Raw genomic sequence first — 54,492 nt, 5'->3', positions numbered from 1 at the left:
GCTGGCCTATGACGTTGCCCGGCAGTTCGGGCTAAGGCTGACGGAAACGCAGGCGGCGCTGGTGCCTTTTACCTTTTCGGACGGCAAGTTCCGGGACCTGTCTGGCGTGTCCCTGCCCGCACGGTTGTCAAACGCGCGGACCAGTTTTGACGAGGCACTGTTGTTCACCCATCGCGGCCTCAGCGGACCATCGGTGCTGCAATTGTCGTCCTATTGGCGCGAAGGTGAGACGATCAGAGTGAACCTGATCCCGGATCTGCCGCTGTTCGACATGCTGCGGGACCAGCGGCAAAGTGGTGGCCGCAAGGCCCTGACCACGGAACTGGCGCGCCTCCTTCCCGCGCGATTGGTGGATTACCTGAAACAGTACATCTCGATGCAGGGCAATCTGGCGGATCAGTCCGATGCCGCGCTGAACGACCTGATCGCTGCCCTGTCCGACTGGGAACTGACGCCTTCCGGCACGGAAGGCTATCGCACGGCCGAGGTCACGCTGGGCGGAATTGACACCGACGGCCTGTCGTCCAGAACGATGGAGGCCAGGGATGTCCCCGGCCTCTATGCGATTGGCGAAGCTGTGGATGTCACCGGCTGGCTGGGCGGTTACAATTTCCAATGGGCGTGGTCTTCGGGCTACGCCGCCGGAACTGCAATCGCGGGGCGTTAGCCGACGACGTTGTACCCGCGTCCGCGCATGCAGTTGCGCACGATAACTTCCTTGTTCTGGTTTTTCGCGATGACATCCGCGCCCGCGCCGATCACCGCCCCGGCGGCGGCGGCCCTGCCCAGGTTGGAACTGCTGTCCTGAATGATGGCGGTCGTGGCGGCAGCACCCGCCGCGCCGATCGCCGCGTTGCCGGCGGTCGAGCCGTCAACGCTGGCCTGCGACGCCGCCAGCTGCTGGCATTGCGCCAGATCCGAATTGTAGTTCGGACCAACCGGGCCATCGATGACCGGTTGGTAATTGGCACCGGAGTTGGCGCAGGCGCCCACCAGAACAAGTGCGGGAACGACAAAAAGTGACTTGCGATTGAGCATTTTCGTGACCTCGTATTGATTTACCCGCAGGTAATACCGCCGGGGACAGTCTTCAAGCAGGCAGGGTCAAAGCCTGCCCGAACCGGCGGTCTATTGCAAACGCGGCTCAATCCAGCCGTTGGCGCACCTGCGCGGTGAAGTCATCTCCGCGCTGCTCGAAATTGTCGTACTGGTCGAAACTGGCCGCTGCCGGAGCCAGCAATACCGTTTCACCCGGCTGCGCGTCCTGCATCGCGCGCTCGACCGCCATGGCCATCGTGGTGCAGATTTCGGTCTCGACCTCAAGCTGCATGGCGAATCCTGCGGCCTCGCGCCCGATCACGTAGGCTTTGCGGACCTGATCCTTCACGTCGTTCAGGCCGGACAGGCCGCCGTCCTTTTCCAGCCCCCCACAGATCCAGCGGATGTTGCGGAACGCGCTCAGCGCCTTTACCGCGCTGTCCACATTGGTCGCCTTGGAATCGTTCACATAGGTCACATCGTTTGCTTCGGCGATGATCTGGCTGCGATGCGGCAGGCCGGGATAGCTGCGCAGGGCCTGCTCGATCATTTTTGGCGCAAGCCCCACTGACCGGCAGGCAGCATATGCGGCGCAGGCGTTCTGGTGGTTATGCGCCCCTGGCAGTCCCTTGATCCCACGCAGGTCGATTGATCCGGCCTGGCGCCCCTTGCGGTACTCCGAAAGAAACCCCTTGCGGGCAAAAACCTGCCAGCCCGGCCCGGTCAGCTTGCGCGCAACCGATACCCGGATGACGCGGTCGTCGGCAGGGCCTTCGGACATCTGACCGGCCAGAAACGCGCCTTCGGCCTCACCCACGCCGATGACCGCGCGATCCGGTCCGCCTTCGGCAAACAGGCGACGCTTGGCGGCGAAATACCCGCCCATGCCGCCATGGCGGTCCAGATGGTCGGGCGAGAGGTTGGTGAACACAGCCACATCCGGCGTCAGCGCACGGGCAAGTTCGGTCTGATAGCTGGAAAGCTCAAGCACCACGACCGAACCATCACCGCCGGGATCAATATCCAGCACTCCGCGTCCGATATTCCCGGCCAGCTGCGCCTCGCGTCCGGCCTCGGTCAGGATGTGGTGAATCAGTGCTGCGGTGGTGGATTTGCCGTTCGACCCGGTTACGGCGATCACACGTGGCGGGGTGTCAAAGTTGTTCCATGTCTGATCCGCGAATGACCGGAAGAACAGGCCGATATCGTTGTCGACCGGCACACCGGCCTCAAGCGCGGCCGCCACGACCGGGTTGGGTTCGGGATAGAGATGCGGAATGCCGGGGGAGACGATCAGAGTGGCGATGTCATCGAAGGCCCCATGACGCCGCAGATCGGCACAGGTGAACCCTTCGCCTGACGCTATGTCACGCGCCGTCGGGTTGTCATCCCAGCAGATCGCATCGGCCCCACCCGCCCGCAGCGCACGCGCCGTGGTCAGACCGGACCGGCCCAGCCCCAGAACCGCAACTTTCTGCCCTGAAAACCCTTTGACCGGGATCATGCCGCCACCCTTCCTACGACCTTCAATTGGCCGCCACACTGCGCAGAAGACCTGACCGAAGGCAAGGGGCCGGAAAGGCTCGCGCGGCAGCGCGAGCCGGGCCCAACAGGTGGCAGGCGGACCGCAGGTCCGCCGAACCTGGCGGGAGCGTTAGCGGACCTTGAGCGTCGCCAGACCGATCATTGCCAGGATCAGCGAGATGATCCAGAAGCGGATGACGATGGTGGGTTCCGCCCAGCCCTTTTTCTCGTAATGGTGATGGATCGGCGCCATCAGGAACACGCGGCGACCTGTGCGTTTGAAATACAGCACCTGAATGATCACGCTCAGCGCCTCGACCACGAACAGCCCGCCGACAACGGCCAGTACCAGCTCGTGTTTGGTGGCCACGGCAATTGCGCCCAGCGCCCCGCCCAAGGCCAAGGATCCGGTGTCACCCATGAAAACCGCAGCCGGCGGCGCGTTGTACCACAGGAACCCAAGCCCCGCGCCAAAGAGCGCCGAGGTGAAGATGAAAATCTCACCTGTGCCTGGCACGTAATGCACATCCAGATATTCGGTGAAGTCGACCCGCCCCACCGCGTAGGCGATGATGCCCAGCGTCGAAGCCGCAATCATCGCGGGCATGATCGCCAGACCGTCCAGACCATCGGTCAGGTTCACCGCATTGGCGGCCCCGACAATCACCACGATCGAGAAGGGAATATAAAAGATGCCCAGATTGATCAGCGTGTCCTTGAAGATCGGCAATGCCAGCTGGCTTTGCAGCATTTCGGGGTGATTCAACGTTGCCCAAAGCGCCGCCAGGGCTGCAATGATGATGCCCAGCGCCATGCGCATTCGGCCGGACACGCCTTGTGTGTTCTGCTTGGACACTTTGGCATAATCGTCGGCAAAGCCTATGGCCGCATAAGCCAGAGTGACGAACAGTACCATCCAGACATACGGGTTATCCCATCGCGCCCAGATCAGCGTCGATGTCACCAGCGCCCCAACGATCAGCAACCCACCCATCGTGGGCGTTCCGGCCTTGGAAAAATGCCCCTCTGGGCCATCATCGCGGATCGGCTGACCTTTGCCCTGCTTGCGGCGCAGCACGTTGATCAGCGGTTTGCCGAACAGGAAGCCGAAGATCAGCGCCGTCATGAAGGCACCGCCCGCACGGAAGGTGATATACCGGAAGAGGTTCCAGAAATCTCCTCCGTCCGACAGGCCGGTCAGCCAATACAACATAGCGATACCTTTCTCACGCGGTGGTCACGGTGGCAAACGCTCATGACCCGGGCGCGCCCACTTGCCCCATTTTGCGTAAACCGTCAACAATACGAGCCAGCGCCATGCTCAGCGAGCCCTTGGCCAGAACGGTATCTCCATCCCGGACCAGTTCCGGCAGGCGGTCGGCCATCTCGGCGCTGGTCTCAAACCACAATCCCCGTTTTTCTGCGGGCAGCGCCTGATGCAACGACTGCATCAGCGGGCCGATGCAATGGATCTGATCGACCTCGCCCATGGCAGGCAGGTCAGCCATACCGGCGTGCATGGCGATTTCCTGCGCGCCCAACTCCTTCATATCGCCCAGAAATGCGATCCGGCGGGAGCCGCGCGACGCGGCCAGTACTTTCAGCGCCGCCTCCATCGAGGTGGGGTTGGCGTTATAGCTGTCGTCGAGCAGTTCGATATTGCCGCCTTCAGCCAATGTGACTTGCTCGCGCACACCGCGCCCTTTGACCGGCGACCATTGCCCCAGTCCAGCGATCGCCTGATCAAGGTCCACACCCATTTCGACACAAGCTGCCAATGCACCCAATGCGTTCATGGCAAAATGCAGACCAGCGGACCTGACGCCAAAACGGATCGTTTTGCCGCCCACCATTGCCGTTGCGGAAACCGAATCGACCTCCTGTGCCGCGCCTTCCAGAATGCAATCCTGCCCATCGCGGCCAAAATCGACTGTTTTCAGGCCGAGCTTCTGCGCACATTCCCGCAGGATGTGCGCGTGTTCGATGTCCGCATTGACGATGGCTGCGCCGCCTTCGGTCAGTCCCTCAAAAATCGCGGCCTTTTCCCGGGCGATAGCAGCTACCGACTCGAAGGCTTCGAGGTGAACCGCCGCCACAGTCGTCACCAGCGCCACATGCGGCTTCGCCTGCCGCGCCAGCGGCGCAATCTCGCCCGGGTGGTTCATGCCGATCTCGATCACCGCAAACTCGGTGTCGCGCGGCATCCGGGCCAGCGTCAACGGAACTCCCCAGTGGTTGTTGTAACTGGCAACGCTGGCATGTGTCCTGCCTTGCGTTTCCAGAATCGTAGCAAGCATTTCCTTGGTCGAGGTCTTGCCGACACTGCCGGTCACGCCAACCACTTTCGCGTTTGTCCGGGCGCGTGCGGCCTGCCCCAGCGCTTCGAGCCCCGCCTGAACATCGTCGACGATCAGCAATGGCGCGTCGTCTGGCACGCCATCCGGAATACGCGAGACCAGCGCTGCGCCTGCGCCCTTCTCAAGCGCCTGCGCCACAAAGTCGTGCCCGTCACGCGCGGCCTTCAGTGCGACAAACAGATCGCCCGGCTGGATGGTGCGGGTGTCGATGGACACGCCGTTTGCTTCCCAGTCAGAGGTCGCACGCCCGCCGGTTGCCGCGGCAGCCTCAGCCGCTGTCCAGAGCGTCATGCCACCCTCCCGTCCAGTGCGGCCACGGCGATACTGGCCTGTTCCGCATCGTCGAACGGCAAAACCTGATCGCCGACAATCTGGCCCGTCTCGTGCCCTTTGCCCGCAATCAGCAGCGCGTCACCCGGTTGCAAGGCGTCTATACCACGCAGTATGGCTTCGGCGCGGTCACCCACTTCGGTGGCTTCCGGCGCGCCATCCATGACGGCGGCACGGATGGTGGCCGGATCTTCGCTGCGCGGGTTATCGTCGGTGACAAAGACGATGTCAGCGTGATCAGCCGCAGCCCTGCCCATCAGCGGGCGCTTGGTGGCATCCCGGTCCCCGCCCGCGCCGACGATGGCGATCAGGCGACCCATGACATGCGGGCGCATCGCTTTCAGCGCCGTGGCGACCGCGTCAGGCGTGTGGGCGTAATCGACAAAGACCGCAGCCCCGTTTTCGCGGGTTGCGGCAAGCTGCATCCGCCCGCGAACCGTTGTCAGATACGGCAGGGTTTCGAACACACGCTCGGGTTCATCCCCGGCCGCGATGACCAGCCCGGCGGCCAGCAGTACGTTTTCGGCCTGAAACCCCCCGATCAGGTTCAGGCGTGTCAGATGCGTTTTGCCCTGCCACGAAAACCGCAAATCCTGCCCGGTCGCGTCAAAGCGCTGGTTCATCAGGCAAAGGTCCGCATCGCCGAGCCCGACTGTCAGGACCGTCTGACCGCGCTGTTCGGCAATTCGGCGCACCTGGGCCCCCTTGGGATCGCTCAGATTGACGACGGCCGTTCCATCCTGCGGAAGAACCCGGTCGAACAGGCCCATTTTGGCGGCGAAATACGCCTCGAACGTTTCGTGGTAATCCAGATGATCCTGCGTGAAGTTCGAGAATCCGGCGGCCGCCAGGTGCACACCGTCCAGGCGGCGCTGCTCCAGTCCGTGCGAGGACGCCTCCATCGCGGCGTGGGTCACGCCATCTCCCGCTGCCGCCGCCAGACAGCGATGCAAGGTGATAGGTTCCGGCGTGGTGTGGGCCAGCGGCGCGGTCCATGCGCCTTCGACACCGGTGGTGCCGAGGTTCACGGCGGCGTGGCCAAGCTCGGTCCAGATCTGGCGGACAAACGTGGCAACCGAGGTTTTGCCGTTGGTCCCGGTGACGGCCACGATGATTTGCGGCTGCGCGCCGAACCACAGGGCTGCCGCGCCTGCCAGCGCCTGACGCGGATCTTCGACAACAATCAGGGCCGCCTCCGATGCAGCCAGTTCGCTGGCCGCGATCTCCGCGCCTATGGCATCGGTCAGGATGGCGGCGGCTCCCATGCGCAGGGCGAACTGGATGAATTCGCCCCCATGAACGCGTGTACCGGGAAGCGCTGCGAAGAGAAAGCCGTCTTTGACCTCGCGACTGTCAACCGCCAGACCGGTGATGTCGGGATTCGCGCCGCCCCGTGCGGTCAGGGCCAGCTGGCTTAGTTTCTTTGACCTTGCGCCCATGACCTACCTCTTGTCCGACGGCCTAGTTCGAGGTCAGCGTTATAGCAGCGCGCGCCTCAGGCTCAAGCCGGGGTCTGAGGCCCAGTAAGGGTGCGACCCGGCCGATCAGTTCGGCAGCCACCGGGACGGCCGTCCAGCCTGCCGTGCGGCGTTTTTCGCCATAGGCCACGATCGACGGTTCATCGAGCGTGACGATCAGAACGTATTTCGGGTCGTAGGCCGGGAAGATCGTCGCAAAGGTGGCGATGACCTTGTCGTCATAGTAGCCGCCGCGCGGTTTTGGCTTGTCGGCGGTGCCGGTTTTGCCCGCGACATCATAGCCTGCAACTTCACCAAAGCTGGCGGTCCCGTCCGTCACGACCTTGCGCAACATCTTCTGGGCCTGCTGCGCCGCATTTGGCGACAGCACACGGGGCCCGTATTGCGGACCGTTCTTTCGCAGGATCGTGGGGCTGACATAGTGGCCGCCATTGGCGATCGACGCATACCCGGCCGCCAGATGCATGGGGCTGGTCGACAGACCGTGACCATATGAGATGGTCACTGTGCTCAATTCGCCCCATTTCTTGGGCTTCAGGGGCGCGCCACCTGCGGCCTCGACAATTTCGAACGGGGTGGGTTCGAACATGCCCAGCGATTCAAGGAAATCCTGTTGTCGCTGTGCGCCAATTTGCAGGGCCAGACGCCCGGTGCCCCGGTTCGAACTGTGGACGATCACGTCCGCCACGCTGATCTTGCCGTAGTTCTTGCCGTTGAACTCACCAATCGGAAAGCGCCCGATCTTCATCGGCCCCGAGGTGTCGATGATGGTGTTCGAATTCACCAGCCCAAGCTGGACCGCCTGTGCAGCGGTGAAAATCTTGAAGACCGATCCAAGTTCGTAGACGCCCTGAACATAGCGGTTGAACAGCGGGCTGTCCGAGGGATCAAACCCCGAAGTCGGCGGGCGCGGCCGGTCGTTGGGATCAAAGGACGGCAGGGAGGCCGCCGAAATCACCTCACCCGTGTGGGCATTCATCAGAACAGCCGAAGCACCTTTGGCATTCATGATCTTCATGCCGCCGTAAAGCACCTGTTCGACCGCGGCCTGAACGGTCAGGTCCAGCGACAGTTGCAGCGGCTTGTTTCCGTTGGCCGGATCGCGCAGATAGTCGTCAAACTGTTTTTCAACACCGGCAACTCCAATCACCTCAGCCGCGCTGACGCCTTCGCGACCAAACCCCGACCCACCGAGGATATGCGCGGCCAGCCTGCCGTTCGGATACAGCCGCATCTCGCGCGGGCCGAACAGGATTCCGGGGTCGCCGATGTCGTGCACCGCCTGCTTTTGCTCGGGTGAGATACGTTTCTTTATCCACAGAAACTTGCGGTTGCCGGAGAAATCCTTGACCAGACGATCCTTGTCGAGATCGGGGAAGATGGCCACAAGCTGATCGGCGGCGGCAACCGGGTCGATCATCAACGGGGGTTGGGCATAGACCGAATACGTGTCCAGATTGGTCGCCAGAATGCGCCCGTCGCGATCGACAATATTGGCGCGCTGCATTGCGATGGCCGCACCGGGGGCGCTGGCCAGCGGCTCCTGCGCTTCGGACGTGGCAAGCATTCCCATCCGCACGCCAACGACCGAAAAAGCGCAAAAGAAGAACAGGCCGAGCACCAGAAGACGCCCTTCGGCACGGGCGCGGGCGCGGTCTTTCATGCCTTCGTGACGCTGGCGAATGTTCTCGCGCTCGATGGCCTTGGGGTTTTCGCCCCGGGCGCGGGCGTCAAGGATGCGGGCCAGTGGGCGCAGAGGCGTGCGGGTCATGGAAACTGTACCTCGCCCAGCGCCTGAATGCTTGTGATGGCCTGCAGTTCGATCGGATCTACGATCGGCAGGTCGGGGTCTTCGGCATAGGCGATCTGGTCGGCGCGCCCGAACTGCTCGGCCCGCAGCGGCAGCAGACCAAGCCGTTCAAAGTTCAAATCCGCCAGTTCGCGCAGCCGGTCGGGTCGGTTCAGATAGGCCCATTCGGCGTTCAGCACGGCCAGCCGAACCTGCGCCATGCCAATTTCACGTTGCAGACCCTGCGTTTCCTTCAGCACCTGCTGGGTGCGGTAATTCTCCTGATAGGCCCACAACGCCAGTCCGAACACGGACAGAGCAGTCAACACATACAGAACACTCTTCATCTTGCCCTTCCCCCCAGTTGCGGCATGCCGATTGCACGGGCGTCAATTTCCCCTGCAGGCGCCTCGGTTCGTACAGCCACACGCAGCTTGGCCGAGCGCGCGCGCGGGTTTTCCTGCAATTCCTGATCATCCGGGCCGACGGCTTTACGGGTTTTCAGGGTGAATTGCGGCTGTTCCTGTTCCATCTCGGGCGCATAGCGATTGGCGCGGCCCGTTTTCCCTGCGCGCGCCTGGAAGAACCGCTTGACCATCCGGTCTTCGATGGAATGGAACGTCACAACGGCCAGTTGCCCGCCCGGTTTCAGCGCGCGTTCGGCGGCCATGAGGCCCTGAAACAATTCCTCGTATTCGGCGTTCACGGCAATGCGCAGCCCCTGAAAGCTGCGGGTCGCCGGGTGCGACTGCCCCGGTTTCGGGCGCGGCAGGCAGGATTCGATGATTTCAACCAGACGCAGGGTCGTTGTGATCGAAGCATCCGTCCGCGCCCGTGCAATCGCTTTGGCGATGCGGCGGCTGGCGCGTTCTTCGCCATAGTGAAACAGGATGTCGGCCAGTTGCGCCTCGGTTGCGGTATTCACCAGATCGGCTGCGCTTTCGCCATCCTGACTCATCCGCATGTCCAGTGGACCGTCCTTCATGAACGAAAATCCACGCTCGGCCTGATCCAGCTGCATGGACGAAACACCAAGATCCAGCACGACACCGTCCAGATCCTGAGCGTATTCATCCAGTTGCGAGAAAACGCCGGGCTGCATCACCAGTCGGTCGCCGTAGTTACCTGCCCATCCGGCTGCCATCTCAAAAGCCAGAGGATCGCGATCGACACCGATAACCTTGTCGGCACCGGCCTCGAGCAGCGCACGCGTGTACCCGCCTGCACCAAAGGTTCCGTCCAGCCAAACGCCCGAGACGGGCGCAACGGCGGCCAGCAAAGGACGCAGCAAAACGGGGATATGGGGTTTGTCGGAAGGGGATCCGGCGCCGGCCATGCCGTTACGCGTCCCCGACGCCGTCTAGGAACTCCAGAGGATCAAAGTCCTCGGGCTGATCGTCCAGCCAGTCTTCGGCCGCGGCCAGTTCTTCGGTCTCGTAGGTTTCGGGCTTCCAGATCTGGAACGTGTCGCCGGCGGCTATAAAGAAGGCCTCATTCCCAAGCCCGATCTTGTTGCGCAGCTTGGCCGGCAGGACCAGACGCCCGGTTTCGTCGACCGTTGTCGGGAAGGACTGGCCATGGAACATACGCTGCAGCATCTTGCGCTGCATCGACCCGCGCGGCAGTGCATTAATCTTTTCGTCGACCTCGTCGATCGCCTGCATTGTATAACATTCAAGGAACTTGCGGCGGTGATCCCCGTAGACAATCACCAGTTCGGGGGTATCTCCAGGTTGCCAGTTGGGGTCCGAAGCCTCTAGCACACGGCGAAACGAGGCCGGGATCGATACCCTGCCCTTCGTATCCACCTTGTGGTGGCTTTCACCTCTGAACCTGCGCGCCAAGACGACTGTCCCTTTCGCTTGCGCCCCACTTGATCTTTACGTTCCCCCCTGATGAAAAACGGCGGGTTGATCTGCTGCCACTGATCAACCCGCCGCATTCGCCCGCTGTGCGGGGATGTCCAGCTGCGCGCGCCACCTGGGGGGATGTCTGCTCGCCCGCGCGCCGGATCTGTTAAGTGATGAAAGCGAGATGCCTGTATGAAACCTGATTATTTTTGGTCGGGGTCGTTTGGTGCCCCATCTGCCTCGTCCTCATCGGATGTATTAGGGATGACATGGGAAATCATGGAAATCAACAAGTTTTTTGAGCACTGACGTATTCCCGACGCAATCCACACGCGAAAAATCAACATAAACTTCACCAACGGACACAATAAATAGACACTCTTGGTCGACTACACACAACATATCCACAGAATTTGCTCAGCCCAAACTGTCCCATGATTTCCCAAAGAATTATAATTCTTCTTGCATCGGTTGGCGAAAAATCGGTATTTTGCCGAACACCGCCTCGAATCAACCGTGTCGAATGGCGCAATTACCCCACACATATGGCAAGAACACCGGCAGCCCATGAATTCCCATCCGGAATGCAAGGGCCCCTTAACATGTGAATGTGCATGTGCCGAACGATCGGCCTGGACACCATTTCCATTCCTCCATCACGCCCATGCGCCGGAGAGCTTCACCCAAAAGCACACCCGCCGAAGCCCCAAAGGTGACCCTACGGTACCCGCCACCCCTGGGCGCGACTGCCCCAACAATTTGATATCTATGCATTTGCTGCATAGCGGCATTGACGACGCCCGCTATTGTGCATCTGCAGCATTTGCCTATTTTCATCCTCAAGCAAACGCCGAAACACTTCGGCAAACGATCAAGTCAGAGGCATTGAAAATGGCAGTCGCAACCAACTACTCCGCGCTTGGCAATGCACCGGCAACCGGGCTGGTGGCACTGTTTGAAGCAGTAAAAACACGTTTTGTTCGCTATCGCCTGTACCGCCAGACACTCAACGAGCTGTCGGGCCTGTCGAACCGCGAACTGGCCGATCTGGGCCTGCAACGCTCGATGATCCGTCAACTGGCCCTGCAGGCCGCTGCGGATTACACCGCGCAGTAAGCGCATAACAGTTTACCGAGATCAGGTCCGTCCTCCTCCCTTTGGACCTGCATTTCGGCGGCGGCATCTCTCCTCCTCCCTGATGCTGCCGCCCCAAATACCGGCCCTGACAGCCGGGACATGACACATCGGGGCTCTCCTCCTCCCTACCCCGATGTTGAAAGCACGCGGCGACACTTATTCTCCTCCCTTGTGTCGCCGCGTCTTCCTCATACCGGGATCAGACCCGGGTTCGGATACATCGGGGCCTTCCTCCTCCCTGCCTCGATGTTGAAAAGAACGGCGGTTCCCCTTCCTCCTCCCTGGGAACCGCCGTTTTTTGTTTGTGCTTGTGTGTGTAAGGTGAAGCCGGAACCGAAGTTTCAGGAGTTTCCAATGGCTGCATATTTCATCGCCCAGATCACAATTCACGACCCAGACGGATACCAGAAATACCTTGAAGGGTTCATGCCGGTCTTTGACAGGCACGGAGGTCGTCTGCTGACAGTATCATCCAAACCAGTGGACGTGATCGAAGGCACCTGGGCTGAGGAAGGGATAGTCCTTATGAAGTTTCCGTCGATCGAAGCCGCAAAGGCATGGAAAGACGATCCCGACTACGTCGAACTGGCGAAAATCCGGCACGAGACCGCGACGGCAAACATGGTTCTGGTCGAAGGCCTTTAAAACGGAACGTCATCCTTGGCGGACAGAAAGCGCGAGACGACCTTCTTCATGCCCGCCTTGTCAAAATCGACCTCGACCTTGTCCCCTTCGATACCGATCACTGCGCCATAGCCGAATTTCTGGTGGAATACCCGTTCGCCCAGCGTGAAACTGGCCACCGCGGTCGCATCGATGACGGTGTTGCGGCTTTCGCGCGGTTGCGACATGCCATACTGACCCTGCCGCGCCTGCATCCGTTTCCAGCCGGGTGAGTTGTAGACGTTTGCTTCGGCGGCGCGGGTTTCGATCCCGGCCGTGGTCTGACCGCCACCGTAGAGACCCGGAGGCGTCAGAACCTCCACATGATCTTCGGGCAATTCATCGATAAATCGGGACGGCATCGAATTCTGCCACTGACCAAAAACGCGCCTGTTGGCGGCAAAGGATATCGTGCAGACCTCCTCCGCGCGGGTGATGCCGACATAGGCCAGCCGCCGTTCCTCCTCGAGACCCTTGAGGCCAGCTTCGTCCATCGACCGCTGCGAGGGGAACAACCCGTCCTCCCACCCCGGCAGGAACACGGCGGGAAATTCCAGACCTTTGGCGGCATGCAGGGTCATGATCGACACTTTCGCGCCATCCGATTCCTGCTCGTTATCCATCACCAGACTGACATGTTCCAGAAAGCCCTGCAGGTTTTCAAAATTGTCCAGCTGGTTGACCAGTTCCTTGAGGTTTTCCAACCGCCCCGGGGAATCTGGATTCTTGTCGTTCTGCCAGTGCGCCGTATAGCCGGATTCGTCGAGGATAATCTGCGCCAGTTCGATATGAGTATGTTCCGGTTCGCCAAAGCGCGTGGGAGCGGTGCCATCATCAATGACGGAATCGTCGTCAACCTCGATCCTTGGACCCCGGGTCATTGCGTTCCAGCGGGCCAGCCCATCGACAAGCTGGCGCAAGGCCGTGCCGCCCTTGCCTTTGATCAGCCCTTGTTCGACCGCGACCCGCGCGCCTTCGACCAGAGAGACGCCATTCTGTCGGGCGGTCGCCTGAATCGTCTGCTGCGCCTTGTCGCCGAGGCCACGTTTGGGCGTATTTACGATCCGCTCGAACGCCAAATCGTCTTCGGGGCTGATGACCAGCCGGAAATAGGCCATGGCATCGCGGATCTCCATCCGCTCATAGAATCGCGGACCGCCGATGACCTTGTAGGGCAATCCAATGGTCAGGAACCGGTCCTCGAAGGCACGCATCTGGTGGCTGGCGCGCACGAGAATGGCGATTTCATTGAGGTTAAATTTTTGGAAAACTACCTCTAAAGAACGCCCCTCTTGCTGCCTCATTGTCAGTTCCCAAACGAGGTCTTTGTTAACTTCTCCCCCCCAAAAGCCTTCTTCTGCAAAGAAACTTTTGTGCTCCTTTAGCTGATCAAGCACTTGCTCTCTGCTATTAAGCGCTCGTAGTGCACCCAGCTCGTCGAGGCGCTCTACTTCCTTCATCATTTGTTCTGATCGAGAGTTTTCCCGCCGTTTTGCATGAGGCGAACTACCATTAACAAGCTCTTCAATCTTCTCGCCGATCCAACGCGCCTCTTCCTCGCCATCCCAATGGCCCAATAAGCAAACTTTTTCTCCGTTTTTTGCGGCCGTCCAAAGCTCTTTGCCCAAGCGATTTTCATTGCCGCGAATGACATTCGACGCGGCGGCGAGGATATGCGGGGTCGAGCGGTAGTTCTGTTCAAGCCGGACGACATAGGCGCCGGGGAAGTCCTTCTCGAACCGCAGGATGTTGCCAACCTCGGCCCCGCGCCAGCCATAGATTGACTGGTCATCATCGCCTACGCAACAGATGTTCTTATGCCCGCCGGCCAGCAGCCGCAGCCACAGGTACTGGGCGATGTTGGTGTCCTGATACTCGTCCACCAGAATGTAACGGAACCACCGCTGGTATTGTTCCAGCACATCCGCATGTGTCTGAAAGATCGTGACCATGTGCAAAAGCAGATCACCGAAATCCACCGCGTTCAGCTCGCGCAGACGGGTCTGGTACTGGGCGTAAAGGTCGACGCCCTTGTGATTATAGGCTCCGGCATCAGCAGCAGGGACCTTGTCGGGTGTCAGTGCACGGTTTTTCCAGTCATCGATGATTCCCGCCAGCATTCGCGCAGGCCAGCGCTTGTCATCGATATTGGCCGCCTGAACCAGTTGCTTGAGCAGGCGCAACTGGTCGTCGCTGTCCAGAATCGTGAAGTTCGATTTCAGCCCCGCAAGTTCGGCGTGGCGTCGCAGCAGCTTGACGCAAATCGAGTGGAACGTGCCAAGCCACGGCATCCCTTCGGCGGGCTGGCCGAGCAGGCGGCCGACACGCTCTTTCATTTCACGCGCAGCCTTGTTGGTGAATGTCACCGACAAGATCTCGTTGGGGCGCGCGCGACCGGTATTCAGCAGGTGCGCGATCCGGGTCGTGAGAGCCTTGGTCTTGCCGGTCCCTGCCCCGGCCAGCATCAGAACCGGACCGTCAAGCCGTTCTACTGCATCGCGCTGCGCCGGGTTGAGATCATCCAGGTAAGGCACGGCACGCGCGGCCATTGCCTTTTGGGACAGCGATGCGCCCTCGAAGGCGTCCATTTCGTCAAAACTGCTCATGCCCCCAAACTACGCCGGATGCGGCCCGAGGGAAAGGGTTTGTTCACGGCTTGTTCACAAAGAAATCGCAGAAGATAATATACTGGTTTCCAGACAAAACCTTTGTGTACATCCGGCGATCTTACCTTTCTGCAAAAGCTTGTTTCTGATGCCCCGTCCATTGCTGTGGGAGAGCATATGACGAAGCAGGCGACATGGGCAGTGCGAAGTTCGCGGCTGAAAATTGTAGGTGTTATGCTGATGCTCAGCGCCCTAACGGCGGCTGCGGGTTGGGGGATTTACGCCGTACCCGCGCGAAGGATGTCCAGCTCACCTTCAATACCACTGTCGAAGATAATTGGCAGGTCCGTCGATGCCTTGACCCGCGCAGAAAAAGTACGGCTGGCGGTTGAATCCGTTGCGGTCAGATATAGTGAAAAATCCCTGCCCCGCATTACGATTTCGGTTAGGGTCGCCTATTGCCCGGCGCACGAAGTCATGCCGCAGGATCTTCCGCGCGCGGCGGATGAAGCGCTCTATACCGCCAAGGACCGGGGCCGAAATCAGGTGCAGGTCGCCAGTTCCGCGTCCTGCGGCGCAGACATCGGGGACAGCCTGGTTCGGAACAAGGGGGCCAAAATCAAACCGTCTTCCTCGACAGCCGCTTGAAAAACTTGCCGAATCGCGCGGCAAATCGGATCAATCCTCATGGACCTGCACAGTGCATATCCCGGCATTGCCGATTTGAAACGACTTGCGCGGCGTCGGTTACCGCGCTTTGTCTGGGAATTTGTGGAAAGTGGCACCGGCGCTGAAACCCTGATCCGGCGCAACCGCGAAGCGCTGGACCGGGTTACACTGACCCCGTCGATCCTGCATGGCGAACTGGAGTTCGACACAAGCAAGAAGCTGCTGGATCACGACAGCGCCCTGCCGTTCGGTATCGCCCCCATTGGAATGTCGGGGTTGGTCTGGCCGGATGCCGAAGGCATTCTGGCCCGCGCTGCGGCCACGGCCAACATTCCCTACACCTTGTCAACGGTCGCCAGCCAGATGCCCGAAGATCTGGCCGGCCACATCGGCGAAAACGCCTGGTTTCAATTGTATCCGCCACGGGATCCCGACATCCGCACCGATATGCTGGCCCGCGCGCGCGATGCGGGATTCCGGACGCTGGTGCTGACTGCGGATGTACCGGTTGCATCTCGGCGCGAACGGCAGGTGCGGTCCGGGTTGACACATCCGCCAAGGCTGACGCCGCGCCTGCTGGCGCAGATTTCGCGATGCCCGGCCTGGGCCATGGGGATGCTGCGTAAGGGACCACCCAGAATGCGCACGCTCGAGAAGTATTCGGACAGTAGCCTCAACCTCCCTCCTACGGCACATATCGGGTATCTTCTGAGAACGTCGCCGGACATGGAGTACGTATCCTGGCTGCGCGACAACTGGGATGGTGCATTTGTCGTCAAAGGCGTCCTGCGGCCGGAAGATGCCGTTTCGCTGCAAAAGGCGGGCGTTGACGCCATATGGGTGTCGAATCACGGTGGCCGTCAGTTTGACGGCGCGCCCGCCAGTATCGATGCGCTACCGGCCATACGCGCAGCGACGGACCTGCCGATTATCTTTGACAGTGGTATTGAAGGTGGGCTGGATATCCTTCGTGCGCTGGCCCTTGGCGCGGATTTTGTCATGCTGGGGCGCGGGTTTCTCTTTGGTCTGGCGGCGTTAGGCGAACGCGGCCCCGCTCATGTCATCGACATCCTGCGGCAGGATCTGAAGGCCAATATGGGCCAGTTGGGCCTCGCAAGTTTACAAAATGTGACATCTGCAATCACAAATATTGATGCTGCATCGCAGCATGTGTAAGTAGATTGCGCCAACAGGCGGCGTTTGCGAGCGATAACATGCCGGTTCTACCCAGAACGACTGATATACGTGCGCGTATTGTCCGCCTATGAACACGGCCACACCATAAAGACCGGGACCTGACATGACCGACTTCAAAAAGATCCTGATCGCCAATCGCGGCGAGATTGCTATTCGCGTGATGCGCGCGGCCAACGAGATGGGCAAACGCACCGTTGCCGTCTTTGCCGAGGAGGACAAGCTTGGCCTGCATCGCTTTAAAGCGGATGAGGCATATCGCATTGGCGAGGGGATGGGGCCGGTTGCCGCTTATCTGAGCATAGACGAGATCATCCGTGTCGCCAAAGAATGCGGAGCGGATGCGATCCATCCGGGCTATGGCCTGCTATCGGAGAACCCGGACTTCGTGGATGCCTGCGTCCAGAACGGCATCACTTTCATCGGTCCCAAGGCCGAGACCATGCGCGCGCTTGGCGACAAGGCCAGTGCCCGTCGTGTCGCCATCGAGGCAGGAGTTCCGGTGATCCCGGCGACCGAGGTTTTGGGCGATGACATGGACGCGATCCGCAAGGAAGCCGCCGAGATCGGCTATCCGCTGATGCTCAAGGCGTCCTGGGGCGGCGGCGGGCGCGGTATGCGCCCGATCGAGTCCGAGGACGAACTGGAAGAGAAAGTCCTGGAAGGTCGTCGCGAAGCCGAAGCCGCATTCGGCAATGGCGAGGGCTATCTGGAAAAGATGATCACCCGCGCCCGGCATGTCGAAGTGCAGATTCTGGGCGACAAGCATGGCGAGATCTACCATCTCTACGAACGCGACTGTTCTGTCCAGCGCCGGAACCAGAAGGTCGTGGAACGCGCCCCCGCCCCTTACCTGAGCGAGGAGCAGCGTGCCGAAATCTGTGAGCTGGGCCGCAAGATCTGTGCCCATGTGAACTATGAATGCGCGGGCACGGTCGAATTCCTGATGGATATGGAAACCGGCAAGTTCTACTTCATCGAGGTCAACCCGCGCGTTCAGGTGGAACACACCGTCACCGAGGAAGTTACCGGCATCGACATCGTACAAGCCCAGATTCTGATCGCCGAGGGCAAGACGCTGGCCGAGGCGACCGGGGCCGCCAGCCAGTCGGACGTTCAACTGAACGGCCACGCCCTGCAAACCCGGATCACCACCGAGGACCCGCAGAATAACTTCATCCCCGATTATGGCCGCATCACCGCCTATCGCTCGGCCACGGGTATGGGCATCCGTCTGGACGGCGGCACGGCCTATGCGGGCGGCGTGATCACGCGGTACTACGACTCGCTGCTGACCAAGGTGACCGCTTGGGCACCAACGCCGGACAAGGCGATCCATCGGATGGACCGCGCGCTGCGTGAATTCCGCATCCGCGGCGTCAGCACCAATATCGACTTTGTCATCAACCTGCTGAAGCACCCGACCTTCCTGTCGAACGAATACACCACCAAGTTCATCGACACGACGCCAGACCTGTTCCAGTTCAAACGCCGTCGGGATCGGGGCACCAAGGTTCTGACCTATATCGCGGACATTACCGTGAACGGGCACCCCGAGACCAAGGATCGTCCCGAACCGCGCGCCGATCTGAAAGAGGCCAGGCCCCCTGCCCTGAAGGGTGAGCCCAAAATGGGCACCCGCAACCTGCTGGAGCAGAAGGGCCCGCAGGCCGTGGCCGACTGGATGAAGGCGCAGCGGCAGTTGCTGATCACCGACACCACCATGCGCGACGGCCACCAATCCCTGCTGGCGACCCGGATGCGGTCAATCGACATGATCAAGGTGGCACCGACCTATGCGGCGAACCTGCCGCAACTGTTCAGTGTTGAATGCTGGGGCGGCGCGACCTTTGACGTGGCCTATCGCTTTCTTCAGGAATGCCCGTGGCAGCGTCTGCGTGACCTGCGCGAGGCGATGCCGAACCTGATGACACAGATGCTTCTGCGCGGCGCGAACGGTGTTGGCTATACCAACTACCCCGACAACGTGGTGCAGGAGTTCGTGCGTCAGGCCTCGAAGAATATCGACGTCTTCCGCGTATTCGACTCGCTGAACTGGGTCGAGAACATGCGCGTGGCCATGGATGCGGTGGTTGAAAACGGCAAGATCTGTGAAGGCACCGTCTGCTATACCGGTGACATTCTGGACCCCGATCGCGCCAAGTATGACCTGAAATACTATGTCGGCATGGCGAAAGAGCTGCGCGACGCAGGTGCGCATATTCTGGGTCTGAAGGACATGGCAGGCCTGCTGAAACCGGCCTCGGCCAAAATCCTGATCCGCGCGCTGAAGGAAGAGGTCGGTTTGCCGATCCACTTCCACACGCACGACACCGCCGGTATCGCCAGCGCCACGATTCTGGCCGCGTCCGAGGCGGGCGTGGACGCGGTGGATTGCGCGATGGACAGCTTCAGCGGCAACACCAGCCAGGCGACGCTGGGCACCGTTGTCGAGGCGCTGCGCCATACCGAGCGTGACACCGGACTGGATATCAAGGCCATCCGCGAGATCAGCGATTACTTCGAAGCCGTTCGCGGCCAGTACGCGGCCTTTGAATCCAGCCTGCAGGCCCCTGCATCGGAAGTGTACCTGCACGAGATGCCCGGCGGCCAGTTCACCAACCTCAAGGCGCAGGCGCGTTCGCTTGGGCTGGAGGAATGCTGGCACGAGGTGGCGCAGATGTATGCCGACGTGAACCAGATGTTTGGGGACATCGTTAAGGTGACGCCGTCCTCCAAGGTGGTCGGTGACATGGCGCTGATGATGGTCAGCCAGGGGCTGACCCGCGCCGACGTGGAAAGCCCCGAAACTGATGTGGCCTTCCCGGATTCTGTCGTCGACATGATGCGCGGCAATCTGGGTCAGCCTCCGGGCGGGTTCCCCGATACGATCATCAAGAAGGTCCTCAAGGACGAAGCGCCCAACACCCAGCGCCCCGGCAAGGACGTTCCCGCCGTTGATCTTGAGGCTACCCGCGCCGAACTGTCGAAGCAACTGGAAGGCAAGGAGGTCGATGACGAGGATCTGAACGGATACCTCATGTATCCCAAGGTCTTCCTGGACTACATGGGCCGCCACCGGGTTTACGGCCCGGTCCGGACCCTGCCAACGCGCACCTTCTTCTACGGCATGGAGCCGGGCGAAGAAATCACGGCCGAAATCGATCCGGGCAAAACGCTGGAAATCCGCTGTCAGGCGATTGGTGAGACCGATGAAAAGGGCGAGGTCAAAGTTTTCTTTGAACTCAATGGTCAGCCCCGCGTCATCCGGGTGCCGAACCGTCTGGTAACTTCGACCACGCAGGCCCGGCTCAAGGCCGAGGCCGGCAACCCCAACCATATCGGCGCGCCGATGCCGGGCGTTGTCGCGACCGTTTCAGTCACCGCTGGTCAGGAGGTCAAGGAAGGCGACCTGCTGCTGACCATCGAAGCGATGAAGATGGAAACCGGCATCCATGCCGAACGCGATGCGGTGGTCAAAGCGGTTCACATTCAGCCCGGCGGCCAGATTGACGCAAAGGACCTTTTGGTCGAACTGGAATAAGCCGACAAACAGGTTAAAGTCAGCCGGGCCGCGCAGGACACTGCGCGGCCCTTTTTCATGCCCCAGCGGAGCCACGCCATGCTGACCATTACCCCGATCTACGCCGCGCTGATTGCCCTCCTGTTTCTCGCGCTCAGCCTTAACGTCATCCGGCAGCGGTTTATGGGGCAAATCTCGGTCGGCGACGGCGGCAACAAGGCGCTGATCAAGGCCATCCGCACGCATTCCAACTGCGTCGAATACGCGCCGTTCACGCTGTTGCTGATCGCCATGGCCGAAATTCAAGGTGCGGGGGGCGTTCTGGTCAACCTGATGGGTTTGGCGATTCTGTCCGGACGATTGCTGCATGCCTACGGATTCGGGCGCACACCTCAGATCGTGATTCTGCGCCGGACGGGAATGTTGCTGACATTTGCCGCCATTCTGGTCGCTGCGGTCACCAACCTCGTGCTAGCACTTTAGGATCAGCCGGCCAGCACCTTGACTTCAACCGGGCATGCAGGCTGCCATATCTGTTGGGCGGTCTGCCCTTTGTCGCCACCGGCCTGCGCCACGATGCCCGCCATGAACATCGAAACAACCAGCACCGAGAGTTTCAGGGTTTCTTTCGGGTTCATCTGTCTCCTCCGCCGTTCTTTCCTGACGTGTTCAGACAGTTGAACGGATGGGGTCCGGATTTCCGTCTCCAGAAAAGAAATTTTGCAGAAGATGCGTTTTTCCTCTTGCAGCTTTGCGCCAGAATTTATACTTCACGCCTCACTCAACGGCGCGGGCGTAGCTCAGGGGTAGAGCATAACCTTGCCAAGGTTAGGGTCGGGCGTTCGAATCGCCTCGCCCGCTCCATTGAGAGGTCTTTGGACCAACATTTGTATCTGATGCGGGCGTAGCTCAGGGGTAGAGCATAACCTTGCCAAGGTTAGGGTCGGGCGTTCGAATCGCCTCGCCCGCTCCAGATACCAACCTCCCTTAAATTTCTGGTTCTTTGTTATCTGCTGCGGCATTCTCGGGTCGCACGCAATCACGACGGAGATGCGCCATGCCAGAATACGTAATTCGCGCTCTGACAGCGGATGAGGTCCAGACGGCTGTTGATTGGGCCGCCCGCGAAGGTTGGAACCCCGGCCTTCACGACGCGGTGTGGCTCCGCAGCTCCGATCCCGAAGGGTTCAAGGGCGGATTTCTGGATGGCAAGATGATCGCGTCGGCCTCGGCGGTGAATTACGACGACACCTATTCGTTCCTGGGCTTTTACATCGTCCTGCCCGAATATCGCGGATCGGGCTACGGGATGCAGGTTGCCGAGGCCGTCAAGGCGCATTGCGAACATCGGAACATGGGCATGGACGGGGTCGTCGAACAGCAGGACAATTACCGGAAGTTCGGGTTCGAACTGGCTTATGACAACTACCGCTTTTCGGGCACAGCGGGTGAAATCCTCAACGCCCTGGGCCGTTCCGGCCACGGTCAGGTTTCACTGATCGACACACTTACGGATGAGCTGAAGTCTTATGATCGGGGCCTGTTCCCTGCCCCGCGCGACACGTTCCTGCAGGCCTGGCTGGATGCACCCAACCATACCTCGCGGGTGTTTGAGGCAGGCGGCCGGATCAGAGGCTATGCAACGCTGCGCCGATGTTTGGCCGGGTACAAGGTCGGGCCATTGTTTGCGGACACACCCGAGATCGCGCAGGCGCTTTTGGTGTCGCTGCTGATGACGCTTCCGGCTGACCGGATGAATGCCGAGGTCTTTATCGACATGCCCAACCCCAACACGCAGGCGATGGCGATGGCGCAACAACTGGGATTGACCAAAGTGTTCGAAACCGGCCGCATGTATTCCAGCCACGCGCCGGAAATTGATCTGCACCGTATCTATGGGATCACGACGTTCGAGCTGGGGTAACGTTCAGAACGCCTTGAACGTCATCGTGGTCAGGGATCGTTCGATATTGGGAATCACCAGCAGGTTTTCGTTGATGAAGTGCCCTACATCCTCGGTTTCGGGGATATAGAGTTTCAGCAGCAGGTCGTATTCGCCGCTGGTCGAGTAAAGCTCGGAATGGATTTCGCGCAGGGCGATTTCTTCGGCGACCTTGTAGGTGGAACCGGGTTTGCAGCGGATCTGGATGAAAACGCAGGTGGACATGGGGTTGACCCTGTTTGTTGAGTTGCGCGCAGGCTGGCATGGGCCGCGCCCGGGCGCAATCCCCTGCAACAGTTTGGCGCGCATGTGATGCTTGGTCTGGATATGCCCGGCGATCCCCGTCTATAAGCGCGCCTGTATCAAAAGGAATTCGCCCATGCGCAGCGCAAAGATCAGCCGTCAGACCGCCGAGACCGAGATCACGGTCGAGGTCAATCTGGACGGCACCGGCCAGTATGACAACCAGACCGGCGTTGGCTTCTTCGATCACATGCTGGACCAACTGGCGCGCCATTCGCTTATCGACATGACGATCCGCGCCAAGGGCGATTATCACATCGACGATCACCACACGGTCGAGGACACAGGCATCGCACTGGGTCAGGCGCTGACGCAGGCATTGGACGACAAGAAGGGTATCCGCCGCTATGGCGAGTGCCACCTGCCGATGGATGACGCTCAGGTGCGCTGTGCGCTGGATCTGTCGGGCCGTCCGTTCCTGATCTGGAACGTGGATTTGCCGACACCCAAGATCGGGACCTTCGACACCGAACTGGTGCGCGAGTTCTTTCAGGCGCTCAGCACCCATGGTGGTATCACCCTGCATATAGATCAGTTACACGGTTTCAACAGCCACCATATCGCCGAGGCCGCCTTCAAGGCGGTTGCCCGTGCCCTTCGGCTGGCGGTTGAGACCGACCCGCGCAAGGCCGATGCGATTCCGTCGACCAAAGGCGCATTGTAGATGCTGACTGCCATTATCGACTACGAAAGCGGCAATCTGCATTCCGCTGAAAAGGCGTTTCAGCGCATGGCGCGTGAACTGAATGCGGGTGAGGTCGTCGTGACCTCGGACGCAGATGTTGTCGCGCGGGCCGATCGGCTGGTCCTGCCCGGCGATGGTGCGTTTCCAGCCTGTGCGGCCGAACTGCGCGGCCATAAGGGTATCTATGACGCGATGGTCGAGGCGGTCGAACAAAAGGGTCGCCCGTTTCTGGGTATCTGTGTGGGCATGCAGCTGATGGCCTCGAAAGGCCATGAATACCGTGAAACCGATGGTTTGGATTGGATCGCGGGCGACGTGGTTCGGATCGAGCCGTCAGACCATACGTTGAAAGTACCACATATGGGCTGGAACGATCTGGTTCTGGAAAGCAGACACCCGGTGTTTGAAGGGGTGAAATCAGGCGATCACGCCTATTTCGTGCACTCCTACCATTTCCGCGTGACGGACCCGGCGCAGCGGTTAGCCTATGTGGATTACGGCCAAGAGGTCACGGCCGTGATTGGCCGTGACACGATGGTCGGGATGCAGTTCCACCCCGAGAAAAGTCAGGATGTCGGCCTGCGTATGATCGGAAATTTCCTGACCTGGGCTCCGTGACGGTCTATTGCACGCGTGTCCAGGTTTGCCCACGGCAGATCAGGCCACCGGCAACGCAACCTTTCACGGTCAGCTGGTTCTGGCTGTCCAGCGTCATTTTCGAGTTGTAGGTCTTGTCGCGGTCTGGCGCCCAGATCTTGCCGTTGTCATAGGCCCCGCCACCTTCCGGAACCATGTCCCAGATAATCTGTTTGCCCAAATTCTCGTAGTCCAGCTGCTCATCGCCGTTGGCATCAAACGCCGTGTCGATGGTGCCGCAGACGGCGCTGCCGCACGATCCGATGGAAACATGCAGATACCCGCCGGTGTCACCGGGTTGGGTTTTCCAGATGCCATCAACCGGATCGGCCGCATAAGCGCTGCTTGCCAAGGCGGCAAACCCTGCGGCCAGAACGAATTTCTTCATGATATCCTCCCTGTTTTGCAAGCAGTCTGGCGCGCCGGTCGCCGTCGGGCAAGATTGACTTTGCGTCGCGTTGCATCCCCTGCCCTGTGTGTGCGATATCCCGCGCGGATAACTTTGATATAGGGCCGCCTGACATGATCCTCTACCCCGCCATCGACCTAAAAGACGGCCAGGCCGTGCGCCTGCTGCGCGGTGAAATGGACAAGGCCACAGTGTTCAATGAAGACCCCGCAGCGCAGGCCCGCGCCTTCGTCGAAGCGGGTTGCGAGTGGCTGCATCTGGTCGATCTGAATGGCGCCTTCGCAGGGGAACCCGTCAATGCCGCTCCGGTCGAGGCGATTTTGAAAGCCTGTGACGTGCCCGCCCAACTGGGTGGTGGCATCCGGGACATGGCAACAATCGAAACATGGCTCGACAAGGGGCTCGCGCGTGTCATTCTGGGCACTGTCGCCGTCGAGAACCCCGATCTGGTGCGTCAAGCGGCACAAGAGTTCCCCGGCCATGTAGCCGTCGGTATCGACGCGCGCAATGGCATGGTCGCCACCAAGGGCTGGGCCGAAGAAACCGATGTGCAGGTCACGGATCTGGCCCGCAGCTTCGAGGATGCGGGCGTTGCCGCGATCATCTACACCGACATCAACCGCGACGGGGCGATGCAGGGCCCCAATATCGAGGCCACAGCGGCGCTGGCCCTCGCCGTGTCGATCCCAGTCATCGCATCGGGCGGTGTCAGCTCGCTGGACGACCTGATCGCGTTGCGTGATTGCGGGGTCGAACTTAACGGCGCGATTTCCGGCCGGGCGCTCTATGACGGCGCGATCGATCTGAACGAGGCCATTCGCGCCCTGAGCTGACTACTGGGCGGCGACCGATGTCAGCTTGGCCAGTGCCCCACGCATTTTCTCGATGACCGGGGATTTCTCGACCGCATCAAGTTCGTCCATGGTCTCTTTCGGGTCTTCATAGGCCAGCCAGACCTGCCCGTTTTCGTCCTCGTAGGCCTGCACTTTCAGCGGCAGAAACAGACCTGCGCGCGGGTCGGCCTGCATGGCAGGTGTGCCCAGCGCCGGATTGCCGAAGATCAGCACCTGATTTGCCGGGATGGTCATACCCACCTTCTCGGCGCCCGCTGCGTGATCGACACGCGCGAAAACCGTGGCGCCCGCATTGCCGACTGCGGCCTCGAGCGCGTCCATCGCCTCAGACACGGATTTGGCTGTCTCTACTTTGATGATATCGTCAGCCATCGCGGCGACAGCTCCTGTGAATATGAATGTGGTCGTCAAAAAGAGGTTACGCATCTCATTGATCTCCTGATGAATTAGGGACCAGTTTTCACAGGTTCGAGAGATGTGGCAATCACAAGTCTGGCATCGGCGGGGCTTTGCCGGTAGAGGTGCGCCAACAAAGGACATGCCATGCTAAAAACACGGATCATTCCCTGCCTTGATGTTGCCGATGGCCGCGTGGTTAAGGGCGTCAATTTCGTCGGCTTGCGAGACGCGGGCGACCCGGTGGAATCGGCCAAGGCCTATGATGCCGCCGGCGCGGACGAAATCTGCTTTCTGGATATTCACGCCACCCATGAAAACCGGGGCACCATGTTCGATGTGGTGCAGCGCACGGCGGAACAGTGTTTTGTTCCGCTGACGGTGGGCGGTGGTGTCCGCACCAGGGAAGATGTCCGCGCGCTGCTGCTGGCAGGTGCCGACAAGGTCAGTTTCAACTCGGCCGCCGTGGCGAACCCGGATGTTGTGGCCGAGGCCGCCGATCAGTTCGGCAACCAGTGCATCGTGGTCGCCATCGATGCCAAAACCGTCAGCCCCTGCAAGTGGGAGATCTTTACCCACGGAGGGCGCAAACCAACCGGCATTGACGCGGTCGAGTTTGCAAGAACCGTGGTCGCCAAGGGCGCAGGGGAAATCCTGCTGACTTCGATGGATCGTGACGGCACCAAATCCGGGTTCAACCTGCCCCTGACCCGCGCGATCTCGGACGCGGTGGATGTACCGGTGATCGCATCGGGCGGGGTCGGCAATCTAGATCATCTGGTCGAAGGCGTGACCGAAGGCGGTGCCAGCGCGGTATTGGCGGCTTCGATCTTCCATTTCGGAGAATACACCATCCGCGAGGCCAAGGAACACATGGCCGCCGCAGGCATCCCGATGAGGCTGACATGAGCATTCTGCACGAACTGGCCGTAACCATCGACGCGCGCAAGGGAACCGACCCCGAGTTGAGCTGGACCGCCAAACTGCTTGCCAAGGGCCCCGAAAAGTGTGCCGAGAAGTTCGGCGAAGAGGCCATCGAGGCCATCATCGAAGCCATCAAGGGTGATCGCGCCGGGCTGACGTCCGAGGCGGCTGATGTGCTGTATCACCTGCTGGTGATGCTGGCCGCCCGTGATGTGGCGCTGGATGACGTTCTGAACGAGCTTGCCCGGCGTCAGGGCATCAGCGGCATTGCCGAAAAAGCGGCGCGTCCCAAGGGCTAAGCGTGGGTTTCGTGCGCTGCTCCTGCCCGCTATAGTGCTGTGTCAGGGTGCCACGGATCAGGGAACGCGCGCGATGATCAGAGCATTGGTTTTTGTGGCGACGCTTGCCATCCTTGCGGCCTGTTCTGCGCCGCCCCGTTCAACCGGGGACGAGGTTCAAAGGCTGGCAGCCGAAATCCAAAGCCTCGGACCCGATATCGACCCCGCAGAAGCGCAGCGCGCGGCGCGGGTCGCCTACAGCTACACCGCGCAGTTGGTCGAGGAATATGAGATCACCGACCCGCCGCTGATCCATAACGCAAAGGTCAATAAGGGCTTGCGTCCGCGCGGATTGTGCTGGCACTGGGCCGAAGACATTGAACGGCGCCTAAAACAGGAAGAGTTCGAAACACTGACCCTGCACCGCGCCATCGCCAATGCCGACAACCCGTTCCGAATCGACCACTCGACCGCCATTATCAGCCGACGCGGAGAAACCATGTACGAAGGGATCGTACTGGACCCGTGGCGGTATGGTGGAGTGCTGTACTGGGGACCTTTGGTCGAGGACACACGTTACGAGTGGGTCCCGCGCGATCAGGTTCTGGAAAAGCGGCGCCTAGAACAGGTTGCCCGGCTGAAAACGGCAGGCGGCGGCTGACGGTCACAGCTTTGACGATATGATCCCGGTGGCAAACCCGCCCATGCGCAATTCCCCGAAAAGCCGCTGATATTCGATTTTCGGGCATCGGTTCATGACCACATCGACACCTCTGGCCTGTGCAACTGCTGCCGCGCCTTCATGTTCGACACCGATCTGCATCCAGACTGTCCTGAGCTTTGGAAAAACCTGCAAAGCTTCGTCCACAATCGGTGGCACGGCTTCGGATCTGCGAAATATGTCCACCATGTCGACAGGTTCGGAAATATCCGACAGCGACGCATGAACGGTCTGACCGAACAATTGCTTCCCTGCATGTCCCGGATTGACCGGAATGACCCGGTATCCTTTCAGCGAAAGGTATCGCGCCACGTAATAACTGGGCCGCACCGGGTTCATCGACACCCCGACGACCGCCACAACTTTGGTGCGTTGCAGGATGCCTTTCAGGAACTCATCGGAATAATCTGCCATGAGGGCACCCTAATCGCTGCGTTCAAAAGAAAAAAGCGCCCAGGTCGGACCTGAGCGCCAGTTGTTGGAACGAGGGACAGTGAAATGACCCGCGGCAGTTCCGTTCCGCGGTCACTGTGACATTTAGGCATGAGTTCGGCAAAAAAAAGAGGGTGCGCGCATTTTTGTGATGACAGATCAAAAAAACGCGAAGTTTCGCCTGTCACTTGTACAGAACCGAGGGCCAGTGCTCCTCGGCCATGCGAATGTTCAGCGCCATGTCTTCCTGCCACACTTTCTCGATCGCGAGCGAATGCACCAAATAAAGCCTGCCATCCACGACCCTCCACGCCATTGGGTCGGTGCTGGACAGAAGACCCAGAGCCATAGCATAAGCGCAATATCCGCCGAACTGAGGCGCAAAGGCACGCGGATCACGCTCGAACCGCTCCTGGTTCTCGGCTGATGCGAAATGCCATTCAACGCCTTTCCACATCAACGAATGCTCGGCATGGCCCAGCACCGGTGCGTCATCCACGAAATAGGACACGGGATCATAGCCCGCCATTGCCGCACCATCTGTGGCAAAATAGACGGGCGCATCCTGCGCCTGGACGGCAGGTGCGAACATGATAGCGGCCATTGCGCCAATGAAGAAACGTCGGGTCAGCATCGTCGGTCTGAGTTCTTAGAATTCGAGACCGTCAAAATGCAACTTTTTCAGCGCCATGAAACCCCCCTTGACGCGGTTGTGAACACCCGTGTCGCCGAAGAAACAAGTCAGTCGAAGATATCTTCGATCACATCCCAGGCTTCATCCAGCACGCGCGAGAATACACCTTTTTTCCGTTTCTTGTATTTGTATTTCGGCGTTCGGGCCTTGGACTTGGCCGGACGCACTTGCCTTTCTTCAGTCAGCTTTCGTTTGGGCAACATCTTGAGGTCGTGCAGGGGGGCGCCACAACTGGAACAGCTGAGCTCGTGACGTTGTTTTCCCTGCAGAACCAGCGCGGCACGCGTGCCGCAGTAACAGCAAGTGGCAATTTTCGACGGGCTGGGAATGACGCTCTCCTGTTATTTGTGCCTCGATGCATATAGGGCAATCGCAGCCGCATTTGAGACGTTGAGCGACCCGAAACCGCCCGCTGCGTCAATTTTCACCAGATGATCGACCGTTTCCTTGGTTTTCTGCCGCAAACCGGGGCCTTCGGCACCCAACACCAGTGCAACCGGCCGGTCCAGCTTGCCGGCCAACGTGGTTTCGATGGTCTGATCCGCCTCGCCGTCCAGCCCCAGCACCAGAAACCCCATATTCTGCAGCTCGACGATTGCGTCCGCCAGATTGCGCACCCGCAGATAGGGCTGGCGTTCGAGCGCGCCGCTGGCGGTTTTCGCCAGCGCTCCGGTTTCCGGCGCCGAATGGTGGCGTGTGCCGACAACGGCGCTTGCACCTAGCACCTCGGCCGAGCGCAGAATCGCCCCGACGTTGTGCGGGTCGGTGACCCGGTCCAGCAGAATGACGCGCGGGTGTTCACGACCGATGCAGTTTTCGGCCAGCCCACCCCAGTCCAGCGGCTTGACCTCAAGCGCCGCGCCCTGATGCACCGAACCCGGATCGATCGGCGCCGTGAATTTACGTGGATCAACCAGCTCGGCTTCAATTCCTGCAAATTCAATGGCTTCCGCCAGCTTGGCCTGCGCGTTCAGGGTCACGATCAGACGCAATTTCTGACGCTTCGGGTTCATGAGCGCGTCACGGACGGCGTGCAGTCCGAACAACCATACAGTCTCGGACGCGGCTGCTTTGCGCGCCTGTTCCTTTTCGACGACCCATTTGGGTTTCTTCATTTTAAGGGCCTCCGGGCCGGGAATTCGGTTTCCTGCGCCAAAGCGGAATTTTCCTGTTGACGCTCCTTTAAGGCGCTAGTAATCACGCCTCCACGTCAGGTGCAACGCCTGACAGTGGGCGACAGGCCGCAAGGTGTGGCAGGGGACTGTAACTCCCTCGCGGAGACGCACGCCTGGTTCGATTCCAGGGTCGCCCACCACTTCTTCAAGCAACTGAAATTTCGAACATTGCCTGCTGCATACGTCCAGACGCGGTTTGTCGGCGTTAACCGGCTATTAGCGATGTCAGTCGTGCGGCGGATTTCTGGAGGCCTGAATTTCCTGAGCACGTTCAGACCATGTCGATCGAATGTAGGCTAAGATATCCCAGATTTCATCGTCTGAAATTGCATCTTCAAACCCGGGCATTCCACTTGCGAAGTCGCTGATACCGCGTACCGCCAAAGCTTTTTCTCCACCCAATTGGGTATATTCAAAAAGCAAAAGGTTGTCGTGATGCCAGGTGTGTCCCGTCTCATCATGGGGAGGCGCGGGCAAGACACCGTTTTCGTCTGGCGTTTGCCAGTTCGGTTGTCCTTCGAGGTTGGCACCGTGACAGGACGCGCAATGTTCGGCGTAAAGGGCCTGACCGCTGGCCAAATCGCGGCCATCCAGTTCGTGACCTGCGATCGCCCCGGTTGCAACGCTAAAGGCTGCGATGATCAAAACGCGTTTCATGCGACCTCGACCCAGGTTTTCATGCCCGCCGCCTGATGGCCCAGCATGTGACAGTGCATCAGCCATTTGCCGGGGTTGTCGAACACGCAAACGATGTCTCGCGTTGCACCCGGATCAATCAGCGTTGTATCCCGGAATGCACCTAAATTACCGTCGGCTTCGACCTCGAAAAAGTGATGCCCGTGCAGATGGATACCATGTGGAAACCGGGTATCGTTCACCAGTTGGATGCGCGCAGTCTGTCCGCGTTGGAAGCTGTGGAACGGGGTATCTGCAAGGCCGGACTGTCCGTTGAACGCCCAGATGCCCTCTTCCATCAGCCCCTGCATCATTCTTTGGCTCATGGCCCCGCCCTCCATGGTCAAGGTCAAGGAAACGGCATCGTCCAAGTCGGGCTGCACCGTCTCGTTTGGCGGCAACGCGGATATCTCTGATGGTTGTCGCGCAGTGTTCTCTCCCTCAACCGGGATTTCGCCCAACAGGTAAGGATCATCCCGGGTCGGGAATATAAATGCGATTGTTTCAGCGGAAGTGACATCCGCTATGATATCAACCCGTTGGGCCGGGGCCAAAACCAGATCAGAAACCTCTTGCGGATCGGAAAGCGGCATACCGTCCAATGCAACAGTCTTGCCGTCAATGCCTTCAAGTTCAATTGGGAAAATCCTGTCAGTCGCGACGTTGATCAACCGCAAGCGCACACGGTCACCAAGACGAACGGACGTGTCCGGTTCGAAAAGCACACGGGCATAGTTGCCAAGCCGACCCTGATGCGCCTGATCGTGCATGTTCTCAAAGCCATCGGCGAGCGTGCCGTCTTCGGTAATGCGCCAATCGTCAATCAAGACGATCACGTCATGATCCACATCAGGCGGGGATTGTTCCTCGACGATCAGGGGGCCGTAAAGCCCCTTTGCAACCTGTTCCCAGGACCGGTTATGCGAGTGATACCAGAAGGTTCCGGCGTCCGGCGCGCGAAAGCGATAGGTGAACTCTGCACCCGCTTCGACGACGTCCTGTGTCAGGCCCGGCACACCGTCCATCGCATTGTCGGTCCGCAACCCGTGCCAATGGACCGCCGAGCCGTCGCCTATCTGGTTGAGAAAACGGATGTCGAAAACCTCGCCCTGACGGACGCGAAGGACCGGACCGGGCGTGCTGCCGTTGAAGCCAAGCATCGGCGTTTCCGGATCGCCTTCCGGCAGGATTTGCGCAGTGACTGGCTGTGCAATCAGGTCCAATGGAGCCGCCGCGAGGACGACGCCGGGAAACAGTGCCATTGCACTTGTCGTGATCAGGAATTCTCTTCGGTTCATCTTAAACCTCAATTCGGAAGGGTCAGGACGCTGGTAAGGGTAGCTGTTGCCGCGAACACGACCAGTATGACTGCAGTTTCTATTTCGATGGAGCGTGCCAGATGCCGCGCTGCGTCGTGATCACCTGCCTGCATGGCAGGAACAAACCGAAACTTGTTGGCGGCTGCCATCACCAGCACCAGCGCCACCAGCCCCAGTTTAATGAGAAGTGCCTGCCCGTAGCCCGAAACAAAAAGGCTTCGAAGATCACCCAACAGAAGCCAGGACATCAGCAAGCCCGCCAAAATCAGCACAGGGACAATGACCGAGGCGGCCTGCCCGAAACGATCCCCCAGCGCTGCGGCCTCGTCCAAGTATTCGGGCTGTAACGACAAGCGCCGTAGCGGACCAAGAATGCCGATCCAGAACGCAAGGCAAAGCAGATGCAAAAGCAGCAGAAGCCTTACGCCGCTTTGTTCCAGGCCGGGCACATGCCCAATCTGCGCGAATGACCACAGCGCCAGCACACCGCCGGCAAGGGATATCCATTGACCGACATACGGCACGAACAACCCGACAAGGATCATGGCCACGCCGACCAGTCGATAGACCAGAACATCACCGACCGGTGTTTGCCACAAAAGCCCCAGCATCTCGGGATCGCTCATCCCATCAGCGCCGCCGGTCAGGGCGGCCCCGCGCAGCATGAATCCAATGACAGACGCGACTATCGCAAGCCCAGCCAAGAGCGCAGTATGGATGCGCATCCGGCCGCTCAGCGACGAGAGGAGATCAGCAAAAGCGGCGCGCATGATCACCAACCCGGCGGATCCTGCAATGCCAACATACAGCAGGAGTTTTGACAGGATCGCAGCAATGCCCCAGATGTCCGGCATCCTCAGTCAACCGTAAAGGAAAATTCGCCCTGCATCGCATGGCCGTCCACGCCCAGACCGCGCCATTCTATGCGATAGGCGCCTGCCCCCATATCCTGAAGCGGGAGGGTGAAGAGGCGATCAAAACTGGTCTGGTTCCCAATGTCGAGCGGGACCGAATGAAGATCCTGATGGGTCATCTCCACTCGGGTCAGACGGATGTCGTCCGCAAAGTTGAAACTGATTTCAGACGGGACTTCCGCAATCGTCGCACCGTTTTCTGGCGTCGTCGTGTCCACGCGGGAATGCGCAAGCGCACCCGTGGCAAGCGTGGCAAGCAGAACAAGGATCGTGAGCGTCTTCATAGAGTGTTCCTCAGTTAATTCCGTTGGCGCGCTGGATTTCGCGGATATAGGCGACAACGATGGCAACGTCGCCACGGGTTAAGCCTTCGACCGGCGGCATATCTCCGAACGACCAGTGATGGCTTCTTACACCTGTCGCAACTGCGCGCTGAAAGGATTCGTCGGCGTGATGGCTGGGTTCATAGATAACATGGATCAGTGGAGGTCCGGCACCTTCAATTCCGACAGCATTGGTGCCGTGGCACGCGGCGCAGGCCTCGTCGAAGATACGCTGACCAATGGCAGCGTTGCCCTCGATCGGGGGCATTTGAATGGCCACCATGGCATCCCCTTCTACAGGGGACGACGGAGTGGCAATTTCGGACGTACCGGGCCGCAGCATAATGTAGGCAGCAGCGACCGCCACGGCACACGCTCCGATAACGAGATACTTTCGGTTCATGGTTCTTCCTGACTTTATGAAACAGAATATTGACCGCGCTGAGCGGCGGCCAAGCAAAAACACCAGGCGCGTACACCTAGCGTCGAAGTGCCGTTTCAGAAGTTAGGTGGTCTGTCCGGATGTTCCGGCTCACGCAGCGCAGAAAGTTCGCTTACCTGCCAATTCAATACCTGTTCGAACTGGTCTGGTGATGCATCCGACGTCTCGGAGGCAAGTAACATCAGGTTGCGGAGGAAAGGATTGCATCCATCATGGTCTGCGCCGTCCGTTTCGTGATGGCCGGTCGGCGACAAACGATCCAAGTGCGGAGATCGCTCCAAAGACTGAACCTCGTCACAATGTCCATCGTTGCAATGCAGCGGCATGTCGTGGGCAACACTTGCGAACCCGGTCAATAAGACCAGAATTGCTGCCAGGAACACCGATAATATCCGCTGCAAAATCATTTCGGCGGAAACCTATTACGCAAATCGGAACAAAACAATACAGGAATAGACCTTGGCGCAGGCATACACGGGGGTCATCAATTGGCCTGTCTCGCCGACAAAGTGGTTGGTGGCAAATGGGAAACCAAAGCGGTTCTGTCACCCCACCGCGCGATCACGGTAGAATTTGCGCCGAAATGCCGCGAAAGGGGCAATTGCCAAACGTTTGCTCGTTGAGTTTGCGACATTTTCCCTATTCTTTCGGTCGCAGGGCCCGGCGCACGGGGATGCCTCCAGCAACGGTTTCGCCTCCAACAAATGTCTGTAAGACCGCCCGGTTGCCAGAATCGCGGTCTTGGGTGATCCTTCAAGAAATTGAAGGATCGCAATATGTTTAGATATCTAATTTTTGCGCTCGGTATTTGCGCATCTACGACCTTGTTCGCACAAGAGGCATCTGATGACGCTGCTGCGACGGAAAACTCCTCGGCCACTTCGTCCGATCTTCTAACTGATGCTGAGTTGCAGACCCTGGTCGCTCCGGTCGCTCTTTATCCTGATACGCTGCTGATACAGATTTTGGTCGCGGCGACGCAGCCGTTGGAGATCGTGAAGGCCGAACGGTATTTGCTGGACAACGCCGACCGAGACGCCTCCGAGCTTGGTCCGGAAATTGAAGCCATGGGCTGGGATCCTTCGGTCAGTGTGTTGGCGACAGCGTTTCCCGAAGTCGTCGGTCAGATGGCCACCCATGTCGATTGGACCGAGACGGTGGGAACAGCCATGCTGGCGCAGTCCGATGATGTGCTGGACGCGGTTCAAGTCATGCGGGACCAGGCGATTGACAGCGGAGCGCTTGTGTCCGGGCCCGCGCAAACTGTCGAGGTGACGGAAGAAGACACGGTTGTCATTACACCGACAGAGCCGGAAACCGTATACGTCCCACAGTACAACCCTGAGACCGTCTATACGGGACCGTCGGTTGGCGACGTTGCAGGCGCAGCCCTGCTGACCTTTGGCACCGTCGCCCTGATCGACGAGATTTTTGACGACGACGACGATTGGTATGGCTATTGGGGGTGCCGGAACTGCGGTGGCTGGGGCGGTGGCCCGATTTACAGAAACCCGAACATCGACATTGACGTCGATGGAAACGTCAACATCGGCAACAACATTGATCTGGGCAACCGCACGGATATCGGATGGAAACCCGATCCTGGCCGTCAGCAGCAAGCCCGAGACAAAATCGCCAATCACAAAAGACCAGAAGGGGGTCGCGGCAATTTGCCGGTCAACCGCCCCGAGGGTCGCACGGATGAATTGCGGTCAAAACTGAGCCGCGAGTCCGGCGCCGCGGACATCAGCCGGGACCGTGCGGCGGCTGCCGTTGCGGCTGGCGCAGGTGCAGGGGCTGTGGCCGGTGGTGCTCTGGCAAATCGGAGCGGTGGGAAAAAACCGTTGCCGCAGATAAACCGGGGCAACGTCGACCGGGACAAGGCCGCTGCAAAACAACAGGCCGTTGATCGGACCAAACGACCCGATGCGGCGAAACGGCCTGTCGCACAAAAACCGCAGACCGCCAGAAAACCGCAGGCGAAGAAGGCCGCAACGGCGCAGCGCAAACCCAGTGCGTCCAGGGGGCAAGCGATGAAGAAAAAGGCGTCCGGAAGCAGAACTCATAGCGCGTCCAAGCGAGGGCACGCCGCCAAAGGCAAGCGGAGACGGTAAGATGCGTATATCGGTATTTTCAGTTGTTTTGCTCGCTGCGACCACAGGCTCCGCGCTTTCTGACGGCGCCCGATTTGATACTCCGCAAAGCGCGCTGGACGCGTTTGCAGATGCTCTGAAGGCCAATGATCAGAGTAAGTTGCTTGAGATTTTCGGACCTGAAGCCGAAGATTTGGTCGGATCGGGAGATCCGGCAGAAGACCAGCAAAGAAGGCAGGAAGTTCTTGGCATGTACGCCGAGGGCTACCGCTTTCAGCCCGAGGACGATGGGGTTGTTCTTCTCTTGGGTGAAGACAGTTGGCCCTTCCCGATCCCAATCCTGCGCGGGGAAGACGGCTGGCGTTTTGACCTGGAAGCCGGGATCGAAGAACTTTCGGCCCGGGAAATCGGTTTGAATGAGCTGGAAGTGATTGATTTGCTGGAGGCTTATGTCGATCTACAGGCGGCATTCCGGCTGGTGGATCACAACGGTGACGGCGTCATGGAATTTGCGCAGACGATCATTTCCGACCCGGGCGAGCGAAACGGACTTTTCTGGCCCGAAGATGACAGCTTTGTCGGCGCGGCACTTGCCCGAGCCGCCGCCTCGGGGTGGAGCGACGGTGAGACCGACTATGAGGCGGAACCATTCCTCGGCTATTACTTCACCATCCTTCACGAACAGGGGGCGAATGCGGCTGGTGGAGCCTACTCGTACTTTGTCGGGGATCGCTTCGTGGCCGGACATGCCTTGCTTGCAGTGCCTTCGGATTACGGAGAAACAGGCATCCATTCCTTCATCGTCGGTGAAAACGGTATCGTTTACGAGGCCGATTTCGGCCCCGAGACACTCGATGCCACTGCCGATATCAACATCTACGATCCCGGCCCGGACTGGTCGCCGGTTGAGTAGCAGCCGATCTCCGGCGCACTTCCCGCCGCAGCAAAGCGATTGGTAAGTGATGGTCGCCCAAAGTGGGCGACCATGCCGACCGGATGGCGTCAAGCGACGAGCCTGCTCCAACTGGACCATATCGAATAAACGGGAAAGGATCGCGCACTTCAGCGCTGTCCCGCGAAACCAATGTATCGGTGCCTTCGTCCCGCCCGCCTTACTTGCAGATCGGCAACTCCAATGGAGGTTGCTTGGGCAATGAGTCCCTCCATTGGTTTATGATGGGTTGGAGGCTGCGCTTGGGCCAGAACTTCGGAGCACCGATTGCCTGTAGACAGGCGGCGTTCCAGTAAACCCCTGCCCCAGACAACGATTTTCCCTTTTTGACCGCCTTTGCGACGGCGTTAATGTCTTTGCCTTCCGGATAGATGTAGAGGGTTGTCGGGTTCCCTTCCACCAGGGCCAGAATCTCTTTCGAGGCGGATTGCGACCATGTCGTGCACCCGTTGCTGCGGCCCCCGGTATAGTTCACGAGCCTTCCGTATGGGACATAGCCGTCATCATCCGCATGATAGCTTTGCGGATTTTTGAACCGGCATTGCCACTTCAGGAAAACGGCAGGATGTCCGCCAATTGCGCGCTCCCGTGCGTTGCTCGTTTCGCCTTCGCCATCAAACAAAAGAAACGTCCGATAGAACGGTTTCGTCTGACCGGAATGACTGTAATAGCCTTTGAATGATGTTCGTGTCTCGGCGGTCACGTAGGATCCGCCAGCGGTTAGTTTCGACCCCTCAGCGTTGCTGAAATTCTTCGCGCATTGCCGACCGTTCGAGAAATTGGCGCGCTGCAGTTTGCGCCCATTCCCGTAGCCGGACGAGACGGCCTGGAAAGATCTCCGAGACTCGCAGATGACATAAAACCGACGTCCCGGATTGCCGTTTCGCGCGGTACTGGGCCGGGTTGCATCCTTTGCAAGGTAGCAAGGGTTTCTGACCACGCCCTGCCGCACTTTTTCCTGATACAAATCCCGCGCCCTTTTCAGGACGATCGGAGCTATTTGGCCATCGCCCGTGCCCACATGCTTTTGCAACCAGGCGGGGATATCCGATGACAGTGCATTAACTCGATCAGGCAGCGAACCTGCCGAGACGGCAATTGTCATGAACGTGACTGCAAGACGGAGCGATATCGGTTTCAACGGAAAACCTCCTGCCAGAATGTCCTCGTGACCAACTTACCACAATTTTAGCGTGCAGGGATGTCTGTCGAAGGAACGACGGAGGGCGCCTGTTGCTGCAAATCCCACTTTTGCAATGAGGGGTCTCTTGGCAGTTCATTTTCCAAAACACTGAGGTTCATGCGTTGACGGCTACTGATCTGGAAGTGCCCGTCTAGAATTAAGTGCCGATTTCGTGGTTATGGCTTCACAGGCTTCGGAAACCGCCTTGGCGGCGCGGCTTGGCGAAAAGGGCGACAGAGTGACTTTGAGGCTGACCAAACTGCCTTGCCGCAATTTGAACGACATTCGAACCTGGCAAGTAGTTCTCTAATTAACCGTACGTCCTGAAAGCCAGTCGTTTAGTTGAGACGGTTTGCGGTGGCACTTCTTGCCACGTCGACCACACGGTCATCTCCAGACTGAATACAGCTGACCGGAACTTCGCCTCCCAGCTCACTTTTGGGCGAGGTCATCCACAACGCGCATTGCCACGGGGTCATTTCAACGGGCAGCGCCTTCAAAACATCTTCCATCAACGGAAACGGAGTACCATCTTCGGCAAACTGAAAAGATGGATACGCGTCAATACCTTCATATGGAACGGAGAAAACCTTTCCGCTTCGCTTCCAGATGTCGCCAATCCGCGTGACCAGCCGCGAGCCTGTCTTCCACTGCGCGTGTACCGCGCCCATGTCGAGCAAAGGGAACTTGCGGGAAAACTCATCCTTGCGGATGTCGCTGACAATACAGAACTGTTCTTCGAATTTGGCCAAGTACATCTGATTACACACAACACTAACAAATTCACACACGACAACACTGCCAGAACATCGCCCTCGCGAAAGTAAAATAGTTCACTTTCAAAAGTGCGTACTGATCTAAAGTCGCGCGAAGAAAGTTAAGCCACTGTAATTATTTCAACTTTCCGACAGATAAACCCTCAACCCGAAGACCAGAAAACCAGATTGGCCTTTCCGTTTACCTAGCATGCGGGCAACAATTCCTGTGAGAGCAGCAAATTGATTACAGTTAAGGGTGAAATTACACGGATCGGAACCACTCAGGTGCTGTGGGCTACTTCCCGCCTGCGTCGGAAACCATTATCCCGATGGCAAACAGGGCAATGGTTCACCAGGGTCAGGATGTATTTTTTTCCTGCGATGGGAGGTTCACGGTTCGAAAACCGAGCCGCGACACCAGCGACCTGAATTGGCTGACCATTGAGCAGATGGCCAAGCTCGCTCCTTATTTCCGGAAGTCACAGGGCAAGCCTCGGGTAGATGCCAAAAGCGTGATTGCCGAGATTATCTTCATCAATGGCGGCGGTTTGGGATGGCGGGACGATCCGGAATCCGACGGTCTGCAAAAGACCCATTGCAGCCGGTGGAAGCATTGGAACAAGACGGTGTTTTCGCCCGGAGGATGGCCGTTCTTGCCGCCGAGCACAGCAAAGAGAAGGCCGTCAAGATCGATAGGAACAGACGAACATCATGCGTTCAGCTGAGCCTGCGCAAGTATCTCAGGTCACTCCGTGCCGCGACGAGCATGGTCGCGCAATAAAGGTTAGTCGCCGGATCGGGAGAACCAAAGGCGGCTTGAATACCAAGCTTGATGCCATTTGCGACAGCCATAGGCGCCCGCTCAACCTGTTCGTTGCCGACGGGGCAGATCAGCGATCAAATCGGTGCTCGGGTCCTGATCAGTTGCCCACCAAATGTGGACCGTCTGCTCGGAGATCGCCACCACGACGACGACAGGTTCCGAGATATGTTGAAAGACACAGGTATATCCACTGGCCTCCATTTTTTATCATGCAGGGAATTGTCGCGACAGGTAACGGTAAAAATCCCATATGGTTCCTTCATAGTCGCTTGGCGCGAGGTGGCCGGAAGGCGCATGGCGCGAACTGAGCGCCGATTGCATTTTCTCCAGCTTCTCGCGATCCTCGCGATTTACCTCGTGCCATAGCTTGATGCGTTCTTCCAACTCATCCTGGGTCAGCTCGTCGCCATAGGTCGACATCGTCCATCTCACCCGGATGCAATCCACGGACAAAGGTTTGATGGACAAAGAAACTAGCAATGTCGCGGCCTGGCTGGCCACCTGAGCGGGGAATACATTGAACAAGGTCGAGCGGCGCCGTTCGTCGTCGCTCAGACCTGGCGCGCCCATGCCACGGGATTCGGCGCTTGATGGGTAGTTGGCACAATAAGCCGTGAACGTGTCGTCGGATAAGGCCTTTCGGCTTAAACCCGTCGGCGTGTAGGGATGCAACGTTTCCGGATGCACGACCGAAAGGTGGTACGCTTCCATGAAATTCTCGACAAGGCACTTCCAGTTCGTGTGCCAGTCTTCTTCAAACGTTGCAACATGGCGCATCCTGTCCGTCTGATAGTTGCCAAGCAGAACTTCCAGTTGCTCAAGTCGCGGCGCCAGCGGCTCTGCATCATCGTCCAGATTGACATAGATAAAGCCGTTCCACTGCTCACAGCGAAATTCCGGTAAGGCGCAACTGCCCTTTTTGACGCCTTTGTCACGCATACGCGGCGCGTTCAAAAGCTCACCGTCTCGCGCATAGCTCCAGGCATGATAGCTGCAGACAAACTTTCGGGTTGAACCAGACCCTTCGGCAATCGGCATGCCCCGATGGCGGCACAGGTTCGACAAGATTCTGACTTGCTCGTCATCCCCGCGAACGACCAGCAGGGGTTCGTCGAAAAGCTGCGCTGTAAAGTAGTCCCCGGCACTTGGGATTTCGTCGGCACGGCCAAGGCAATGCCACTCCTTGCTCAGGAATGTTTTCACCTCGAAATCAAAGAACTCGGGGTCCGTGTAAAACCATCCGGGCAAGCACTGCGCTTGCGACTCTGGCAGGGCCGCGACCTGATGGAGCATTCCCACCATCTCAGCAACCCGCTGCTTTCGAACCATTTGCATTTTACTGCGCGGCCTCCTGTCCGAAGACGCGGTTGAACCCGGCCGTCTTCTCGGCCAGATACTGCGTGAAGTCGTAGATCGGTCGTTCGAGGTAAGAGAGATGTCCGGCCCGCGCCGCGCCGGAATTCAGACCTTTGAACACTTTTTCCGTACAGCCGCGGTCTTCGTCATTCACGTCATCCAACAGCTTCTTCAGTGTCGCGATATATTCATCCGCCTTCGGGTCCGCCATGAATTCGGGTGACAAACCGCCGCCATAGGCAATCGAGACCTGGCCCGTGCCTTTCGGGTGCAGCGAAAGATACCAGAAGTATCCCGGCGTCAGAGTGATCAGGTGACTTGGGTAAAGCGTCAGCAGAGCGGTGGTCTTGCGCCAATCGCCCTCAAGGCGCGTGTTGTTCGGATGGGCGTTGCCCATCGGCAGCGACGCCTCTTTGGTGATCCAGTGATAATTGAAATGTTTCAGGCCCGGCGGACAATCCATTTCCTCCAGTTTGGAATGACCGCCAACCGTCTGGGCGTGACACACAGGCAGGTGGTAGCTCTCCATGAAGTTTTCGGCCAGAACCTTCCAGTTCGTGTCCCAGACATGGGTCTCGCGGAAGCACTCGACATAGTTCTCCATTCCGTACTGGGACACCATCTCTTCCAGTTCGGACAGTTGCTGCGCCACAGGGGCCGAGTCCGGGTTCAGGGTCACGTAAATCCAGCCCAGCCATTCCTCGCAGCGGATTTTGGGGAGCTTGTAGCTTTCCTTGCAAAAACCCGTCGTCTCTTTCATGAACGGTGCGCCGCGCAGGTTGCCTTCCAGATCGTAGGTCCAGGCATGATACGGGCAGACCAGAACGCGGGCGTTCCCTTCGCCTTCCACGATCGTCGACATGCGGTGCAGACAGACATTCGAAAACGCTTTCAGCTCTTTGGACTTGTCCCGAAGCACGACGATGGGTTGTTCCGCGACTTCAAGGGCGATGTAGTCACCCGGATTTGCCAGTCGGCTGGAACGTCCAACGCAGACCCAGTCCTTGCCAAAAACATTGTCCAACTCACTGCGCAGGAAATCCTGACTTGTGTAGACAGAAGGAGGCATGGCAACCGCGTCTTCCATCGGCCGATGAGCGGCATTCAACAATTCAGTAACTGCCTGGTCTAACGACATAGGTGGCTCCTCAATCATGCGGTGACCCCGATTTGCAGGCCAAGACAGCCTGTCAACCTCGGACGATTTCATGTTGCACTCGAACTGAAAAATATAAAAACTTAAAAAAGATGGCCTTTAAGAAGGTAATATATGGTTCGCTTCACTTTGCGCCAATGCACCTATTTTCGAACCGTCGCCGAATACGGCGGCATTGCACAGGCCGCGCGTGTGCTGAACATTTCGCAGCCTTCGGTCGCGCAGGCGATACAAAAGCTTGAAGATGTCACCGGTTTGGTCCTGTTCAATCGCCACCATGCTCGGGGCTTGTCGCTCACGCTTCAGGGGCGCCTGTTTCTGGAACATGTCAAGGAACTTGAAGCGCAGGCTGAACGTGTCGGCACTCAGGCAAAGGCACTGCTTTCGGAAACGGCGGGCGAACTTCGGCTGGGCGCATTTCGGACCCTTTCACCCTTTTTCCTTCCCACGCTCATTCGAAAATTTCAACGCACCTATCCGGATGTCCGGGTGTTTCAACAAGAGTATGGTCTGGCTGAACTTGGTGATGCGCTGCGAAACGGAGAGATTGATCTGGCTCTGACATACGACCGGGGCTGGTCACTGGATGGGCTGGAGATCGTCAGACTGGCCGCTTTGCAGCCGAAAGTTATTATTTCTTCAAATCATCCGCTGGCACAAAATGAAGAGGTTCGATTATCTGACTTGCGCGATATTCCATATGTCATGTTCGACGGGCCAGGCAGTCGGACCTATTTCGAAGATTTGCTGAGAGAGGCGGCCCTCTATCCAGACATAGCCTATGCATCAAATTCGCTTGAAACCGTGCGCAGCGCCGTAGCTGAGGAGTTCGGATTTTCGTTTTTGATAATGCTGCCCGAGTCGACGACGACATATAGCGGAGGCACGATAAAAGCGCTGCAGTTGGTCGAAACCCTGCGTCCCCTAAACGTTGTACTTGCGTATCACAGAGATCTTCAGAGCAAGTTCATCATGGGTTTTAAGGCACTTGCGAGTGAGCACTTTGGTGGCCGTTCTGAGGACCAAACTGAATGAGAAAAGTGTTGTAACCTCCAGCTGGGTGTCAGGCCCTTTGGCACAGTGGGTATAAGCCTCCGCAACTAAACTGGTCCACCGCTATGTTTAGAATACGGAGGACCAAGAACGGCAAACCAGCGGTTGAAGCCCGAAGAGATTACCTTGAAGTTGCAGCAGGTTGAGGTGTTGATGGCGCCAGGTATGACCTGCCTGGATGCGATCAGACAGATCGGCGTCGTTGAATAGACTTGCCTCAACCACTTGCCGGAGAGGGATTCGATCAGTGTTGCAGCCCGATCATCGTTACTTGCTGCCATTGGTGTGTTCATAATGAAAAAGAAAGTCGGGAAAACCACTGAAACCCGCCTCGCTCCTTTTCATCAGATAACACAGTTTTCTAACCACACGGTTCAAACGCGACCACCTGTTTCTCTTGTTCTTTCAGTTCCAGCACCCACTGACGAAACTGTCTTTTTGCTAACGGCGTGATCTGTCTGGACACCATATTGGCCGCGCGCGGCGCCTTTGCGAACTCGGCTACCGATCCTGACCAACCAGCCGCTCCGGCGCCAGCTTTCAACGGTGCCCACTGAACGAGGTACCGCTCACCATCGAGCAACCCTGCTCACTGATGGAACGGCCGCAATCGTGACCAAGTCGCTGGCCTGACCGTCAAGCGCATTCATATCGGCGCGCTTCTCGCCTAGCGCACGCAATGCCTCGTCCTCTGAAGCAAAGGCTGCCACATGGGCTGGTGTGCGGCCTTGCGAGTCCCTCGCGGTGACATTTGTCCCCGCTGCCACGAGCTGCCGGAACATTTCGTCATCATCGGTATGAGCGGCTGCGAAGAGACCGATGAACGATCTTTCCCAGCTCTTCGTTACACAACCTTTGCAAATCTTAGCAAACCTTAACATGTCAGATGTCTTTGAAGACACTTTGGTGTAACCGCAAGACAAACCGGTTCAGTGGTTCATATGCGACCCATACTTGAATAGTGCACCCGGACATCGTGGGCCTTTACGAATGACATGGATGATGCCGCTAGGAGCGCGGTGGTCATCGACACGCCCTATCCATGAGCCGCATCGCAGAAAGAAAAGCGGTCGTTCATTCACTGCGCAGCGAATTTTCGGGTGCCGATGTCCGAGTTGCGGACAATTCAGACATCCGAAAACATATACTTTTGGATAGCGAGCGAGACCTTTGATCTGTTGATCCCAGCGTCGCATTACGGGTAGGCTTTTTCAGAGTTTGCCTAATGAAACGTTTTGGGGGATCAGGATGTTCAGACAAATTACACTAGCCCTTCTGGCAATTACCGTTTCTCCGAGTTTTGCGCTTGGTCAAGATATTGGGCCCGCGGAAGAAGACGTTTCGGGACCACCACAAAACTATTCACCGTTCATCGAACGTACAGTCAAAAATCGTGGCCTCGCAGAGGGCCTTTATTGGGGCGACACCCACCTTCATACGATGTTTTCGACAGATGCCGGAATGATTGGAAATACACTCACGCCGGTTGATGCCTATCGGTTTGCAATGGGTGAAGAAGTGATCACTTCGTCAGGTCAGAGACTGCGCATTGACCGCCCCCTCGATTTTCTAGTGGTATCTGATCATGCTGAAAACCTTGGGTTGCCAGTGATGCTAGCGGAGGCAAACAGAGATCTGCTCGCGACTGAGTACGGACAGCGCCTGTATGACCTCGTGCAAGCCGGTGAAGGCTACGCGGCTTTTCAGCTTTGGGGCAATGACGGTGTGGCACAGAACCGCGACATTATCGACAATCCCAAACTCGATCGTACTATTTGGGACCGGCAGATCGAACTCGCGGATCAGTATAATGACCCGGGAAATTTCACAGCGTTCATTGGGTTTGAGTGGACGTCTATCAATAATCGGGAAACGCCATCCAACCTTCACCGTGTCGTGCTCTTCAAAGAGGACGGGCGAAAAGCCAGCCAAGTGACGCCGTTTTCCGCGTATGACAGCCCCGATCCGGAAGATTTGTGGGCCTACATGCAAAGTTACGAAGACCTGACGGGAGGCTCGGTCATGGCGATCCCGCACAATGGCAACCTGTCCAATGGTCTGATGTTTGCCACTGAGCGTTTGAACGGAGAACCGATTGATGCGGAGTATGCGGAAACACGTATGCGGTGGGAGCCTATAATCGAAGTAACGCAAATCAAAGGCGATGGAGAGGCTCACCCTGCGTTGTCACCGGATGATGAGTTCGCCGACTACGGCACCTGGGACAAAGGCGATATCGGCGGATTTAAACCAAAAATGCCTGAGATGCTGCCTTATGAGTATGCGCGGTCAGCGTTGCAGGTCGGCATGCAACAAAAACAGAAACTTGGCATCAATCCATTCAAATTTGGCCAGATTGGAGCTACCGACGCGCATACCGCAGTGTCCACGACACGGGATGATAACTTCTGGGGGAAGATGCCATCGTCTGAACCTTCACCCGATCGGTGGAAGCATTACGTGATCCAATCATTTAATGGTGACGAAACGCTGTCTACATTCGAATATGAGGCTCTCGCTTCCGGTCTCGCAGGGGTTTGGGCGCGGGAGAATACGCGTTCGGCCATCTTCGATGCCATGCAGGCAAAGGAAGTATATGCCACTACCGGCACCCGGATAGCAGTCCGTTTCTTTGGGGGATGGGATTTCGAAGGCGAAGATGTATTCCGTCCAAATGTCGTCGACATCGGTTATTCCCGCGGAGTTCCCATGGGGGGAGATCTTCCGTCAAAAGGCGAGGCTACCTCTCCTGTGTTTATGCTCGGCGCACTTAAGGATGTGAGCGCGGCCAATCTGGATCGCGTGCAGATCATCAAAGGCTGGATTGACGCAGAAGGAGCAAGGCAAGAACGCATCTATGATGTTGCTGTATCGGATGGACGCGAAATCGGTGAGGACGGACGCGCCCGGCGACCTGTCGGCTCTACAGTGGACGAGGCTAACGCGACCTACACGAACTCCATCGGAGCCGCCGAACTACGAGGTGTGTGGACTGACCCCGACTTTGATCCTGCTCTTCCAGCGTATTACTATGCGCGGGTGCTCGAAATTCCAACGCCAACATGGCAGGCACATGACGAGAAGTTCTATGGCATGAAGATGGACGCTGATGTTCCGCGTTCGCATCAGGAGCGGGCATATACGTCACCTATCTGGTACACACCAGAGCAATAGGAAGGCGAAAATGGCTGACCGTACACTGCTGCTCCTAGCAGCATTTGGCCTCGTGCCGATCGCACTATCTTACGGCCTCGTACCGTCTGCATCTGTAACATACCTACTCGGCTTCCCAGTGGAAGGAACGAACCAAACGCATGTGTTCCGCGCCATAATGGGGCTGTATCTAGCAAACGCCGTTTTTTGGCTGATTGCAGCAGGAAAACCGGAGTTGCAGCGCCCCGCGCTCTGGGTACTTTTTCTGTTTATGGTGGGGCTTGCTGCCGGGCGCGCGCTGAGCATCATAGTGGATGGCATGCCAGGGTTCGTTCTATTGTTCTATCTTTTGGCCGAATTGGTTTTCGGTACGTTGGCCTTTCTTTCGTTGCGAAGAAAAGATGAAATCACTTGAGGTTGTTATGACTGTAATTCGAACCGCGCATCGCCCGTTCGCGGGAATATCTCTAATATTTGTTACCGCGATGATGGCGCAGGCGTCATCCGTGCAAGAAGCGGTGGACAAAAATTTTACATCGATTGAGATCGCCATCGAGGATGCTGGATTGGCCTCCATTGCCTCGATTGACCACGCCCGGCTTGCGGCTGCTGAGGGCGTAGAGATGCCGCCTTCGCGTGTTCAGATATTCTCGGACCCTGAAATCAACACACCCATTTTGAAAGAAAACATACGAGCGGGGCTCGACTTACCATTCCGCGTTCTGTCTTTTGCACAGGATAGTACTGCTAAAGTTGCTCATACAGGTTCAGATTTTCTTCAAGTCCGCCATGGGCTCAGCGACAAGTCCGCACTCGATACGTTCTCGCAAAGACTAGCAGAAGTAACGCGAGCCGCCGGCGGCGATGCGGCACCAATAGATGGTCTCAGCAGGGACTATGGTGTCATCGAGTTGACGTCCGCACTCAGTGTTGCCGAAGCGGTCGAAAACCTCACCAACATCGTAATGGCGCAAGACGATACTGTCTGGTTCGGTGAAATTGACTTTAGAGCGGAAGCTGCGACGCAGGGTGTTGAACTGCCTGAAGCGGTTCTTTTGCTCTTCGGCGGACCTGGGCCCGGTGGCGTAGCGATGGCCGAGTTCCCGGCAATCGGCCTTGATGCATTTTGCCAAAAGTTGCTGGTTTATCCGGGCAATGACGGTGGCTCAGTCGTAATTTTCAATGATATTGCTGCCTTTGCCGAGCTTCATTATGGCTCATCAGGCAAACCGCACCACGCGCTGAATGAAAGGCTTACAGCTACTTTTCAGAAAGCCCTTCAGTAAAGCAGAACGCGCATCACAAAATCGATGTGATTGCGGCAGTGCTGAACTGATATTTCTTTCAAAACTGAGGTCCGCTTTGGGCTCGATGCAGACGTTCAGTGAATTCCACTAAATTTCTGCAATGCGGACAAAGCCGTCTCAGGCCGGCGCTGCAGATTTCGCATTTCCACCGACAACCCACAAACACAACACCGCAAGCAAAACCTCTATCGCAAATGCGGCAAGAATGTTTTCGGATGGCCAACCATCGAGGACGAAACTGATTGTCCTGCCCACGGCGAAAGCTGCGAAAACCGTAGCCCCAAGCAATGCTGAGGCCTGGACCAACTTTTGATAAAATGCTCCGCACAAAATGATCAGACCAAGTACCGCGAGATTGGCAGCAGGTGCACGCAACTCACTCATCAGGTTTGGCTGCGGCGAGAGTACGATGCCGTAGTTGGCGTAGAAAGACTGTGGGTCCAGAGTGATGGCCAGACCTATGGCGAATGCAGTTAATCCGGACATGCCCAAGATAAGTCTGCCTCTAAGTTCAAGTTTCATGTTTGTCTCCAATGTCCTTTGGCCTGGCTCAAGCGGCTTTGGTCCACGCGCCAGACATTTCAGCTTTGTTTGCGAAGTCAGCGAAGTCGCGTGGCGCGCGTCCAAGCGCACGCTGGACCCCGTCTGCGAGTTTCGCATTGCGCCCGTCCAGCGTTTCACGCGCGATGTCCGTAATCACATCAGCAATCATCTCGCCATTCGCACGCGCGATTTCCGCGTGGAAGTTTTCGAATGAAATTGGCAGGTATTGCACAGTCCTGCCCATGGCGCGCGAAAGCTCTGCGGCCATGTCTGCAAACGTCATTAGACGGGGGCCGGTGACCTCGTACAGCTCACCGGTATGTCCGTCTTCGGTCAGTGATGCTACGGCAACATCGGCAATGTCGTCTACGTCGATGATTGGTTCGCGTACATCGCCGGCGGGCATCGGCAAGACACCTGCCATGACCGGATCAAGCAATGCCCCTTCAGAGAAGTTTTGTGCAAACCATGCTGCACGAACGATAGTGAACGGAACTCCGGAATTGCGTACGACTGCTTCCGCTCGTTCCGCATGAAACTCGCCACGCCCGGTTAGCAGCACAACACGCCGTAATCCCTTTTCACGAGCCAATGCTGTGAAGGCTTCTACTTGCTCAACCGCGCCTGGAATAGCGATGTCAGGAAAGTAAGAAATATAGGCAGACGAGACGCCTTCCAGGATTGCGGGCCAGGTCTGCGGTTGTTCCCAGTCAAATGGCGTTTCACTGTTTCGCGATGCGCGCCGGACTGTCTGCCCTTTTTCTTCCAGACGTGTCGCGATCCGCGATCCGGTTTTGCCTGTTGCGCCAAGTACAAGAATGGTTTGCTTTATCATTGGTCATCTCCATGAGTTCACTTGATGGCCCGAAATTAGGCAATCAATAGAGATGTTCTATTCTTCAAAATCCGATATTCTTATTCGATCGTCCAAAGTAGGTAGACGGAGAGCTAAATTTCAGCCAAGGTCCGCACATGAACAAGGTTGAACCGCATGTCCCTGACCCAGATGCACTGGCACGGCCGATCGGCGATCCGCTGGGGGAAATCCTCCATTTGCTGAAATTGACAGGTACATTCTATTGCCAATCTCGCATGACTGCACCATGGGGCGTATCGATACCGGGATTTCCCGGCGTACTGAGCTTTGCGGTCATCACACACGGGCGGTGCTTGATGAAGGTCGGTGAGGATGACCCGTTCGAGGTCGAAAAAGGCGATCTGGTCTTGATGACCAACGGAGCACCTGTAGGTTTCTTTAGCTCAGAAGACACGCCGCTTTTGACGCTGGAGGAGTTGCCCATTCGCAAGGTAACCGAGCTTTATGAAACACTGGAATACGGCGGCGGCGGCGCGGAGACGGGCATCATGTACGGCTTGGTCCGAATACATCACGCCGCCAGTGATATGTTGATGCGCTTGCTTCCGGATGTACTCAAAATCGACCCGTGGGAGGAGGACGCCGGAAGCTGGTTACAGGCAACCTTACAATTCATCGCAAAAGAGGCGCGGGAATTGAGACCGGGCGGCGAAACCGTGATCACGCGACTGGCCGATGTGGTTGTCATCGAGGCCATTCGTCGTTGGCTGAACAGCGCACCCGATGCAGATCGAGGCTGGTTAAAAGCTGCGCGAGAACCGCAGATCGGTCGCACGATAGTCGCAATTCACCGTACGCCTGCTGCGGCTTGGACGGTCGAGTCTCTCGCGGAGGTTGCTGGTATGTCCAGATCTGCTTTCGCGGCACGGTTTACTGAGTTGGTAGGCGTTCCAGCAATCCAGTATCTTGCAACGTGGCGTATGCACCTGGCCAGCGAGAGGTTGGTGTCCACCGATCAACCTATCTCGCAGATTGCCGCTGACATCGGATACTTGTCAGAGCCTGCGTTCAACAAGGCCTTCAAACGGGTATTTGGCGCACCACCGGGAAAAATCAGGAAGAACGGAGTTCACTCCGTATCCAAGCGAAACTTTAGAAACTGAGCCCCTTCGTATTCGATCTCGCCGATGTGTTTGGCACCGAGTTTCCGGAGCGCACCCAGATTTTTTCTACTTGGTGGCAGCAGAAACGTGACAAAGGGGATACGTTTGTCAGCAATCGCAAAGCCGATTGCCATTTTGGAAATCCGTTTCCCAAGGCCAAAGGCGTCGGGCCGCAAAACCACCCCAAAATCCCACTCGTCTTCTTCTTTTTGAAAGCCCCCTAAACCAACATACTGACCGCCTGACAAAAACGCCCAATGTCCAAGACCGTCCCGTGCCCGGTAGCCTTCCTTCTTGGCAATAAACTCTCTTGCGACGTCAACATTCCATTTGAACGTCAAAAGCGGCATATGCTCTGCTACCCGGGGGTCGGACGTATGAACCGCAATGTCATTCGGATCGATTTCCGAAAGGCGTGCAAGTGAAATCCCATCTTTCATCATTATACTCATTTGATGGCACGAGCTGTCCCTTGCATGCAAAGTAATTATGGCGCGAATACTGTTTCACAGCTTTCTCGCGACAATGTACCGGCTCGGCAATAACCCGGCTTGATCCGCAGTCTCGACGATATCGAAGCCCGCAAGTTCAATGGCTTGCTGGAGTTCAGCTACAGATACAATATTTACGAACGGAGCTTTCCCGAGCACCTGCATGATCGGGATCGCTATTCGCCTGATTATGCCATATTTGAACCCTCCACTCTCTGGAGCGCAAACGGTCTTTGAAATGAACACCCCACCGGGTTTTGTAAGGGTCGCAATGTGTTCGAGTGCATGGCCCATATCGGGTACAAGGTGCAGTAGATTATGTGCGAGGACAGCGTCGTAAGAACCGTCGTTAGGATCGTGCTGCAGAACCTCGGCCACTTTGAACGTTACATTCTCCAGCTCTTCTTCAGCGAGTTTCTCGTTGGCGATTTCGATCATCCCCGGTGCGAGATCGGAGGCAGTGACTTGAGCCACATGTGGTGCCAGTAGCAACGCGGTTGACCCCGTCCCACACCCGATTTCCAGCACGCCGTCTTCGGCTTTCAGGTAGGACTTTGTACGTTTGAGCGTGTTCAGATACCCTTCCATATTTCGGATAGGATCAGCCGCATATTTGCGCGAAATCCTGCTCCAAAATGCGGCATCTTTGGACAATGCAGCCATATCGTTTCTCTTTTCCTTTGGTGTCACCGCAGCCAATATCTTAAAACGCTGATTTATTAAATTGCCAGATATTGCAGAACTGTTATGCATTAATGCATGAATTGGAAGGCTATCAATTTCGATTGGAACCAGGCTCGGTCCTTTCTTGCAACGGCAGAAGAAGGCTCGTTTTCCGCCGCGGCGCGCGTGCTTGAGCAGACCCAGCCAACCGTCGGTCGTCAGGTCGCCGCGCTGGAACAGGCGCTTGGCGTCACCTTGTTTGAAAGGGTTGGCAAGTCGCTTAATCTGACAACAGCCGGTGCTGAGCTTTTGGTGCATGTCAGTGAAATGGCAAATGTCGCGAACAGAATTTCTCTGACCGCAACAAGCCAGTCGCAAGCAGTTGAAGGGCAAGTCAGGATCACTGCTTCCGACGTGATGTCAGCCTATCAGCTACCGCCTATTCTCAAACAGATCAGGCTCGCGGCACCGCAGCTTGAGATCGACGTTGTCGCAGCAAATGACATACGAGACATACAGCGGCGCGAGGCAGATATCGCAATTCGGCATGTGTGCCCGACACAGCCGGACCTGATTGCAAAGCTCGTGGCAGAAGCGTCGGCACATTTTTACGCTGCCCCTTCATATCTCGAACAGGTTGGGCGACCACGAAATGAAGACGAACTTACTAAGTTGGATTTCGTCGGCTTTGGCGATGTTGACACGATAATTGGATTTCTCAATCCGGCTGGCATCGAAGTAACCCGCAAGAATTTTCGGATTGGATCGCAGAGCGGGATGGTGTCATGGGAGCTTGTGCGCCAAGGCTTCGGCATTAGTGTTATGTCAGACGATGTGGCGGCCCTTACACCCGGTGTGGAGCGTGTTCTGCCCGAACGCGAGCCATTCAAATTTCCTATCTGGTTGGCCACACACTCTGAGTTACAAACAGCGCGTAGGATCAGGTTGGTTTTTGATCAGCTTGCAGACCATCTCGGCTCGCGGACAATTTATTGAACTTGAGTTGGTCCGGTGTCGTGAACTGGAGTCTGCTTCGGGCTCTATGCAGTCGTTCGCCATACTCCGCGTGAACGACTGCTAAGCGGGCCATACAGACTTAGAATGTCTCTGTCGCTACGCGGTACGCGCGTCTAAACGGCAACTTGTATGCAGCGGACGCGCAATTTGTCGTGAAACTTGACGGCTGTTTTTGTCGAATTAACATCAAAAAAATAACAAAAACTAAGGCGCTTCTCCGAGTGTATTTTGCCAAAACTTCTGAAGGAAAATCCATGAAGAACCCTCTCCGAACTGTCTCACCTTTCGGCTTGTCGTTGATAGCTGCCGCTTTAATTAACGTACCCTTTGGCGCAGAGGCGCGCGATGTTGGGAACCGAGGCGCAGATAGGGCACAGGATCGCGTGGATAGTAGAAGTGATCGGATTGACGGCGATGCACGCGACGCTGTTCGGGATGCAGGCGAGAAGGTCGGAGACGAAGTTCGTGACGAACTGGAGGAAGAAGCTGACGATGTGCGCGATGAGCTCGAAGAAGAGATCGATGCGGAGCGCGATGACCTTGAAGACGAGGCCGAGGAATTGCGCGAAGAGCTAGAGGGCGAGGCTGACGAAGCTCGTGACGAATTAAAGAAAGAAATCGATTGATCTTCGAAGTTCTTTGGCGTTCGCTATTTGGGCAAATGTTTCTTAGTTTCAGGCCTCATAGCCAATAGATGACGAGAGTTGCGAGGGCGATTGCTGAGAGGAAGACCTTCGGGCACCTGTCGTAACGGGTTGCCACACGCCGCCAATCCTTGAGCCTGCTAAACATGATCTCGATCCGTTTGCTTCGTTTGTATCGGTGCTTGTCGTACTTCACCGTTGTCTTGCGCTGCTTCCGACCGGGGATACAAGCGCGTATCCCTTTGTCTTGTAACGCTTCTCGGAACCAATCGGCATCGTTTCCGCGATCTCCGAGTAGCCAATCGACATTCGGTATGCCGTTGAACAGAGCCCGAGCACCGATGTAGTTGCTGACCTGTCCTGCGGTCATAAACAGGTTCAGCGGGCGTCCCTGACTGTCGCAGATGGCGTGCAGTTTGGTGTTCATGCCGCCCTTGGTTCGGCCAATCAGGCGTCCACGCCCCCCTTTTTGACGCCCATGCTGGTCGCTGTCCGGTGAGCCTTCAGATAGGTCGCGTCGATCATCACAGTCTTCTGTTCGCCGTGCTCGGCGGCCAGGCCAGCCATCATTCGCGCGAAGATGCCCTTGTCGCTCCACCGTTTCCATCGATTGTACAGCGTCTTGTGCGGTCCATAGGCAGCAGGGGCATACCGCCACCGCAAACCATTGCGATTGATAAAGATAATCCCGCTCAACACACGCCTGTCATCGACGCGCGGCTTGCCGTCGGGCTTCGGGAAGAAGGGCTCCAGACGCGCCATTTGCGCATCCGTAAGCCAGAAGAGGTCACACATGTTCACCGCTCGTTTTTGAACCGTGAATCAGGCCGCAAAACGGAAATCAGTGGGTCCTGACCCTTGTATATTATTCGCCATTTGGAAACAAACCGTTTCCATAAATTATGCAAATTAAGTCAATGATTTAATCCCATGGTCGCAGACTTGAAAAAATTCAATTTCAGAACAGTTAGTGCTACAAAATTGGTGTTGTCGTGGGGGATGTGATTCATGAAGTTGTTTGCTGGTGCTTTTTCCAGGGTCCTTGCGACTACTATATCGTTGATGCTTTCAGTCACAGCATCAAATGCACTGACTGTGAACATTGTCGATCAATCGTCGGCTTCATTCTCCGTGAAGTGTAACTCCTGCGTCGGAATTCTTGAAGACGGAAGTTTGGATTCGATGTTTTCTCACGGGCTGTCTATTGGAAGCGCAAATGAGGCAAATATCGCATCCTATCTAACCAACATCGGGTATTCGAGCGTTTCCTCGGATGTAATCAAATTTGATTTAGGTGGAGGTGGCCTTGGTGGTACCGGAAACAGCGAAAACTACTCGTTCAATGTGTCCAAAGGGTTGTTTTTTGTTAAGTACGGTACAGCTACCGCATTCTTCCTGTCTTCTGCGTCTGATACGGTTAGTTTCACAAAGTCCGGAAGGGGTCCATTTGCGCTTAGTAACTACGGCACGGTTGGGCCTGCGCCAGTGCCACTACCTGCAAGCATTCTTTTGCTCATTGGTGCAGTTGGAACGCTTGGTGCCATGAGGTGGCGGAGCATGAGAATATCTCGCAGTTGCTCAACTGTTTCACCAAGAACGGCGGCCCCGGCAGTCATCTAGACAAGACCAAAGTTGCGCATAAGCCCTGTGCTGGGCAAAGTAGACATCTAATCAGCCGCTGCCGAACATTGTCGAGAGACCGCTCCTTCAAACAGGCGGTTTTCTTTGAAAGCAGTGAATGTGCTACTTGAGCGTTCAGTCAACCATTACACGCGTAACCAACTAGAGTGCCCCATTTGATTTAGACCACCGTTATGTTTGAGAAACGGAGGACCGAAAATGGCGAACAAGAGACATAGGCCGGAAGAAATAGTTCAGAAGCTGCGGCAAGTTGATGTGCTTGTCGGCCAGGGAATGATGCGTGTAGATGCGATCCGCGAGGTTCGCATTGTCTTAGCCCCGTAAAACTGTGCCACTATTTTGGTGTCACGGAAGGGATGATGGATGGCTCGGAAGCGGTATTCGGATGAAGATGCGTTG

57 protein-coding genes, 3 tRNA genes and 2 pseudogenes (1 of these 62 only partly in view) are annotated in these 54,492 nt (G+C 57.6%); 28 read left to right on the top strand and 34 right to left on the bottom strand.

Going from position 1 to position 54,492, the window contains the following annotated elements:
- Positions 1-667, top strand: partial view of a BaiN/RdsA family NAD(P)/FAD-dependent oxidoreductase gene (locus ACR0FE_RS16745; RefSeq protein WP_480914043.1) — the 3' portion only. It extends 512 nt beyond the left edge of the window; 667 of the gene's 1,179 nt are visible here — the last part of the coding sequence; its start codon lies off the left edge, out of view; it ends in the stop codon at positions 665-667.
- Here ACR0FE_RS16745 and ACR0FE_RS16740 read toward each other — a convergent pair.
- From ACR0FE_RS16740 to mraZ, 9 genes are all read right to left on the bottom strand, one after another.
- The gene (locus ACR0FE_RS16740) at positions 664-1,038 is read right to left on the bottom strand and encodes a glycine zipper family protein (RefSeq protein ID WP_170615224.1); all 375 of its coding nucleotides are present in this window, start codon (positions 1,036-1,038) and stop codon (positions 664-666) included. The genes ACR0FE_RS16745 and ACR0FE_RS16740 overlap by 4 nt on opposite strands.
- A gap of 106 nt (positions 1,039-1,144) precedes the next feature.
- The gene (murD, locus tag ACR0FE_RS16735; RefSeq protein ID WP_170615222.1) at positions 1,145-2,542 is read right to left on the bottom strand and encodes a UDP-N-acetylmuramoyl-L-alanine--D-glutamate ligase; all 1,398 of its coding nucleotides are present in this window, start codon (positions 2,540-2,542) and stop codon (positions 1,145-1,147) included.
- A 150-nt stretch (positions 2,543-2,692) separates the two neighbouring features.
- Complete coding sequence (gene mraY, locus ACR0FE_RS16730) at positions 2,693-3,775, bottom strand: phospho-N-acetylmuramoyl-pentapeptide-transferase (protein ID WP_170615220.1); 1,083 nt, start codon at positions 3,773-3,775, stop codon at positions 2,693-2,695.
- A 40-nt stretch (positions 3,776-3,815) separates the two neighbouring features.
- Positions 3,816-5,210: a UDP-N-acetylmuramoyl-tripeptide--D-alanyl-D-alanine ligase gene (locus ACR0FE_RS16725; RefSeq protein WP_480914038.1), complete on the bottom strand. Its 1,395-nt coding sequence runs from the start codon at positions 5,208-5,210 to the stop codon at positions 3,816-3,818.
- Positions 5,207-6,688, bottom strand: a complete 1,482-nt coding sequence (locus ACR0FE_RS16720) for a UDP-N-acetylmuramoyl-L-alanyl-D-glutamate--2,6-diaminopimelate ligase (protein WP_480914036.1) — start codon at positions 6,686-6,688, stop codon at positions 5,207-5,209. Before ACR0FE_RS16720 ends, ACR0FE_RS16725 begins: the two co-directional genes overlap by 4 nt.
- A gap of 22 nt (positions 6,689-6,710) precedes the next feature.
- Positions 6,711-8,498 (bottom strand): peptidoglycan D,D-transpeptidase FtsI family protein, encoded by a 1,788-nt coding sequence (locus ACR0FE_RS16715; protein WP_480914033.1) that lies wholly within the window; start codon positions 8,496-8,498, stop codon positions 6,711-6,713.
- Positions 8,495-8,863, bottom strand: coding sequence for a cell division protein FtsL (ftsL, locus tag ACR0FE_RS16710; RefSeq protein WP_170615212.1), 369 nt, complete (start codon positions 8,861-8,863; stop codon positions 8,495-8,497). Before ftsL ends, ACR0FE_RS16715 begins: the two co-directional genes overlap by 4 nt.
- On the bottom strand, positions 8,860-9,852 hold the full coding sequence (gene rsmH / locus ACR0FE_RS16705; RefSeq protein WP_480914031.1) for a 16S rRNA (cytosine(1402)-N(4))-methyltransferase RsmH: 993 nt from the start codon (positions 9,850-9,852) through the stop codon (positions 8,860-8,862). The genes ftsL and rsmH overlap by 4 nt, the downstream gene beginning before the upstream one ends.
- Before the next feature lie 4 nt (positions 9,853-9,856).
- Positions 9,857-10,360 carry a division/cell wall cluster transcriptional repressor MraZ gene (gene mraZ / locus ACR0FE_RS16700; RefSeq protein WP_170615208.1) on the bottom strand — a complete coding sequence of 168 codons (504 nt, stop codon included), beginning with the start codon at positions 10,358-10,360 and terminating at the stop codon, positions 9,857-9,859.
- Between the two features lie 897 nt (positions 10,361-11,257).
- On the opposite strand from mraZ, the gene ACR0FE_RS16695 reads away from it, so the two are divergent.
- Complete coding sequence (locus tag ACR0FE_RS16695) at positions 11,258-11,482, top strand: DUF1127 domain-containing protein (protein WP_480914028.1); 225 nt, start codon at positions 11,258-11,260, stop codon at positions 11,480-11,482.
- Between the two features lie 375 nt (positions 11,483-11,857).
- Positions 11,858-12,148: a DUF1330 domain-containing protein gene (locus ACR0FE_RS16690; RefSeq protein ID WP_480914025.1), complete on the top strand. Its 291-nt coding sequence runs from the start codon at positions 11,858-11,860 to the stop codon at positions 12,146-12,148.
- Here ACR0FE_RS16690 and ACR0FE_RS16685 read toward each other — a convergent pair.
- Complete coding sequence (locus ACR0FE_RS16685) at positions 12,145-14,772, bottom strand: ATP-dependent helicase (protein ID WP_480914023.1); 2,628 nt, start codon at positions 14,770-14,772, stop codon at positions 12,145-12,147. The genes ACR0FE_RS16690 and ACR0FE_RS16685 overlap by 4 nt on opposite strands.
- Before the next feature lie 177 nt (positions 14,773-14,949).
- On the opposite strand from ACR0FE_RS16685, the gene ACR0FE_RS16680 reads away from it, so the two are divergent.
- The 4 genes from ACR0FE_RS16680 to ACR0FE_RS16665 all read left to right on the top strand — a co-directional run bounded on the left by ACR0FE_RS16680 (position 14,950) and on the right by ACR0FE_RS16665 (position 20,641).
- Positions 14,950-15,420, top strand: a complete 471-nt coding sequence (locus tag ACR0FE_RS16680; protein ID WP_480914021.1) for a GGDEF domain-containing protein — start codon at positions 14,950-14,952, stop codon at positions 15,418-15,420.
- A 39-nt stretch (positions 15,421-15,459) separates the two neighbouring features.
- Entirely contained in the window at positions 15,460-16,617 is a 1,158-nt protein-coding gene (locus ACR0FE_RS16675) for an alpha-hydroxy acid oxidase (RefSeq protein ID WP_480914019.1), read from the top strand.
- Between the two features lie 124 nt (positions 16,618-16,741).
- Positions 16,742-20,179: a pyruvate carboxylase gene (locus ACR0FE_RS16670; protein WP_480914017.1), complete on the top strand. Its 3,438-nt coding sequence runs from the start codon at positions 16,742-16,744 to the stop codon at positions 20,177-20,179.
- A gap of 78 nt (positions 20,180-20,257) precedes the next feature.
- Positions 20,258-20,641 carry an MAPEG family protein gene (locus ACR0FE_RS16665; protein ID WP_170615194.1) on the top strand — a complete coding sequence of 128 codons (384 nt, stop codon included), beginning with the start codon at positions 20,258-20,260 and terminating at the stop codon, positions 20,639-20,641.
- Between the two features lie 2 nt (positions 20,642-20,643).
- Here ACR0FE_RS16665 and ACR0FE_RS16660 read toward each other — a convergent pair whose 3' ends face one another.
- The gene (locus ACR0FE_RS16660) at positions 20,644-20,796 is read right to left on the bottom strand and encodes a hypothetical protein (RefSeq protein ID WP_170615191.1); all 153 of its coding nucleotides are present in this window, start codon (positions 20,794-20,796) and stop codon (positions 20,644-20,646) included.
- Between the two features lie 151 nt (positions 20,797-20,947).
- On the opposite strand from ACR0FE_RS16660, the gene ACR0FE_RS16655 reads away from it, so the two are divergent.
- From ACR0FE_RS16655 to ACR0FE_RS16645, 3 genes are all read left to right on the top strand, one after another.
- Positions 20,948-21,022: transfer RNA gene (locus tag ACR0FE_RS16655), tRNA-Gly, on the top strand.
- A 34-nt stretch (positions 21,023-21,056) separates the two neighbouring features.
- Positions 21,057-21,131: transfer RNA gene (locus tag ACR0FE_RS16650), tRNA-Gly, on the top strand.
- Between the two features lie 84 nt (positions 21,132-21,215).
- A complete protein-coding gene (locus ACR0FE_RS16645) occupies positions 21,216-22,082 on the top strand; it encodes a GNAT family N-acetyltransferase (RefSeq protein ID WP_480914015.1) in 867 nt (288 codons plus the stop codon).
- 3 nt (positions 22,083-22,085) lie between these two features.
- Here ACR0FE_RS16645 and ACR0FE_RS16640 read toward each other — a convergent pair whose 3' ends face one another.
- Positions 22,086-22,325 (bottom strand): Lrp/AsnC ligand binding domain-containing protein, encoded by a 240-nt coding sequence (locus tag ACR0FE_RS16640; RefSeq protein WP_170615187.1) that lies wholly within the window; start codon positions 22,323-22,325, stop codon positions 22,086-22,088.
- 154 nt (positions 22,326-22,479) lie between these two features.
- Here ACR0FE_RS16640 and hisB point away from each other — a divergent pair, with 154 nt between their 5' ends.
- Together hisB and hisH are read left to right on the top strand one after the other, a co-directional pair.
- Positions 22,480-23,067: an imidazoleglycerol-phosphate dehydratase HisB gene (gene hisB, locus ACR0FE_RS16635; protein ID WP_480812239.1), complete on the top strand. Its 588-nt coding sequence runs from the start codon at positions 22,480-22,482 to the stop codon at positions 23,065-23,067.
- A complete protein-coding gene (gene hisH / locus ACR0FE_RS16630) occupies positions 23,068-23,706 on the top strand; it encodes an imidazole glycerol phosphate synthase subunit HisH (protein ID WP_480914013.1) in 639 nt (212 codons plus the stop codon).
- Between the two features lie 4 nt (positions 23,707-23,710).
- Here the strand turns inward: hisH and ACR0FE_RS16625 are convergent, their stop codons facing one another.
- The gene (locus ACR0FE_RS16625; RefSeq protein WP_170615181.1) at positions 23,711-24,112 is read right to left on the bottom strand and encodes a DUF2147 domain-containing protein; all 402 of its coding nucleotides are present in this window, start codon (positions 24,110-24,112) and stop codon (positions 23,711-23,713) included.
- Between the two features lie 134 nt (positions 24,113-24,246).
- On the opposite strand from ACR0FE_RS16625, the gene hisA reads away from it, so the two are divergent.
- Positions 24,247-24,966: a 1-(5-phosphoribosyl)-5-[(5-phosphoribosylamino)methylideneamino]imidazole-4-carboxamide isomerase gene (gene hisA / locus ACR0FE_RS16620; RefSeq protein ID WP_480914012.1), complete on the top strand. Its 720-nt coding sequence runs from the start codon at positions 24,247-24,249 to the stop codon at positions 24,964-24,966.
- Here the strand turns inward: hisA and ACR0FE_RS16615 are convergent, their stop codons facing one another.
- Positions 24,967-25,413 (bottom strand): DUF302 domain-containing protein, encoded by a 447-nt coding sequence (locus tag ACR0FE_RS16615; RefSeq protein WP_480914009.1) that lies wholly within the window; start codon positions 25,411-25,413, stop codon positions 24,967-24,969.
- A 117-nt stretch (positions 25,414-25,530) separates the two neighbouring features.
- On the opposite strand from ACR0FE_RS16615, the gene hisF reads away from it, so the two are divergent.
- The 3 genes from hisF to ACR0FE_RS16600 all read left to right on the top strand — a co-directional run bounded on the left by hisF (position 25,531) and on the right by ACR0FE_RS16600 (position 27,246).
- Complete coding sequence (gene hisF / locus ACR0FE_RS16610; RefSeq protein ID WP_480914007.1) at positions 25,531-26,292, top strand: imidazole glycerol phosphate synthase subunit HisF; 762 nt, start codon at positions 25,531-25,533, stop codon at positions 26,290-26,292.
- Positions 26,289-26,606: a phosphoribosyl-ATP diphosphatase gene (locus ACR0FE_RS16605; RefSeq protein WP_480914005.1), complete on the top strand. Its 318-nt coding sequence runs from the start codon at positions 26,289-26,291 to the stop codon at positions 26,604-26,606. The genes hisF and ACR0FE_RS16605 overlap by 4 nt, the downstream gene beginning before the upstream one ends.
- 73 nt (positions 26,607-26,679) lie before the next feature.
- Complete coding sequence (locus ACR0FE_RS16600; protein ID WP_321254185.1) at positions 26,680-27,246, top strand: hypothetical protein; 567 nt, start codon at positions 26,680-26,682, stop codon at positions 27,244-27,246.
- Positions 27,247-27,249: 3 nt separating this feature from the next.
- Here ACR0FE_RS16600 and ACR0FE_RS16595 read toward each other — a convergent pair whose 3' ends face one another.
- From ACR0FE_RS16595 to rlmB, 4 genes are all read right to left on the bottom strand, one after another.
- Positions 27,250-27,720, bottom strand: a complete 471-nt coding sequence (locus ACR0FE_RS16595) for a CoA-binding protein (RefSeq protein ID WP_480914003.1) — start codon at positions 27,718-27,720, stop codon at positions 27,250-27,252.
- Positions 27,721-27,922: 202 nt separating this feature from the next.
- Positions 27,923-28,372 carry a YHS domain-containing (seleno)protein gene (locus ACR0FE_RS16590; RefSeq protein ID WP_170615169.1) on the bottom strand — a complete coding sequence of 150 codons (450 nt, stop codon included), beginning with the start codon at positions 28,370-28,372 and terminating at the stop codon, positions 27,923-27,925.
- A gap of 107 nt (positions 28,373-28,479) precedes the next feature.
- Positions 28,480-28,761 (bottom strand): hypothetical protein, encoded by a 282-nt coding sequence (locus tag ACR0FE_RS16585; protein WP_170615442.1) that lies wholly within the window; start codon positions 28,759-28,761, stop codon positions 28,480-28,482.
- A 12-nt stretch (positions 28,762-28,773) separates the two neighbouring features.
- The gene (rlmB, locus tag ACR0FE_RS16580) at positions 28,774-29,547 is read right to left on the bottom strand and encodes a 23S rRNA (guanosine(2251)-2'-O)-methyltransferase RlmB (protein WP_170677986.1); all 774 of its coding nucleotides are present in this window, start codon (positions 29,545-29,547) and stop codon (positions 28,774-28,776) included.
- A gap of 116 nt (positions 29,548-29,663) precedes the next feature.
- Between rlmB and ACR0FE_RS16575 the strand changes: the two genes are divergently transcribed.
- Positions 29,664-29,747 (top strand) — tRNA-Tyr (locus ACR0FE_RS16575).
- 85 nt (positions 29,748-29,832) lie between these two features.
- On the opposite strand, the gene ACR0FE_RS16570 is transcribed toward ACR0FE_RS16575, so the two are convergent.
- From ACR0FE_RS16570 to ACR0FE_RS16545, 6 genes are all read right to left on the bottom strand, one after another.
- Positions 29,833-30,264, bottom strand: a complete 432-nt coding sequence (locus ACR0FE_RS16570) for a c-type cytochrome (protein ID WP_480914000.1) — start codon at positions 30,262-30,264, stop codon at positions 29,833-29,835.
- Positions 30,261-31,580, bottom strand: a complete 1,320-nt coding sequence (locus ACR0FE_RS16565) for a multicopper oxidase family protein (RefSeq protein WP_480913998.1) — start codon at positions 31,578-31,580, stop codon at positions 30,261-30,263. The genes ACR0FE_RS16570 and ACR0FE_RS16565 overlap by 4 nt, the downstream gene beginning before the upstream one ends.
- An 8-nt stretch (positions 31,581-31,588) precedes the next feature.
- The gene (locus ACR0FE_RS16560; RefSeq protein ID WP_480913996.1) at positions 31,589-32,455 is read right to left on the bottom strand and encodes a copper resistance D family protein; all 867 of its coding nucleotides are present in this window, start codon (positions 32,453-32,455) and stop codon (positions 31,589-31,591) included.
- 2 nt (positions 32,456-32,457) lie between these two features.
- Positions 32,458-32,799 (bottom strand): copper resistance CopC family protein, encoded by a 342-nt coding sequence (locus tag ACR0FE_RS16555; RefSeq protein WP_480913994.1) that lies wholly within the window; start codon positions 32,797-32,799, stop codon positions 32,458-32,460.
- A gap of 10 nt (positions 32,800-32,809) precedes the next feature.
- Complete coding sequence (locus tag ACR0FE_RS16550; protein WP_480913992.1) at positions 32,810-33,241, bottom strand: c-type cytochrome; 432 nt, start codon at positions 33,239-33,241, stop codon at positions 32,810-32,812.
- Positions 33,242-33,336: 95 nt separating this feature from the next.
- Positions 33,337-33,687: a hypothetical protein gene (locus ACR0FE_RS16545; protein ID WP_480913991.1), complete on the bottom strand. Its 351-nt coding sequence runs from the start codon at positions 33,685-33,687 to the stop codon at positions 33,337-33,339.
- 369 nt (positions 33,688-34,056) lie between these two features.
- Between ACR0FE_RS16545 and ACR0FE_RS16540 the strand changes: the two genes are divergently transcribed.
- The gene (locus ACR0FE_RS16540) at positions 34,057-35,394 is read left to right on the top strand and encodes a DUF3300 domain-containing protein (protein WP_480913989.1); all 1,338 of its coding nucleotides are present in this window, start codon (positions 34,057-34,059) and stop codon (positions 35,392-35,394) included.
- A gap of 1 nt (position 35,395) precedes the next feature.
- Positions 35,396-36,286: a DUF2950 family protein gene (locus tag ACR0FE_RS16535; protein WP_480913988.1), complete on the top strand. Its 891-nt coding sequence runs from the start codon at positions 35,396-35,398 to the stop codon at positions 36,284-36,286.
- A gap of 199 nt (positions 36,287-36,485) precedes the next feature.
- Here the strand turns inward: ACR0FE_RS16535 and ACR0FE_RS16530 are convergent, their stop codons facing one another.
- Both ACR0FE_RS16530 and ACR0FE_RS16525 read right to left on the bottom strand, forming a co-directional pair.
- Positions 36,486-37,430 carry a hypothetical protein gene (locus ACR0FE_RS16530; RefSeq protein ID WP_480913987.1) on the bottom strand — a complete coding sequence of 315 codons (945 nt, stop codon included), beginning with the start codon at positions 37,428-37,430 and terminating at the stop codon, positions 36,486-36,488.
- Between the two features lie 416 nt (positions 37,431-37,846).
- Positions 37,847-38,266: a hypothetical protein gene (locus ACR0FE_RS16525; RefSeq protein WP_170615150.1), complete on the bottom strand. Its 420-nt coding sequence runs from the start codon at positions 38,264-38,266 to the stop codon at positions 37,847-37,849.
- 449 nt (positions 38,267-38,715) lie between these two features.
- Between ACR0FE_RS16525 and ACR0FE_RS16520 the strand changes: the two are divergent.
- Positions 38,716-39,455: pseudogene (locus ACR0FE_RS16520) on the top strand (transposase family protein).
- On the opposite strand, the pseudogene ACR0FE_RS16515 reads toward ACR0FE_RS16520, so the two are convergent.
- Positions 39,369-40,382: pseudogene (locus tag ACR0FE_RS16515) on the bottom strand (aromatic ring-hydroxylating oxygenase subunit alpha); the annotation flags it as partial. The pseudogenes ACR0FE_RS16520 and ACR0FE_RS16515 sit on opposite strands and share 87 nt — an antisense overlap.
- 43 nt (positions 40,383-40,425) lie before the next feature.
- Positions 40,426-41,583: an aromatic ring-hydroxylating oxygenase subunit alpha gene (locus tag ACR0FE_RS16510; protein WP_480913985.1), complete on the bottom strand. Its 1,158-nt coding sequence runs from the start codon at positions 41,581-41,583 to the stop codon at positions 40,426-40,428.
- Between the two features lie 132 nt (positions 41,584-41,715).
- On the opposite strand from ACR0FE_RS16510, the gene ACR0FE_RS16505 reads away from it, so the two are divergent.
- Positions 41,716-42,636, top strand: a complete 921-nt coding sequence (locus ACR0FE_RS16505) for a LysR substrate-binding domain-containing protein (RefSeq protein WP_480913983.1) — start codon at positions 41,716-41,718, stop codon at positions 42,634-42,636.
- Positions 42,637-43,223: 587 nt separating this feature from the next.
- Here ACR0FE_RS16505 and ACR0FE_RS16500 read toward each other — a convergent pair.
- Positions 43,224-43,535 carry an ankyrin repeat domain-containing protein gene (locus ACR0FE_RS16500; RefSeq protein WP_480913980.1) on the bottom strand — a complete coding sequence of 104 codons (312 nt, stop codon included), beginning with the start codon at positions 43,533-43,535 and terminating at the stop codon, positions 43,224-43,226.
- 367 nt (positions 43,536-43,902) lie between these two features.
- Between ACR0FE_RS16500 and ACR0FE_RS16495 the strand changes: the two genes are divergently transcribed.
- Genes ACR0FE_RS16495 through ACR0FE_RS16485 form a run of 3 tightly spaced genes read left to right on the top strand, consistent with a single transcriptional unit; the run spans position 43,903 to position 47,093 of the window.
- On the top strand, positions 43,903-45,828 hold the full coding sequence (locus ACR0FE_RS16495) for a DUF3604 domain-containing protein (protein WP_170536419.1): 1,926 nt from the start codon (positions 43,903-43,905) through the stop codon (positions 45,826-45,828).
- 10 nt (positions 45,829-45,838) lie between these two features.
- Positions 45,839-46,222 (top strand): DUF4345 domain-containing protein, encoded by a 384-nt coding sequence (locus ACR0FE_RS16490; RefSeq protein WP_480913977.1) that lies wholly within the window; start codon positions 45,839-45,841, stop codon positions 46,220-46,222.
- Positions 46,209-47,093 carry a DUF302 domain-containing protein gene (locus tag ACR0FE_RS16485; RefSeq protein ID WP_480913976.1) on the top strand — a complete coding sequence of 295 codons (885 nt, stop codon included), beginning with the start codon at positions 46,209-46,211 and terminating at the stop codon, positions 47,091-47,093. Before ACR0FE_RS16490 ends, ACR0FE_RS16485 begins: the two co-directional genes overlap by 14 nt.
- 138 nt (positions 47,094-47,231) lie before the next feature.
- On the opposite strand, the gene ACR0FE_RS16480 is transcribed toward ACR0FE_RS16485, so the two are convergent.
- Both ACR0FE_RS16480 and ACR0FE_RS16475 read right to left on the bottom strand, forming a co-directional pair.
- The gene (locus ACR0FE_RS16480; RefSeq protein ID WP_480913974.1) at positions 47,232-47,636 is read right to left on the bottom strand and encodes a DUF4345 domain-containing protein; all 405 of its coding nucleotides are present in this window, start codon (positions 47,634-47,636) and stop codon (positions 47,232-47,234) included.
- Positions 47,637-47,664: 28 nt separating this feature from the next.
- Positions 47,665-48,492, bottom strand: coding sequence for a Rossmann-fold NAD(P)-binding domain-containing protein (locus ACR0FE_RS16475; protein WP_480913973.1), 828 nt, complete (start codon positions 48,490-48,492; stop codon positions 47,665-47,667).
- A 137-nt stretch (positions 48,493-48,629) separates the two neighbouring features.
- Here ACR0FE_RS16475 and ACR0FE_RS16470 point away from each other — a divergent pair, with 137 nt between their 5' ends.
- Complete coding sequence (locus tag ACR0FE_RS16470) at positions 48,630-49,637, top strand: AraC family transcriptional regulator (RefSeq protein ID WP_480913970.1); 1,008 nt, start codon at positions 48,630-48,632, stop codon at positions 49,635-49,637.
- Here ACR0FE_RS16470 and ACR0FE_RS16465 read toward each other — a convergent pair.
- Together ACR0FE_RS16465 and ACR0FE_RS16460 are read right to left on the bottom strand one after the other, a co-directional pair.
- On the bottom strand, positions 49,604-50,077 hold the full coding sequence (locus tag ACR0FE_RS16465) for a GNAT family N-acetyltransferase (protein ID WP_480914232.1): 474 nt from the start codon (positions 50,075-50,077) through the stop codon (positions 49,604-49,606). The two genes, ACR0FE_RS16470 and ACR0FE_RS16465, sit on opposite strands and share 34 nt — an antisense overlap.
- 66 nt (positions 50,078-50,143) lie before the next feature.
- Positions 50,144-50,881 (bottom strand): class I SAM-dependent methyltransferase, encoded by a 738-nt coding sequence (locus tag ACR0FE_RS16460; RefSeq protein WP_480913968.1) that lies wholly within the window; start codon positions 50,879-50,881, stop codon positions 50,144-50,146.
- A gap of 6 nt (positions 50,882-50,887) precedes the next feature.
- On the opposite strand from ACR0FE_RS16460, the gene ACR0FE_RS16455 reads away from it, so the two are divergent.
- Both ACR0FE_RS16455 and ACR0FE_RS16450 read left to right on the top strand, forming a co-directional pair.
- Positions 50,888-51,787: a LysR family transcriptional regulator gene (locus ACR0FE_RS16455; RefSeq protein ID WP_480913966.1), complete on the top strand. Its 900-nt coding sequence runs from the start codon at positions 50,888-50,890 to the stop codon at positions 51,785-51,787.
- Between the two features lie 275 nt (positions 51,788-52,062).
- A complete protein-coding gene (locus tag ACR0FE_RS16450; protein ID WP_480913964.1) occupies positions 52,063-52,434 on the top strand; it encodes a hypothetical protein in 372 nt (123 codons plus the stop codon).
- A 55-nt stretch (positions 52,435-52,489) separates the two neighbouring features.
- Here the strand turns inward: ACR0FE_RS16450 and ACR0FE_RS16445 are convergent.
- Positions 52,490-53,247 (bottom strand): IS5 family transposase gene (locus ACR0FE_RS16445; protein ID WP_480913963.1). Its coding sequence is split into 2 segments (ribosomal slippage): positions 52,490-52,926 and positions 52,926-53,247, totalling 759 coding nucleotides; the frame shifts between segments, so codons are not numbered across the junction.
- 213 nt (positions 53,248-53,460) lie between these two features.
- Between ACR0FE_RS16445 and ACR0FE_RS16440 the strand changes: the two genes are divergently transcribed.
- Positions 53,461-54,072, top strand: a complete 612-nt coding sequence (locus tag ACR0FE_RS16440) for a VPLPA-CTERM sorting domain-containing protein (protein ID WP_480913960.1) — start codon at positions 53,461-53,463, stop codon at positions 54,070-54,072.
- Positions 54,073-54,492 lie beyond the last annotated feature (420 nt).

Source organism: Ruegeria sp. K7 (genome assembly GCF_056531785.1).
This window is presented reverse-complemented; position numbering and strand designations above follow the sequence as displayed.

Coding starts and splice junctions, on each gene's coding strand:
- ACR0FE_RS16740 (WP_170615224.1), bottom strand. CDS start 1,038: ATGCTCAATCGCAAGTCACTTTTTGTCGTTCCCGCACTTGTTCTGGTG.
- murD (WP_170615222.1), bottom strand. CDS start 2,542: ATGATCCCGGTCAAAGGGTTTTCAGGGCAGAAAGTTGCGGTTCTGGGG.
- mraY (WP_170615220.1), bottom strand. CDS start 3,775: ATGTTGTATTGGCTGACCGGCCTGTCGGACGGAGGAGATTTCTGGAAC.
- ACR0FE_RS16725 (WP_480914038.1), bottom strand. CDS start 5,210: ATGACGCTCTGGACAGCGGCTGAGGCTGCCGCGGCAACCGGCGGGCGT.
- ACR0FE_RS16720 (WP_480914036.1), bottom strand. CDS start 6,688: ATGGGCGCAAGGTCAAAGAAACTAAGCCAGCTGGCCCTGACCGCACGG.
- ACR0FE_RS16715 (WP_480914033.1), bottom strand. CDS start 8,498: ATGACCCGCACGCCTCTGCGCCCACTGGCCCGCATCCTTGACGCCCGC.
- ftsL (WP_170615212.1), bottom strand. CDS start 8,863: ATGAAGAGTGTTCTGTATGTGTTGACTGCTCTGTCCGTGTTCGGACTG.
- rsmH (WP_480914031.1), bottom strand. CDS start 9,852: ATGGCCGGCGCCGGATCCCCTTCCGACAAACCCCATATCCCCGTTTTG.
- ACR0FE_RS16695 (WP_480914028.1), top strand. CDS start 11,258: ATGGCAGTCGCAACCAACTACTCCGCGCTTGGCAATGCACCGGCAACC.
- ACR0FE_RS16690 (WP_480914025.1), top strand. CDS start 11,858: ATGGCTGCATATTTCATCGCCCAGATCACAATTCACGACCCAGACGGA.
- ACR0FE_RS16685 (WP_480914023.1), bottom strand. CDS start 14,772: ATGAGCAGTTTTGACGAAATGGACGCCTTCGAGGGCGCATCGCTGTCC.
- ACR0FE_RS16680 (WP_480914021.1), top strand. CDS start 14,950: ATGACGAAGCAGGCGACATGGGCAGTGCGAAGTTCGCGGCTGAAAATT.
- ACR0FE_RS16675 (WP_480914019.1), top strand. CDS start 15,460: ATGGACCTGCACAGTGCATATCCCGGCATTGCCGATTTGAAACGACTT.
- ACR0FE_RS16670 (WP_480914017.1), top strand. CDS start 16,742: ATGACCGACTTCAAAAAGATCCTGATCGCCAATCGCGGCGAGATTGCT.
- ACR0FE_RS16665 (WP_170615194.1), top strand. CDS start 20,258: ATGCTGACCATTACCCCGATCTACGCCGCGCTGATTGCCCTCCTGTTT.
- ACR0FE_RS16660 (WP_170615191.1), bottom strand. CDS start 20,796: ATGAACCCGAAAGAAACCCTGAAACTCTCGGTGCTGGTTGTTTCGATG.
- ACR0FE_RS16645 (WP_480914015.1), top strand. CDS start 21,216: ATGCCAGAATACGTAATTCGCGCTCTGACAGCGGATGAGGTCCAGACG.
- ACR0FE_RS16640 (WP_170615187.1), bottom strand. CDS start 22,325: ATGTCCACCTGCGTTTTCATCCAGATCCGCTGCAAACCCGGTTCCACC.
- hisB (WP_480812239.1), top strand. CDS start 22,480: ATGCGCAGCGCAAAGATCAGCCGTCAGACCGCCGAGACCGAGATCACG.
- hisH (WP_480914013.1), top strand. CDS start 23,068: ATGCTGACTGCCATTATCGACTACGAAAGCGGCAATCTGCATTCCGCT.
- ACR0FE_RS16625 (WP_170615181.1), bottom strand. CDS start 24,112: ATGAAGAAATTCGTTCTGGCCGCAGGGTTTGCCGCCTTGGCAAGCAGC.
- hisA (WP_480914012.1), top strand. CDS start 24,247: ATGATCCTCTACCCCGCCATCGACCTAAAAGACGGCCAGGCCGTGCGC.
- ACR0FE_RS16615 (WP_480914009.1), bottom strand. CDS start 25,413: ATGCGTAACCTCTTTTTGACGACCACATTCATATTCACAGGAGCTGTC.
- hisF (WP_480914007.1), top strand. CDS start 25,531: ATGCTAAAAACACGGATCATTCCCTGCCTTGATGTTGCCGATGGCCGC.
- ACR0FE_RS16605 (WP_480914005.1), top strand. CDS start 26,289: ATGAGCATTCTGCACGAACTGGCCGTAACCATCGACGCGCGCAAGGGA.
- ACR0FE_RS16600 (WP_321254185.1), top strand. CDS start 26,680: ATGATCAGAGCATTGGTTTTTGTGGCGACGCTTGCCATCCTTGCGGCC.
- ACR0FE_RS16595 (WP_480914003.1), bottom strand. CDS start 27,720: ATGGCAGATTATTCCGATGAGTTCCTGAAAGGCATCCTGCAACGCACC.
- ACR0FE_RS16590 (WP_170615169.1), bottom strand. CDS start 28,372: ATGCTGACCCGACGTTTCTTCATTGGCGCAATGGCCGCTATCATGTTC.
- rlmB (WP_170677986.1), bottom strand. CDS start 29,547: ATGAAGAAACCCAAATGGGTCGTCGAAAAGGAACAGGCGCGCAAAGCA.
- ACR0FE_RS16570 (WP_480914000.1), bottom strand. CDS start 30,264: ATGAAACGCGTTTTGATCATCGCAGCCTTTAGCGTTGCAACCGGGGCG.
- ACR0FE_RS16565 (WP_480913998.1), bottom strand. CDS start 31,580: ATGAACCGAAGAGAATTCCTGATCACGACAAGTGCAATGGCACTGTTT.
- ACR0FE_RS16560 (WP_480913996.1), bottom strand. CDS start 32,455: ATGCCGGACATCTGGGGCATTGCTGCGATCCTGTCAAAACTCCTGCTG.
- ACR0FE_RS16555 (WP_480913994.1), bottom strand. CDS start 32,799: ATGAAGACGCTCACGATCCTTGTTCTGCTTGCCACGCTTGCCACGGGT.
- ACR0FE_RS16550 (WP_480913992.1), bottom strand. CDS start 33,241: ATGAACCGAAAGTATCTCGTTATCGGAGCGTGTGCCGTGGCGGTCGCT.
- ACR0FE_RS16545 (WP_480913991.1), bottom strand. CDS start 33,687: ATGATTTTGCAGCGGATATTATCGGTGTTCCTGGCAGCAATTCTGGTC.
- ACR0FE_RS16540 (WP_480913989.1), top strand. CDS start 34,057: ATGTTTAGATATCTAATTTTTGCGCTCGGTATTTGCGCATCTACGACC.
- ACR0FE_RS16535 (WP_480913988.1), top strand. CDS start 35,396: ATGCGTATATCGGTATTTTCAGTTGTTTTGCTCGCTGCGACCACAGGC.
- ACR0FE_RS16530 (WP_480913987.1), bottom strand. CDS start 37,430: ATGACAATTGCCGTCTCGGCAGGTTCGCTGCCTGATCGAGTTAATGCA.
- ACR0FE_RS16525 (WP_170615150.1), bottom strand. CDS start 38,266: ATGTACTTGGCCAAATTCGAAGAACAGTTCTGTATTGTCAGCGACATC.
- ACR0FE_RS16510 (WP_480913985.1), bottom strand. CDS start 41,583: ATGTCGTTAGACCAGGCAGTTACTGAATTGTTGAATGCCGCTCATCGG.
- ACR0FE_RS16505 (WP_480913983.1), top strand. CDS start 41,716: ATGGTTCGCTTCACTTTGCGCCAATGCACCTATTTTCGAACCGTCGCC.
- ACR0FE_RS16500 (WP_480913980.1), bottom strand. CDS start 43,535: ATGTTAAGGTTTGCTAAGATTTGCAAAGGTTGTGTAACGAAGAGCTGG.
- ACR0FE_RS16495 (WP_170536419.1), top strand. CDS start 43,903: ATGTTCAGACAAATTACACTAGCCCTTCTGGCAATTACCGTTTCTCCG.
- ACR0FE_RS16490 (WP_480913977.1), top strand. CDS start 45,839: ATGGCTGACCGTACACTGCTGCTCCTAGCAGCATTTGGCCTCGTGCCG.
- ACR0FE_RS16485 (WP_480913976.1), top strand. CDS start 46,209: ATGAAATCACTTGAGGTTGTTATGACTGTAATTCGAACCGCGCATCGC.
- ACR0FE_RS16480 (WP_480913974.1), bottom strand. CDS start 47,636: ATGAAACTTGAACTTAGAGGCAGACTTATCTTGGGCATGTCCGGATTA.
- ACR0FE_RS16475 (WP_480913973.1), bottom strand. CDS start 48,492: ATGATAAAGCAAACCATTCTTGTACTTGGCGCAACAGGCAAAACCGGA.
- ACR0FE_RS16470 (WP_480913970.1), top strand. CDS start 48,630: ATGAACAAGGTTGAACCGCATGTCCCTGACCCAGATGCACTGGCACGG.
- ACR0FE_RS16465 (WP_480914232.1), bottom strand. CDS start 50,077: ATGAAAGATGGGATTTCACTTGCACGCCTTTCGGAAATCGATCCGAAT.
- ACR0FE_RS16460 (WP_480913968.1), bottom strand. CDS start 50,881: ATGCATAACAGTTCTGCAATATCTGGCAATTTAATAAATCAGCGTTTT.
- ACR0FE_RS16455 (WP_480913966.1), top strand. CDS start 50,888: ATGAATTGGAAGGCTATCAATTTCGATTGGAACCAGGCTCGGTCCTTT.
- ACR0FE_RS16450 (WP_480913964.1), top strand. CDS start 52,063: ATGAAGAACCCTCTCCGAACTGTCTCACCTTTCGGCTTGTCGTTGATA.
- ACR0FE_RS16440 (WP_480913960.1), top strand. CDS start 53,461: ATGAAGTTGTTTGCTGGTGCTTTTTCCAGGGTCCTTGCGACTACTATA.